This window comes from Halorubrum sp. SD690R, assembly GCF_005435035.1.
Classification (GTDB): Archaea; Halobacteriota; Halobacteria; order Halobacteriales; family Haloferacaceae; genus Halorubrum; species Halorubrum ezzemoulense.
In genome coordinates this window covers 54,516-109,876 of the sequence record NZ_SGTV01000001.1, presented here as the reverse complement: position 1 = coordinate 109,876, position 55,361 = coordinate 54,516, and the positions used below count along the sequence as shown (strand labels likewise).

The 55,361-nt window shown below is 72.1% G+C and carries 54 protein-coding genes, 1 tRNA gene and 1 pseudogene (2 of these 56 cut by a window edge); 30 read left to right on the top strand and 26 right to left on the bottom strand.

Annotation, left to right across the window (positions count from 1 at the left end; all coding sequences use genetic code 11):
* Positions 1-200: the 5' portion of a hypothetical protein gene (locus EXE41_RS00560; RefSeq protein WP_086216806.1), read on the bottom strand. Its footprint begins 256 nt before the window's first position; only the first 200 of its 456 coding nucleotides appear in the window; the start codon lies at positions 198-200; its stop codon lies off the left edge, out of view.
* A 183-nt stretch (positions 201-383) separates the two neighbouring features.
* Between EXE41_RS00560 and EXE41_RS00555 the strand changes: the two genes are divergently transcribed.
* The 6 genes from EXE41_RS00555 to EXE41_RS00530 all read left to right on the top strand — a co-directional run bounded on the left by EXE41_RS00555 (position 384) and on the right by EXE41_RS00530 (position 7,689).
* On the top strand, positions 384-1,985 hold the full coding sequence (locus EXE41_RS00555; protein ID WP_086216183.1) for an ABC transporter substrate-binding protein: 1,602 nt from the start codon (positions 384-386) through the stop codon (positions 1,983-1,985).
* Positions 1,986-2,013: 28 nt separating this feature from the next.
* Complete coding sequence (locus EXE41_RS00550) at positions 2,014-3,006, top strand: ABC transporter permease (protein ID WP_049931400.1); 993 nt, start codon at positions 2,014-2,016, stop codon at positions 3,004-3,006.
* Between the two features lies 1 nt (position 3,007).
* The gene (locus EXE41_RS00545) at positions 3,008-4,027 is read left to right on the top strand and encodes an ABC transporter permease (RefSeq protein ID WP_049931401.1); all 1,020 of its coding nucleotides are present in this window, start codon (positions 3,008-3,010) and stop codon (positions 4,025-4,027) included.
* A complete protein-coding gene (locus EXE41_RS00540; RefSeq protein ID WP_241987163.1) occupies positions 4,024-5,367 on the top strand; it encodes an ABC transporter ATP-binding protein in 1,344 nt (447 codons plus the stop codon). Before EXE41_RS00545 ends, EXE41_RS00540 begins: the two co-directional genes overlap by 4 nt.
* Positions 5,364-6,416 carry an ABC transporter ATP-binding protein gene (locus EXE41_RS00535; RefSeq protein WP_049931402.1) on the top strand — a complete coding sequence of 351 codons (1,053 nt, stop codon included), beginning with the start codon at positions 5,364-5,366 and terminating at the stop codon, positions 6,414-6,416. The genes EXE41_RS00540 and EXE41_RS00535 overlap by 4 nt, the downstream gene beginning before the upstream one ends.
* Positions 6,417-6,537: 121 nt before the next feature.
* Positions 6,538-7,689 carry a multicopper oxidase domain-containing protein gene (locus EXE41_RS00530; RefSeq protein WP_137690009.1) on the top strand — a complete coding sequence of 384 codons (1,152 nt, stop codon included), beginning with the start codon at positions 6,538-6,540 and terminating at the stop codon, positions 7,687-7,689.
* Positions 7,690-7,725: 36 nt separating this feature from the next.
* Here EXE41_RS00530 and EXE41_RS00525 read toward each other — a convergent pair whose 3' ends face one another.
* Both EXE41_RS00525 and npdG read right to left on the bottom strand, forming a co-directional pair.
* On the bottom strand, positions 7,726-8,568 hold the full coding sequence (locus EXE41_RS00525) for a polyprenyl synthetase family protein (protein ID WP_049931403.1): 843 nt from the start codon (positions 8,566-8,568) through the stop codon (positions 7,726-7,728).
* Between the two features lie 212 nt (positions 8,569-8,780).
* Entirely contained in the window at positions 8,781-9,449 is a 669-nt protein-coding gene (gene npdG / locus EXE41_RS00520) for an NADPH-dependent F420 reductase (protein WP_086216180.1), read from the bottom strand.
* Positions 9,450-9,575: 126 nt separating this feature from the next.
* Between npdG and EXE41_RS00515 the strand changes: the two genes are divergently transcribed.
* Positions 9,576-9,881: a MazG-like family protein gene (locus EXE41_RS00515; RefSeq protein ID WP_049931405.1), complete on the top strand. Its 306-nt coding sequence runs from the start codon at positions 9,576-9,578 to the stop codon at positions 9,879-9,881.
* A gap of 83 nt (positions 9,882-9,964) precedes the next feature.
* Positions 9,965-10,135 carry a hypothetical protein gene (locus EXE41_RS18955; RefSeq protein WP_155120035.1) on the top strand — a complete coding sequence of 57 codons (171 nt, stop codon included), beginning with the start codon at positions 9,965-9,967 and terminating at the stop codon, positions 10,133-10,135.
* A gap of 57 nt (positions 10,136-10,192) precedes the next feature.
* On the opposite strand, the gene EXE41_RS00510 is transcribed toward EXE41_RS18955, so the two are convergent.
* The 3 genes from EXE41_RS00510 to EXE41_RS00500 all read right to left on the bottom strand — a co-directional run bounded on the left by EXE41_RS00510 (position 10,193) and on the right by EXE41_RS00500 (position 15,211).
* On the bottom strand, positions 10,193-11,887 hold the full coding sequence (locus EXE41_RS00510; protein WP_241987162.1) for a globin-coupled sensor protein: 1,695 nt from the start codon (positions 11,885-11,887) through the stop codon (positions 10,193-10,195).
* A 114-nt stretch (positions 11,888-12,001) separates the two neighbouring features.
* A complete protein-coding gene (fdhF, locus tag EXE41_RS00505; protein ID WP_137690008.1) occupies positions 12,002-14,095 on the bottom strand; it encodes a formate dehydrogenase subunit alpha in 2,094 nt (697 codons plus the stop codon).
* A gap of 189 nt (positions 14,096-14,284) precedes the next feature.
* On the bottom strand, positions 14,285-15,211 hold the full coding sequence (locus EXE41_RS00500; protein WP_049931514.1) for a hypothetical protein: 927 nt from the start codon (positions 15,209-15,211) through the stop codon (positions 14,285-14,287).
* Positions 15,212-15,398: 187 nt separating this feature from the next.
* On the opposite strand from EXE41_RS00500, the gene EXE41_RS00495 reads away from it, so the two are divergent.
* Positions 15,399-16,094, top strand: coding sequence for a helix-turn-helix domain-containing protein (locus EXE41_RS00495; protein WP_137690007.1), 696 nt, complete (start codon positions 15,399-15,401; stop codon positions 16,092-16,094).
* Positions 16,095-16,115: 21 nt separating this feature from the next.
* Here the strand turns inward: EXE41_RS00495 and trxA are convergent, their stop codons facing one another.
* The 10 genes from trxA to EXE41_RS00445 are packed head-to-tail and all read right to left on the bottom strand — an operon-like array spanning position 16,116 to position 25,993.
* Positions 16,116-16,601, bottom strand: a complete 486-nt coding sequence (trxA, locus tag EXE41_RS00490) for a thioredoxin (RefSeq protein WP_137690006.1) — start codon at positions 16,599-16,601, stop codon at positions 16,116-16,118.
* Positions 16,602-16,658: 57 nt separating this feature from the next.
* Positions 16,659-18,284, bottom strand: coding sequence for a cobyric acid synthase (locus EXE41_RS00485; protein WP_137690005.1), 1,626 nt, complete (start codon positions 18,282-18,284; stop codon positions 16,659-16,661).
* A 19-nt stretch (positions 18,285-18,303) separates the two neighbouring features.
* Positions 18,304-19,056, bottom strand: coding sequence for a cob(I)yrinic acid a,c-diamide adenosyltransferase (locus EXE41_RS00480; RefSeq protein WP_137690004.1), 753 nt, complete (start codon positions 19,054-19,056; stop codon positions 18,304-18,306).
* Positions 19,053-19,817, bottom strand: coding sequence for an adenosylcobinamide amidohydrolase (locus EXE41_RS00475; RefSeq protein ID WP_137690003.1), 765 nt, complete (start codon positions 19,815-19,817; stop codon positions 19,053-19,055). The genes EXE41_RS00480 and EXE41_RS00475 overlap by 4 nt, the downstream gene beginning before the upstream one ends.
* Complete coding sequence (locus EXE41_RS00470; RefSeq protein WP_137690002.1) at positions 19,810-20,889, bottom strand: aminotransferase class I/II-fold pyridoxal phosphate-dependent enzyme; 1,080 nt, start codon at positions 20,887-20,889, stop codon at positions 19,810-19,812. The genes EXE41_RS00475 and EXE41_RS00470 overlap by 8 nt, the downstream gene beginning before the upstream one ends.
* The gene (locus EXE41_RS00465) at positions 20,886-21,635 is read right to left on the bottom strand and encodes an NTP transferase domain-containing protein (RefSeq protein ID WP_137690105.1); all 750 of its coding nucleotides are present in this window, start codon (positions 21,633-21,635) and stop codon (positions 20,886-20,888) included. The genes EXE41_RS00470 and EXE41_RS00465 overlap by 4 nt, the downstream gene beginning before the upstream one ends.
* The gene (gene cobS / locus EXE41_RS00460; protein ID WP_137690001.1) at positions 21,635-22,438 is read right to left on the bottom strand and encodes an adenosylcobinamide-GDP ribazoletransferase; all 804 of its coding nucleotides are present in this window, start codon (positions 22,436-22,438) and stop codon (positions 21,635-21,637) included. Before cobS ends, EXE41_RS00465 begins: the two co-directional genes overlap by 1 nt.
* On the bottom strand, positions 22,429-23,550 hold the full coding sequence (locus EXE41_RS00455) for a CobD/CbiB family cobalamin biosynthesis protein (protein WP_137690000.1): 1,122 nt from the start codon (positions 23,548-23,550) through the stop codon (positions 22,429-22,431). The genes cobS and EXE41_RS00455 overlap by 10 nt, the downstream gene beginning before the upstream one ends.
* Positions 23,547-24,890, bottom strand: coding sequence for a cobyrinic acid a,c-diamide synthase (locus EXE41_RS00450; protein ID WP_086219672.1), 1,344 nt, complete (start codon positions 24,888-24,890; stop codon positions 23,547-23,549). Before EXE41_RS00450 ends, EXE41_RS00455 begins: the two co-directional genes overlap by 4 nt.
* Positions 24,887-25,993 (bottom strand): nicotinate-nucleotide--dimethylbenzimidazole phosphoribosyltransferase, encoded by a 1,107-nt coding sequence (locus EXE41_RS00445; RefSeq protein WP_137689999.1) that lies wholly within the window; start codon positions 25,991-25,993, stop codon positions 24,887-24,889. Before EXE41_RS00445 ends, EXE41_RS00450 begins: the two co-directional genes overlap by 4 nt.
* Positions 25,994-26,378: 385 nt before the next feature.
* On the opposite strand from EXE41_RS00445, the gene EXE41_RS00440 reads away from it, so the two are divergent.
* From EXE41_RS00440 to EXE41_RS00430, 3 genes are all read left to right on the top strand, one after another.
* Positions 26,379-26,969 carry a 50S ribosomal protein L15e gene (locus tag EXE41_RS00440; protein ID WP_049931415.1) on the top strand — a complete coding sequence of 197 codons (591 nt, stop codon included), beginning with the start codon at positions 26,379-26,381 and terminating at the stop codon, positions 26,967-26,969.
* A 193-nt stretch (positions 26,970-27,162) separates the two neighbouring features.
* Complete coding sequence (locus tag EXE41_RS00435; RefSeq protein WP_137689998.1) at positions 27,163-28,545, top strand: hypothetical protein; 1,383 nt, start codon at positions 27,163-27,165, stop codon at positions 28,543-28,545.
* A gap of 109 nt (positions 28,546-28,654) precedes the next feature.
* Positions 28,655-29,467, top strand: a complete 813-nt coding sequence (locus tag EXE41_RS00430) for a molybdopterin-synthase adenylyltransferase MoeB (RefSeq protein ID WP_086216838.1) — start codon at positions 28,655-28,657, stop codon at positions 29,465-29,467.
* A 75-nt stretch (positions 29,468-29,542) separates the two neighbouring features.
* Here EXE41_RS00430 and EXE41_RS00425 read toward each other — a convergent pair whose 3' ends face one another.
* A complete protein-coding gene (locus EXE41_RS00425) occupies positions 29,543-29,938 on the bottom strand; it encodes a zinc ribbon domain-containing protein (RefSeq protein ID WP_137689997.1) in 396 nt (131 codons plus the stop codon).
* A 123-nt stretch (positions 29,939-30,061) separates the two neighbouring features.
* On the opposite strand from EXE41_RS00425, the gene EXE41_RS00420 reads away from it, so the two are divergent.
* From EXE41_RS00420 to EXE41_RS00400, 6 genes are all read left to right on the top strand, one after another.
* Complete coding sequence (locus tag EXE41_RS00420) at positions 30,062-30,442, top strand: Rid family detoxifying hydrolase (protein ID WP_049931419.1); 381 nt, start codon at positions 30,062-30,064, stop codon at positions 30,440-30,442.
* Entirely contained in the window at positions 30,443-30,748 is a 306-nt protein-coding gene (locus EXE41_RS00415; RefSeq protein ID WP_086216841.1) for a hypothetical protein, read from the top strand.
* A 27-nt stretch (positions 30,749-30,775) separates the two neighbouring features.
* Positions 30,776-30,857, top strand: a tRNA-Ser gene (locus tag EXE41_RS00410).
* Between the two features lie 561 nt (positions 30,858-31,418).
* A complete protein-coding gene (locus EXE41_RS19155) occupies positions 31,419-31,586 on the top strand; it encodes a hypothetical protein (protein WP_167373069.1) in 168 nt (55 codons plus the stop codon).
* A gap of 103 nt (positions 31,587-31,689) precedes the next feature.
* The gene (locus tag EXE41_RS00405; protein WP_137689996.1) at positions 31,690-34,287 is read left to right on the top strand and encodes a DNA topoisomerase; all 2,598 of its coding nucleotides are present in this window, start codon (positions 31,690-31,692) and stop codon (positions 34,285-34,287) included.
* Between the two features lie 86 nt (positions 34,288-34,373).
* Positions 34,374-35,894 (top strand): PAS domain S-box protein, encoded by a 1,521-nt coding sequence (locus EXE41_RS00400; protein WP_049931422.1) that lies wholly within the window; start codon positions 34,374-34,376, stop codon positions 35,892-35,894.
* Positions 35,895-35,973: 79 nt separating this feature from the next.
* On the opposite strand, the gene EXE41_RS00395 is transcribed toward EXE41_RS00400, so the two are convergent.
* From EXE41_RS00395 to EXE41_RS00375, 5 genes and pseudogenes are all read right to left on the bottom strand, one after another.
* A complete protein-coding gene (locus EXE41_RS00395; RefSeq protein ID WP_086219665.1) occupies positions 35,974-36,342 on the bottom strand; it encodes a DUF192 domain-containing protein in 369 nt (122 codons plus the stop codon).
* Between the two features lie 62 nt (positions 36,343-36,404).
* A complete protein-coding gene (locus tag EXE41_RS00390) occupies positions 36,405-36,659 on the bottom strand; it encodes a glutathione S-transferase N-terminal domain-containing protein (protein WP_049931424.1) in 255 nt (84 codons plus the stop codon).
* Positions 36,660-36,866: 207 nt separating this feature from the next.
* Positions 36,867-38,513, bottom strand: a complete 1,647-nt coding sequence (gene thsB, locus EXE41_RS00385; RefSeq protein ID WP_049931518.1) for a thermosome subunit beta — start codon at positions 38,511-38,513, stop codon at positions 36,867-36,869.
* A 242-nt stretch (positions 38,514-38,755) separates the two neighbouring features.
* Positions 38,756-38,893, bottom strand: a pseudogene (locus EXE41_RS00380) (copper resistance protein CopD); the annotation flags it as partial.
* Positions 38,894-38,959: 66 nt separating this feature from the next.
* Positions 38,960-39,295 (bottom strand): hypothetical protein, encoded by a 336-nt coding sequence (locus EXE41_RS00375; protein WP_086219664.1) that lies wholly within the window; start codon positions 39,293-39,295, stop codon positions 38,960-38,962.
* Between the two features lie 184 nt (positions 39,296-39,479).
* Between EXE41_RS00375 and EXE41_RS00370 the strand changes: the two genes are divergently transcribed.
* The 5 genes from EXE41_RS00370 (at position 39,480) to pheA (ending at position 44,855) form a co-directional block, all read left to right on the top strand.
* Complete coding sequence (locus EXE41_RS00370; protein WP_137689995.1) at positions 39,480-41,096, top strand: BCCT family transporter; 1,617 nt, start codon at positions 39,480-39,482, stop codon at positions 41,094-41,096.
* A gap of 96 nt (positions 41,097-41,192) precedes the next feature.
* The gene (locus EXE41_RS00365) at positions 41,193-41,720 is read left to right on the top strand and encodes a hypothetical protein (protein WP_137689994.1); all 528 of its coding nucleotides are present in this window, start codon (positions 41,193-41,195) and stop codon (positions 41,718-41,720) included.
* Between the two features lie 137 nt (positions 41,721-41,857).
* Complete coding sequence (locus tag EXE41_RS00360; RefSeq protein WP_049931428.1) at positions 41,858-42,727, top strand: CbiX/SirB N-terminal domain-containing protein; 870 nt, start codon at positions 41,858-41,860, stop codon at positions 42,725-42,727.
* Positions 42,728-42,729: 2 nt separating this feature from the next.
* Positions 42,730-43,959 (top strand): DR2241 family protein, encoded by a 1,230-nt coding sequence (locus EXE41_RS00355; RefSeq protein WP_137689993.1) that lies wholly within the window; start codon positions 42,730-42,732, stop codon positions 43,957-43,959.
* A gap of 89 nt (positions 43,960-44,048) precedes the next feature.
* Positions 44,049-44,855, top strand: a complete 807-nt coding sequence (pheA, locus tag EXE41_RS00350) for a prephenate dehydratase (RefSeq protein ID WP_137689992.1) — start codon at positions 44,049-44,051, stop codon at positions 44,853-44,855.
* Between the two features lie 553 nt (positions 44,856-45,408).
* Here the strand turns inward: pheA and cysS are convergent.
* The 3 genes from cysS to EXE41_RS00335 all read right to left on the bottom strand — a co-directional run bounded on the left by cysS (position 45,409) and on the right by EXE41_RS00335 (position 50,065).
* On the bottom strand, positions 45,409-46,926 hold the full coding sequence (gene cysS, locus EXE41_RS00345) for a cysteine--tRNA ligase (protein ID WP_137689991.1): 1,518 nt from the start codon (positions 46,924-46,926) through the stop codon (positions 45,409-45,411).
* 395 nt (positions 46,927-47,321) lie between these two features.
* A complete protein-coding gene (gene ilvA / locus EXE41_RS00340; RefSeq protein ID WP_049931432.1) occupies positions 47,322-48,584 on the bottom strand; it encodes a threonine ammonia-lyase in 1,263 nt (420 codons plus the stop codon).
* A 95-nt stretch (positions 48,585-48,679) separates the two neighbouring features.
* A complete protein-coding gene (locus tag EXE41_RS00335) occupies positions 48,680-50,065 on the bottom strand; it encodes a deoxyribodipyrimidine photo-lyase (protein ID WP_137689990.1) in 1,386 nt (461 codons plus the stop codon).
* A 110-nt stretch (positions 50,066-50,175) separates the two neighbouring features.
* On the opposite strand from EXE41_RS00335, the gene EXE41_RS00330 reads away from it, so the two are divergent.
* The 4 genes from EXE41_RS00330 to EXE41_RS00315 all read left to right on the top strand — a co-directional run bounded on the left by EXE41_RS00330 (position 50,176) and on the right by EXE41_RS00315 (position 52,765).
* Positions 50,176-50,679 (top strand): Hsp20 family protein, encoded by a 504-nt coding sequence (locus EXE41_RS00330; RefSeq protein WP_137689989.1) that lies wholly within the window; start codon positions 50,176-50,178, stop codon positions 50,677-50,679.
* 123 nt (positions 50,680-50,802) lie between these two features.
* Positions 50,803-51,216 (top strand): Hsp20/alpha crystallin family protein, encoded by a 414-nt coding sequence (locus tag EXE41_RS00325; RefSeq protein ID WP_137689988.1) that lies wholly within the window; start codon positions 50,803-50,805, stop codon positions 51,214-51,216.
* Between the two features lie 66 nt (positions 51,217-51,282).
* Positions 51,283-51,915, top strand: a complete 633-nt coding sequence (locus tag EXE41_RS00320) for a protein-L-isoaspartate(D-aspartate) O-methyltransferase (RefSeq protein WP_049931436.1) — start codon at positions 51,283-51,285, stop codon at positions 51,913-51,915.
* Between the two features lie 49 nt (positions 51,916-51,964).
* Positions 51,965-52,765, top strand: a complete 801-nt coding sequence (locus EXE41_RS00315) for a protein-L-isoaspartate O-methyltransferase (protein WP_137689987.1) — start codon at positions 51,965-51,967, stop codon at positions 52,763-52,765.
* Positions 52,766-52,791: 26 nt separating this feature from the next.
* Here EXE41_RS00315 and EXE41_RS00310 read toward each other — a convergent pair whose 3' ends face one another.
* A complete protein-coding gene (locus EXE41_RS00310; protein WP_137689986.1) occupies positions 52,792-53,268 on the bottom strand; it encodes a carboxypeptidase regulatory-like domain-containing protein in 477 nt (158 codons plus the stop codon).
* 143 nt (positions 53,269-53,411) lie between these two features.
* Between EXE41_RS00310 and EXE41_RS00305 the strand changes: the two genes are divergently transcribed.
* The 3 genes in view from EXE41_RS00305 to EXE41_RS00295 are tightly spaced (at most 42 nt apart) and all read left to right on the top strand, a layout consistent with a single transcriptional unit that may run on beyond the window.
* Complete coding sequence (locus EXE41_RS00305) at positions 53,412-54,581, top strand: ATP-binding protein (protein ID WP_394348101.1); 1,170 nt, start codon at positions 53,412-53,414, stop codon at positions 54,579-54,581.
* A 42-nt stretch (positions 54,582-54,623) separates the two neighbouring features.
* The gene (locus tag EXE41_RS00300) at positions 54,624-55,025 is read left to right on the top strand and encodes a CrcB family protein (RefSeq protein WP_089308024.1); all 402 of its coding nucleotides are present in this window, start codon (positions 54,624-54,626) and stop codon (positions 55,023-55,025) included.
* Positions 55,022-55,361, top strand: the 5' portion of a protein-coding gene (locus EXE41_RS00295) for a CrcB family protein (protein WP_049931441.1). Its footprint extends 23 nt past the window's final position; only the first 340 of its 363 coding nucleotides appear in the window; it begins with the start codon at positions 55,022-55,024; the stop codon falls past the right edge of the window. Before EXE41_RS00300 ends, EXE41_RS00295 begins: the two co-directional genes overlap by 4 nt.

The following is a 55,361-nucleotide window of genomic DNA, read 5'->3' as shown; positions in this document are numbered from 1 at the left end:
GCCTCGTCGACCGCCTCGAGCGCCGCCTCGAACTCCGACTCCGGTAACAACACGTCGACGCGGGCCGCGTCGGCGACCGGGTTCACCTGTCCGGGGTGTCCGGCGACGGCGGTCCAGCCGCGCTCTCGGTACGCCGCTGCCGTCGACTCCGCGTCCTCCTCGACCGCTCCCCACCGCGGTCCGGGATCGGGTACGTCCATGTCGCGCGGCTACCGCCCACGTCCGTACATAAGCGTCGGTTTCCGACTCGTATCGTGCCTGTCCCGCGTACCCGCGCTCGCCCCCGACCCGTCTGCGCTACCGTCGACGGACCGTTGGCAGTCGGGCCGAAAGGGGCCGGGTCTGCCGGTAGGTTCATAACTCTCTATCGTATGGGATCGCCTATGCCTACTGACAACGACGATCATGTCGACAGGCGGACGGTGCTCAAGTACGCCGGAACGGCCGGTGCTGTCGGTCTCGCAGGCTGTTCCGGAGGCGGCGACGGCGGCGACGGCGGCGACGGTGGCGGCGACGGCGGTGACGGTGGCGACGGCGGCGGCGACAGCTTCGAACTCGGCGTCACCATGGGCCAGATGGACTCCGGGCTCGACCCGCAGGACCACGCCGAGACGAACACCGAGATCATCGTCGGCCAGCTGTACGAGGGCCTCCTCGACCGCGACAAGGAGGGCGGCATCATCGCCGGCCTCGCCAACGAGTGGGAGCGCACCGAGGACGGCAGCGTCCAGTTCATGCTGCGCGACGGGATCACTTTCCACAACGGCGACGAGGTCACGCCGCAGGACGTCCGGTACAGCATCCGCCGGATCGTCTTCGAGGACGTCGGGATCGTCAGCCCGCAGTCCAACGACCTCGGCCTGGTCGACGAGGTGACGACCGGCGACGGGCAGGTGACGGTCTCCTTCGAGGGGTTCAACCCGATCGCCTTCCAGCTGTTCGCGACGAACGGCCCGATCATGCAGCAGTCGTGGGTCGAGGAGAACGGCGGCGACTACATCAACCGGAACGCCAACGGGACGGGGCCGTTCCGCCTCACGAACTACGAGTCGGGGAACCAAGTCGTCTACGAGCCCAACGAGGAGTACTGGGACGGCGCGCCCGAGGTCGACGAGCTCACCATGACCGCCTCCAGCGAGTCGAGCACGCGGGTCAACCAGCTGCTCGCGGAGGAGACGGACATCGTGACGAACGTCCCGCCGAACGAGGTGTCGCGGGTGAACAGCTCCGACGTGGCGACGATCAACTCCGTCGCGAGCGCGCGGATCATCTTCCTCCAGATGCGCTACGACGTGGAGCCGTTCTCCAGCCAGCAGTTCCGGCAGGCGATGAACCACGCGGTCGATGTCGAGAGTATCATCGAGAACGTGCTCAACGGCTTCGGCAACATCACCTCCCAGCCGACCCTCGACGGCCACGTCGGCTACAACCCCGACATCGACCCGTATCCGTACGACCCCGACGAGGCCGAGCGGCTCGTCGAGGAGTCGGGGCACGCGGGCGTCGAAATTACGCTCGAGACGCCGATCGGCCGGTACCTCCGCGACGTCCAGATCGCGCAGGCGGCCGCCAGCCAGATCGACTCGCTGTCGAACGTCTCCTGTGAGGTCGAACAGCGTGAGTTCTCTTCGCTCGTTCAGGACGTCACTGCGCCGAACATCGAGGACCGCCCGCACTTCAACCTCCTCGGGTGGGGGAACGCGGAGTTCGACGGCAGCCAGACGCTGACGCCGCTGCTCTCCTCCGAGGGCGCGCTGACGGTGCTAAAAAACGACGAGCTCGACGGGCTGCTCACGGACGCCGAGGCGACCGAGGACCCCGACGAGCGCGTCGACATCCTCCAGGAGGCGAACCAGCTCGCCCACGACCTCGCGCCGTGGGTGTTCATGCACCAGCAGTTCAGCGTCTACGGCGTCTCCAGCGACATCTCCTGGGAACCGCGGGCCGACGAGTTCATCGACCCGGACACGGCGACCCAGCAGTAACGCGACTCACCTCTCCATATCGTTAGTAATGTCACTCGGCAGATTCGCACTCAAAAGAAGCCTCCAGGGGATCGGCGTCGTCTGGGGCGTCATCACGGTCGTGTTCGCGCTCCGGTTCGTCACCCCCGGGAGCCCGATCAACGCGGTCGCGCCGCTCGACGCGTCACAGGAGACGCGGCAGGCGATCGCCGCCGAACTGGGGCTCGACCAGCCGCTGTACGTCCAGTACGGACGGTACGTCTTCGAGCTGCTCCAGGGCGACATGGGCCGGTCCTACATCCGCGGACAGGAGGTCACGACCCTCGTCTTCGAACGCCTCCCCGCCACCGTGGAACTCGCCGTCGCCGCGAGCGTCGTGGCGATCGTCTTGGCGATCCCGCTCGGCGTGATCAGCGCCACGAACCGGAACGACCCGGTCGACTACGGCGCGACACTGCTGTCGCTCGGCGGCATCTCGACGCCGAACTTCTGGCTCGGGATCATGCTCATCCTGATCTTCGCGGTGGAGTTCAACATCTTCAACACCAGCGGCCGCGGGGTCGACGTCGGCGACGTCGCCCTCTCGGTCGTCAACGCCGAGCCGTTCGTCGGGACGCTGCTGACGTGGCTCGCGTACATCACGCTGCCCGCGATCGCCTTGGGGACCTACTTCATGGCGCTCATCACCCGGCTGACGCGGTCCGGGATGCTGGACGAACTCAGCCAGGGCTACGTTCAGGCCGCGCGCGCCAAGGGGCTCCCGCGGACGCTGATCCGATACAAACACGCGCTCCGGAACACCCTCATCCCCGTGATCACCGTCCTCGGACTCCAGCTCGGGACGCTGATCGGCGGCGCCGTGATCACCGAGGCGGTGTTCTCCTGGCCCGGGCTCGGCACGCTGGTCATCGAGAGCATCAACCAGCGGGACTGGCCCGCGCTCCAGGGGAGCCTCATCGTCATCGGGACGAGTTTCGTCCTCGTCAACATCCTCGTCGACGTTGTGTACGCCTACCTCGACCCGGAGGTGGTGACCGACTAACATGGTCTCTTCACGTGTCATTCGCAATCTCAAGAAGGAGTTCAGACAGAGCGGGCTCGCGAAGCTCGGGCTGGCGCTGGTGGTGATCATCGTGTTGGCCGCCGTGTTCGCCCCGTTCATCGCGCCCCACAACCCGAACGACCAACAGCTCAACCAGAGCGAGCTGCCGCCGATCGGCTTCTCGCAGACGGAGGAGCGGACCTCCTCGCAGATGGTCGACGGCGAGATCCAGACCGTCACCGAGGAGGTCGAGATCACCGCGGACCCGGCCCACGTGTTCGGCACCGACGGGCTCGGTCGCGACATGTTCTCGCGAGTGGTGTACGGCGCCCGGACCTCGCTCGTCGTCGGCGTCCTCGGGACGCTCTTGGCGGCGTCGATCGGGGTGCCGGTCGGCCTGCTCGCCGGCTACCACCGCGGACGGGTCGACGACGCGCTGATGCGGATCGCGGACATCAGCCTCGCGTTCCCCTCGCTCGTGTTGGCGGTCGCGCTGATCGGGCTGTGGGGCCGCGCGGCGGTGAACGTCCCCGACCCGTTCGTCGTCGCCGGCCTCGCGCCGGAGATGCCGAGCAGCTTCGTATTGCCGATAACGGTGGTGATCGTCGTCGGCCTCGTCAACTGGGTGTGGTTCGCCCGCGTCGCCCGCGGGGAGGCGCTCTCCCTGCGCGGGCAGGAGTACGTGAAGGCGTCGCGCGCGCTCGGCGCCGGCGACAACACGATCATCCTCCGGCACGTCCTCCCGAACGCGATCACGCCGATCATCGTCCTCGGGACGGTGCAGGTGGCGGCGATCATCCTCTTGGAGAGCTCGCTGTCGTTCCTCGGCTTCTCCGGGACCACGCTGTCGTGGGGCTTCGACATCGCGCAGGGGCGCGACTACGTCTCCTCCGGCCAGTGGTGGATCGCCTCCATCCCCGGGCTCGCGATCATGCTGTCGGTGATCGGGATCAATCTGCTCGGCGACTGGCTGCGTGACGCCTTGGACCCCGGTATCGAGGGCGAAGGGGGTGCCGCATGAGCGACGCCGAGCGGCCGGACGACGACCCGGCGGGGAGCGAGCCGACCGCGGCGACCGACGGCGGGGCGACCGCCGACGCCGGACGCCTCGGCGCGGCGACGCCGAGCGGGGCGCCCGCGCCCGGCGACGTGCTGTCGGTCCGGGACCTCTCGACCCGCTTCTTCACCGAAGAGGGGCAGATCAACGCGGTGGAGTCGGCGTCGTTCGACCTCCGCGAGGACGAGATCCTCGGCGTGGTCGGCGAGTCCGGCTCCGGCAAGTCCGTGACGGCGCTGTCGCTCGTCGACCTCGTCGAGACCCCGGGCCGGATCACCGCCGGCGAGGTGTGGTACCGCGACCCCGACCTCGCCGAGGAGTTCCGCGGGACCGAGGGGGTCGGGGTCGACGGCGACCACGTCGACCTCCGGACCGTGCCGCCCAGCGTCCGGCGGTCGCTGCGCGGCCCCTCGTTTAGCGTCATCTTCCAGGACCCGATGAGCAGCTTCAACCCCTCGATCACCGTCGGCGAACAGATCGCCGAGGCGGTCGAGGTGCAGCGGCGGGCGCGGGCGAACCCCCGCTCGACCCGATCGCGGACGCAGGGGTACGGGCTCGGGAAGTACCTCCTCGACGGGCTCGTCCCCGGTCGAGATTACACGAGCGAGGAGAGCATGGAACGCGCCGTCGAGCTGCTCGGGCAGGTCGGCATCCCCGACCCCGAGGAGCGCGTCGACGAGTACCCCGGCCAGTTCTCGGGCGGGATGCTCCAGCGCGCGATGATCGCGCAGGCGCTCGCCGGCGAGCCGGACGTGCTGATCGCCGACGAGCCGACGACCGCCCTCGACGTGACGATCCAGGCGCAGATCCTGAACCTGCTGAAAGAGATCCAAGCGGACCGCGGGATGAGCATCGTGCTCATCACCCACGACCTCGGTGTCATCGCCGAGATGTGCGACCGCGTCTGCGTGATGTACGCCGGCGAGATCGTCGAGCGCGGCACGCTCGACTCCGTCTTCGAGGACACCGTTCACCCGTACACGCGGGGGCTGCTCGGCTCCATCCCGGACGTGGACGACCCGCGGGCGCGGCTCGAACCGATCGCGGGCAACGTCCCGAGCCTGATCGACGCCGAGATGGGCGACCGGTGTTACTTCGCGGACCGGTGCCCGAAGGCGATGGAGGCGTGCCTCGACAAGCCGCCCGAGGCGACGGTCGAGGCCGCCGCCGACCACGGCGCCAAGTGCGTCCTCGCGGACCGCGAGTACGACCCGGCCGACGCGCTCCCCGACGGCTACTTCGACGGGGGCGACGCCGCCGATCCCGACGACGGGGTCGCGGCCGACGGAGGTGACGGCGAGTGAGCGACTCGCTGCTCTCCGTCGACGGGCTGAAAAAGTACTACGCGGACGACCCGTCGCTCGTCGACCGCCTACTCGGACAGGAGTCGGAGAGCGTGAAGGCGGTCGACGGCGTCTCCTTCGACGTGCGCGAGGGCGAGACGCTCGGGCTCGTCGGCGAGTCCGGCTGCGGGAAGTCGACGACCGGCGAGACGGTGTTGCGGCTCCGCGAGCCCACCGCCGGCGAGATCACCTTCGACGGCGAGGACGTGCGGGGCATGGGGTCGCGGGAGCTGACGGAGTTCCGCCGGCGCGCCCAGATCGTGTTCCAGGACCCGTTCTCCAGTCTCGACCCGCGGATGACCACCGGCGACATCGTCACTGAGGGGTTGCGGATCCACGACGTGGCCGACCGGGCTGAGCGGCGCGAGACGGCCCGCGACCTGCTCGAACGCGTCGGGCTGTCCGCCGACCAGATGGACCGGTACCCCCACGAATTCTCCGGCGGGCAGCGACAGCGGATCGGGATCGCCCGCGCGCTCGCCTTGGACCCCGACTTCGTCGTCCTCGACGAGCCGGTGTCCGCCCTCGACGTGAGCGTTCAGGCCCAGATCCTGAACCTGCTCGAAGACCTTCAGGACGACTTCGGGCTCACGTTCCTCTTCATCGCGCACAACCTCGGCGTGGTCCGCCACGTCTGCGACCGCGTCGCGGTGATGTACCTCGGCGAGATCGTCGAGATCGGGCCGGTCGAGGAGATCTTCGACGACCCCGCCCACCCGTACACGAAGGCGCTCCTGTCGAGCGTCCCGCGAGCGAGCACGGACGCGCGAGACGAGGAGTTCACCACGCTCCGCGGCGACGTGCCCTCGCCGCGGAACCCGCCGAGCGGGTGTCGGTTCCACACCCGATGTCCGGAGGCGCGGGCCGCCTGCCGGGAGTCGACCCCCCCGGGGTACGACCTCGGCGAGGAGCGCACGGCGACCTGCTTCCGAACGGACGACGACCACGCCTACTGGGACAGCGAGCCCATCGGCGAGAACGCGGCCGCCGAGGAGCCGGCGGACGACTGAGCGATCCGGTCGCCGCGGTCGCTGCCGCATTTATGTGCTCGCGGACGAACTGGTTCGCTCGTCGTGTCTCGAACCGGGAAGCCGCGTCCGGGTTATCTCTCCCCACCCCCTCGCTTGAGACATGTCGCAGAACGACTCCGTCTCCGACGGCGGCTTCGCGCGACGAACGATCCTTCAGGCCGCGGGGCTCTCGGGCGTCGCCGGGCTGGCGGGCTGTCTGAACGAGGCCACCACCACCGCGAGCGCCGGCGACGACGCGGACCCGCCGGCGACCGACGACGGGCCGACGCTCCCGGAGACGGGGTCGCCGGAGGTCGTCGACCTCGACGAGCGCGGCCGCGAGGTGACGCTGCGCTCGGTCCACGCCCGACACGCGGCCCACCCCGGGAGATCGCTGGGCGGGCCGGTCGAGATGCCGGTGACGTGGGCGTTCCAGGCCGACGACGGGACACCGAGCGTCCCCGGCCCGGTGCTCCGGGCGACCGAGGGCGGCGACCTCTCGATCACCCTCGACAACACCGGCGGGGAGATGCCGCACACGCTCCACTTCCACGGCGTCTCGAAGTCGTGGAAGGACGACGGGGTCCCGTCCACGACGGGGATCACCGTGATGCCCGGCGAGGAGCACACCTACCAGATCGGCGCGGACGTGCCCGGCACCCACCTCTACCACTGCCACTTCAACACCCCAATGCACATGGACATGGGAATGTACGGGATCCTCCGGATCGACCCCGAGGGGTACGAGGAAGCCGACGTCGAGCAGTTCATGACGCTGAAAGACTGGGACACGCGGCTCTCACGGTCGTACGGCGGCGCGGACGCCAGCTACGACGTTCAGGACCGTCGCCCCGACGCGTTCACGATCAACGGCCGCGTCGCGCCGTACACGCTCAACCCCGACCACGGCTCGCCGGTCGTCGTCAGCGAGGGCGACACGGTGCGGCTCCACCTGGTCAACGCGGGGTTCATGTCGCACCCGATGCACACGCACAACCACCGGTTCCGCACGGTGGAGAAGGACGGCGCGCCGTACCCCGAGGTACTGCAATTACCTGAGGACGTGGTGAACGTCGCGCCCGCGGAGCGGTACACCGTCGAGTTCGCGGCGGACGCGGACCCCGGAATCTACCCGATGCACTGCCACAAGGTGGACCACGTCCAGAACGGCGGCGTCTACCCCGGCGGGATGCTCACTGCCATCGTCTACGAGGAGGCGATGGGGACCGAGGTGTTCGCGGACCTCATGGAGAAAGCGGAGTACGAGATCTGAGCGCCGGGATCTGACCGCACGAACGCTTTCTTCCGATCACCGTTCGCGGACGACGACGAACTCTGCGAGGTCGCGCAGGTACTCGATCGCCTCGGTCTCGGGCGGATCGGCGTCGTCGAGGGCGGCGAGCGCGCGCTCCGACTCGGCGCGGGCACGCTCGTTGATCTCCTCGGGCGACAGCGACGTGACCTGGAGGACGCTCGGGCGGTCCATCTCAGCGTCCTGTCCGGTCGGTTTGCCGAGGTCGTCGGCGTCGGCGGTGGCGTCCAACACGTCGTCGCGCATCTGGAAGGCGACGCCGACGCGCTCCGCGTACTCGCCGAACGAGTCGATCGCGTGGGGGTCGGCGCCGCCCGCGACCGCGCCCAACTCGGCGGCGGCGCGGAACAGCGCGCCCGTCTTCCGGCGCGCCAGATCCATGTACTCGGCCTCGTTGGTCGGGCGCGCGGCGAGCTCGGTCGCCTCGCCCTCGCCGAGTTCGACCATCGCCTCGGCGACGGTGCGCATCGCGCGCGGCTCGGCGGAGAACAGCGCGAACGCCTCGCCGAGCAGGCCGTCACTCGCGATGATCGCCGGGCCGTAGCCGAACTCCGCCCACGCGGCGGGGGTGCCGCGGCGGACCTCGGAGCGGTCGATGATGTCGTCGATCACGAGCGAGGCGTTGTGGACGAACTCGATACCGGCCGCGAAGTCGACCGCCTCCTCGGGGTCGCCGTCGAACGCCTCGCAGGCGAGGACGGTCACCGCGGGGCGGACGCGCTTGCCGCCCGCGAGGACGACGTGCCCCACCTCACCGGACAGCTCCTCGGGCTCGACGTCGTCGATGACCGACTCGATCCGGTCTTCGACCAGCCCGACCCGACGCTGCAAGTACTCCATCTACCGACCGGAGGGCCCCGGCGCGCAAAGGCCTAACGGAACGCCGTGCCGGCGGAGATCCGGACGACTGCGCCGACGCTCGCCCGGGGATCTCTCCCGTGGTTCGCGGCCTCGGAACCTCACCGCCGAGCCGGGACTCCGGCGGCGTTCGCCGCCGATCCGCGGGCGGTCATCCGTTCGTCATAGCGCCCGGCGACGGTCCGCCTCCGGTCCTACTGGAACCGAACGCCTAGGTCGTTGAGCCCGTCGTTGTTCGAGGCGACGTTGATCAGAAGCGGCGTCAGCGCCTCGATCTCGGGTGCGTTGGCGATCCCGCCCGCGTCGAGCGCGCGGAGCCCCTCGATCCCCTCGGCGACGTCCGCGACCGTTCGCTTCGCGTCCTCGTCGTCGCCGATGACGAGCGTGTCGACGCCGAGGTCGGCGTCGAGGTTCGCCAGCCGCGCGGCGGCGAGGTTGTGGAACGCGCCGACGACGGCGACGCCCCCCGGCGCCGCGTCGGCGACGATCGCGGTCACCGAGCCCGCGCCGGGCTTGTGGTAGTGGAACCCCTCGTCGTCGCGTTTCATCCCCGTGGCGGGCGAGACGAGCACGTCGCCGTCGTCCAGCGACCCCGCCACCGCCTCCACGGTGTCGCCGACGTGATACGGCGGCACCGCGAGGACGACGACGCGGGCGTCGGCGGCGACAGCGGCGTTCTCCCCGCCGGTCACCGCGGCGTCGAGCCCGCGGCTCTCCAGTTCGGTCGTGTACTCCTCGGCCTTGGTCTCGGCCTTCTCGGCCTCCCGCGACCCGACCGCGATCCGGTGCGGGGTGTCCGCCGCCAGCCGGAGCGCGAGCCCCTCGCCGATGTCGCCGGTGCCGCCGAGTATCGCGATTCGCATACGAACACTGGGGTCGCTCGCGTCTTAGGGGTTGCGCGACCGGCCGTCCTCGCCACCACCGAAGCCCGCGGTCTCGGGGCGACCGAAGCGGGAGGATTCTTTACCGAGGCGAGGGAGGCCACGCGTATGGACGAGCAGGACCGCGTCGCCGCCTTCGTCGCCGAGCACGGGTTAGAGACCGACCTCGCGCACCGGGTCCTCGACCTCGAGAGCGAGGTCGGCGAGATCGCCAAGGAGGTGGCGACCTCGACCGACTACGGAAGCGAGCCGGACGCCGCCGCGATCGCGACCGACGAGATCGGCGACGCGCTGTTCGCGCTGCTCGCGCTCGCCGAGGCGGCGGACGCCGACGCCGCCGAGGCGCTCGACGAGTCGCTGGCGAAGTACGAGGCGCGGATCGCGTCCTCCGGCGACGCCGGGTCCGGGCAATAGTGACCCGACCGGCGACGCCGGGTCCGGGCGAGACCGACCCGCCCCGGGCGTCGGTTCAAGTGCGTCGGCCGCCTACCCCGCCCATGACCGACACCCCGTCGCTCGCGCTCCGCTACGTCGCCTGCGACGCCTGCGAGACGGTGTTCGCCCGGGCCGACGCCGCTGCGGAGCCGGACGCCTGCGACCGGTGCGGCGCCCCCGCGCTCCGCGAGCTCTCCGGCGTTCGAGGACCGGACGCGTACTTCGTCCCCTGAGTCAGACCGCTCGGGCCGCGCTCTTGCGCCTCCGACGCGCCGGTCACGCCGACCGGCTCACCGGAGGTCGTCCATCTCTAGGTCGCCGGCCGCGATCGCCTGTAACTCCTCGTCGGAGAGGCGGTCGATCACGAACTCCGGCATCCCTTCCGGTAGCCCCGCCGGGATCGACCGGCCGCCGTCCGTCACCGACGCCGCTTGGAATCCGTCGTCGCCGCCGTCGGCGGACAGCCGGCGCACGCTGCGTTCGACCTCCTCGACCGCCGCGGACTGGCACTCGCTCTCCTCCGCGAGCTCTCCCATCCGCTCCGAGATCTGATTCGACTGCTCGACCACCCCGTCGATCGTCGCGGCGATCTCCTCGGCGGCCGCGGCCTGCTCGTCGGTCACGTCGGAGACCTCGTCGATCCCGTCGGCCGTCTCGGTGACTGCCTCGGCGATGTCGGTGAGGCTCTCCGCCGCGTCGCCGACGCGCTCGCTCCCCTCGTCGACTCGCACCGTCGTCTCCGAGAGGCTCTCGACCGTCTCCTCGGTGTCGGCGCGGATGCCGTCGACCATCGACTCGATGTCGCTCGCGTGCCCCTGCGACTCCTCCGCGAGCGACTTGATCTCGTCGGCGACGACGCCGAACCCGGCACCCGCCTCGCCGGCCCGGGCCGCCTCGATCGAGGCGTTGAGCGCGAGCAGGTTCGTCTGGTCGGCGATCCCGTCGATCGCGTCGACGAACTCGTCGATCTCCTCGACCCGCTCTTGAAGCGCCTCCACGTCGGCCGCCACCTCGTCGACCGCGTCGCCGATGTCGTCCATGGCCGACGCGGCGTCGTCGGCCGCGTCACGGCCGTCCTCCGCGAGGGCCTCTGCCCGGCTGCTCGTCCGATCGACCTCGTCGGCCGTCGACGCCACCTCCTCGACGGTCGCCGAGAGGTTCGCGACCTCGGAGGAGACCTCGGCGACCCGCCGCGACTGTTCCTCGGCCGCGTCGCCCACCTCGGCGGCGCTCTCGGCGACGTCGCCCGCCGACTCGCGGAGGTCGCTGATCGGGTCTTCGACCTCCGCCTCCACCTCCGCCATCAGCTCCTCGTTCCGCTCGACGGCCGCCGAGAGCTTCTCGCTGTACGAGTGGATGTACGTGTCCGTGACGACCTGCATGTCGAGGTTGACGATCCGGAGGACGGAGAGCAGGTCCTCGATCGCGTCGTCGACCTCCGCCTCGACCGCCGCCGCGGTCTCGTCGTCGACCGTCCCGCCGTCGTCGGGGGCCAGCCGGTCGGTGAGCGAGTCGACGAGCCGGTCGCCGATAAGCGGGAGGATCAGGTCGTAGTAGACGCCGTACTGCCCGATGTAGTGTTTCATCGGCATTTCCAGCATGTCGTGGATCTTGCCGATCCGCGCCCGGTCCTCGAAGTACTCCGTCCCGTACTCGCCCCCCGCGAGCGTCACGAGGTACGCCGACTGGGTCCGCTTGAGCTGTTCGAGCCCCTTGTCGGACCGGCCGATCACCGCGGTCGTCTGCTCGTGCTCGGTGAGGTTCTCGTAGAAGCCGTCCGCGATCTGCTCCGCGTTCTCCGCGAACGCGTCCTCGTACCGGCTCAGTCGCCGCTCGTCTTCTGCGTCGAAGCCGACGAACTCCTTTCGCCACGCGATCTCGTCCCCGTCGAGACCGATCTCGTCGACCAGCTCACCCACGTCGAGCCCGTCGTTCAAGCCGCCCTGACCGAAGTCGTGCCGGCCGTACTCTCCCGATGTAGCCATGCTGAGACCTCTCCGCTTGGGTTATATAAACGGCCACCCCCAGGTCTCACGGCTGATACCGGCGATTCGTGCCGCCTATCCGCGACGGACGGCCGACCCCGCGTCGGCGCCCGTTCAGTCGGCGCCGGCCGCGTCGCCTTCCGCGGGCGCGTCCCCCTCGGCGACCGGCTCGACCGCGACCGCCGAGTGCTTGAACTCGGGGATCTTCGCCGCCGGGTCGAGCGCGTCGCCCGTCAGCGCGTTCGCGAGCGGGTCCGGGTAGTGGAACGTACAGAACACGACGCCCTCGCGGACCGCCGGCGTGACCTCGGCGGCGACCTCGACGCTCCCGCGCTCGTTCGAGACGGTCACCCGGTCGCCGTCCTCGATCTCGCGATCGGCGGCGTCCGCCGGGTGGATCTGGAGCGCGTCCTCGCCCCGCATCGCCACGAGTCGGTCGGAGCGCCGGCTGAGCGCCCCGCTGTTGAAGTGCTGCATCACGCGACCGGTCGTCAGCGTCAGCTCGCCGGCGTCGAGTTCGTCCGCGGGCGGGACCGGGTCGACGACCGCGAGCGGGGCGGTGCGCTCGCCCGTCGCGAACGTCTCCGCGTGTAACACGTCGGTGCCGGCCCCGTCGCTCGCCGAGAACGGCCACCGCTGGTAGCCGCCGCCGATCTCCGCGTAGCTCATCCCCTCGTAGATCGGGGCGACGCGGGTCAGCTCCTCGAAGGCCGCTTCCGGGCCGTCGTGGTCGAACGCGTCCGGCCGGTCGGTCAGCCGCTGGCCGAGGTCGGTGAGGATCTCGAAGTCCCGTCGCGCGTTCCCCGGCAGGTCCGCGTTCGGCCGCATCCGCATCACGCGCCGGTCGGTGTTCGTCACGGTCCCGGCCTTCTCGGCCCACGCGCTCCCGGGGAGGACCACGTCCGCGTGCTTGGCTGTCGCCGTCTCGAACAGGTCGATGACGACGCAGAAGTCGAGGTCGTCGAACGCCGACGCGACCGCCGTCGCGTTCGGCTCGGTGACGGCCGGGTTCTCGCCGAAGACGACCGCCGCGCGCACCTCGTCGCCGAACCGGTGGGTCGCCTCCACCTCGGTGAGGCCGGGCTCCGCCGGCGGCTCGACCCCCCACACCTCGGCGACGCGCTCGCGGGCGGCCGCGTCCGTCACGGGCTCGTACCCGGGGAGCACGCCTGGCAGTCCTCCAACGTCACTCGTGCCCTGAACGTTGTTTTGGCCCCGCAGCGGGTTCACGCCCGTCCCGGGGCGGCCGACGTTGCCGGTCAGCAGCGCGAGGTTGAGCAGGGCGTGGACGTTGTCGGTGCCGCAGCGGTGCTGGCTCGTCCCCATCCCCGTCACGATCGCGGCGCGGTCGGCCTCGCCGTACGCCCGGGCGGCCTCCCGGATCGCCTCCGGGTCGACGCCGGCCGCCTCGGCGTTCGCGGCGACGTCCACGCCGGCGAGGTGGCCGCGAAGGCGGTCGAACCCGGTCGTGCGCTCGTCGAGGAACGACTCGTCGACGAGGTCCTCCTCAACGAGGACCGCCGCGACCGCGTTCGCCACCTCGATGTCGGTGCCGGGGCGCAGCGGCAGGTGGACGTCCGCCGCCTCGGTGGTGTCGTTCGCGCGCGGGTCGACGTGGACCAGCGTCGCGCCGTCGCGGATCGCCGGGAGGAGGTACGACCGGAACGCCACGGGGTGTTGCTCGGCCGGGTTGGCCCCGTTGACGAACAGGCAGTCCGTCTCCCGGAGGTCGTCGAGCGTGTTCGTCATCGCGCCGGCCCCGAACCGCTCGCTCATCGCCGCGACGGTCGAGGAGTGACAGAGCCGCGCGCAGTTGTCGACGTTGTTGGTCCCGAGGACGCGCGCGAGCTTCTGGAGGACGTAGTTCTCCTCGTTCGTACAGTTCGACGACGCGAAGAACTGGACGGCGTCGGGGCCGTGCTCGTCGACCACGCGCCCGATTCCGCTCGCGACGCGGTCGAGCGCCTCCCCCCACGGCGCGGTGACGAAGTGCCCGTCGTGTCGGACCAGCGGCTCCGTCAGGCGGTCCTCGTGGTCGACCACGTCGAACGCGGCCGCCCCCTTCGGGCAGATCTCTCCCTTGGCGTTCACCGCCCCCTCGACGCCGGTCGCGCCGCCGCGGTCGGCGTACTCGATCTGGCAGCCGACGCCGCAGAACGGACAGACGGTGGGGCTCGACTCGAAGCTCCGTTCGGTCGGATCGGGCATCGGTCCCACGTAGGAGCCCCAGCACCCTCCGAACACCCCCGGCGTAGCGTGGTGTTTTAATTACCCTCTCGTCTCGGTGCCGGCCCTCCCCTCCCGGTATCCGTCCCCTCGCCTCGATGTCCGCCCGCCTCTCGCGCCGGTCGACGGTGTTCGTCCGCCGTCTTCGCGCCCCCCCGACGCGGCGGCGAGTCACCCGGTCACGGCGTCGCTCCCCGCCGGCGCGAGCAGGCGGCCGAGCGACAGGGCGCCCGCGGTCACGAGGCAGGCGGCGAACGCGATCGTGCCGAGCTTCCCGCCGAAGCCGACGAAGTACGGCGCCGCGCCGACGAACGCCACGCCGGCTGTCCCGCCGGCCAACAGCATCGCGCCGGGCCCTGGGATCCGCTCCGGGGTGGCCATCCCGGCGAACGACGCGCAGAAGGCGACCGCAGCGACCGCGTCGCCCGCGGCGAACAGCGGCGGACAGACGAGGCCGGCCGCGAGCCCGACGACGGCGGAGGCGACGACCGGGCCGTGGTCGAGCTGAACGCTCACGAGGTACGTGACGGGCGCGGCGACGGCCGCCGCGGCGACGAGCCCCGTCGCGACGGCCGGCTCCGGGACCGTCCCCGCGCCGGGAGTCAGCCCGCCGAGCGCCGCCACCGACAGGCAGCCGACGAACGCCGTCGTGCCGAGCTTCCCGCCGAACCCGTTGAACGCGCGCTTGGCGGCGACGAAGACGCCGGCGGCGACGAGGCCGGCGGCGGCCACCGACCCGAGTTCGGCGTCGGCCGCGGGGGTCGCCATCCCGACGAACGAACCGCAGTAGGCGGGGGCGCCGTACGTCTCGGTCAGGAGGTGCGCGCAGAGCCCAACGAGCGCGGACGCGACGACCGCGCCGACGCCCACCCGCACGGAGAGGGCGTACGTGACCGGCGCCGCGGCGGCGACGGCGGTCGCGTTGCCGAGGTCGGTCCGCGTGACGCCGAAGCCGTCCGTCCGCAGCGCGTCCCGGGTCTCCCTCGCGACGGTGGCGCCGAGGCTCACCGCGCCGACCGCGAGGACGACCGCGCCGGCCAGCAGGTTCGGTCCGCCTCCGGCGCCGCCGGCCAACCCCGCGGCCGCCGCGACGCTCATTCCGCCCCCGGCGCCGGCCAGGGCGATCGCTCCGAGTGCGTGGATCGCTCGTGTCACGGCTGCGACTCCGGGGCGCGGACCGATACCGACCGGCCCTCAGTATTGCGGGTGTTCTCTGCGAGACCCGGTCACGGGACCGGTGTATCGTGGATCAGGCATTTGTACCCGTCGTGCTAACCCCGATCTGATGGGAACCGGAGAGAAGCCGGCGGACGACGGTGTCGCGGCCGCGCACGGGGGCGTTCGCGCCGGCGTCGCGATCCACGGGACCGAGGGGTGTCCGGTCGTCGCCGCGTCGACCGTCCACGACGGACCGATAACCGGCGTCAACTGGACGCACGTGGGTGACACGCACACCGAGGAGTTCCGCGCCCGCGACCCGGACGCGGTCGACCGCGCGGAGGGGGTCCCGACGCCCACCTCGGTCGTCGACCTCGGCGACGAGCGGGTGTACCGGTACGACCGCCCGCGCGACGGGGCGTGCGCCTGCCGGATAATCGAGGAGCTCGACTGCCCGATCGCGGACGCCCGCGCCGAGGACGGCGTCCTCCTCCTGACGCTCCACCTCCCCGACCTCGAACGCCTGCGCGACATCGTCTCGGCGCTCGACGGGACGGCGGAGCGCGTCGAGGTCCGCTACCTCGTCGAGGGGTCGGCGCGCGGCGACGAGGTGTCGGACCGGACCCTCGTCGACCGCGGCCGCCTCACCGATCGCCAGTGCGAGGTGTTGCGGACCGCCTACCGCATGGGCTACTTCGAACGCCCCCGCGACGCCAACGCGAGCGCGGTCGCCGACGCGCTCGACATCTCTCCCTCGACGTTCGCCGAGCACCTCGCGACCGCACAGCGGAAGCTCTTGGAGGAGACGCTCGCGGAGAACTGACGGCTCTGCTCCCCCGCCGCGTCAGGCGGCGTGTTCGTTGATCGCGGATTCGAGCGTCGCCCGGTCCTGCGCGCCGACGAACCGGTCGACCGCCTCGCCGCCGGCAAACAGGACGAGCGTCGGGATGCTGCGCGCGCCCAGCTGCTGGGCGACCGCCTGGTTCGCGTCGACGTCGACCTTGGCGATCGCGGCGTCGCTTTCGGCCGCGAGCGCCTCGATCGTCGGCTCCATCATCTGACAGGGGCCACACCAGTCGGCGTAACAGTCCACGAGGACGACGTCGTGCTCGTCGACCGTGCGCTGGAGTTCGTCCGGTCCGTTCACGTGGATCGGCTCGTCCGGGGTCGCCGCCCCGCCGTCGCCCGTCTCGGTTCCGGTGCCCTCGTCGAACGCGTCGCCGTCGCCGAGGCGCGCTTCCAGCTCTCGGCGCTTCTGCTCGCGAATCCGCTCGCGCTCGGTCTTCGCGTCGTCTCCCGTCGATTCGTTCGCTTCGGCTGCGTCGCTCATGCGCCAGTATTGGGTGTTTAGGACAATATACTTTCCGCCTTCGGATCCCCCGTCGCCTCACTCCGCGGACCCGAGGAGCTCGTCGAGCCCGGCGGCGGCCAGGTCCACGTGGTCCGCGACGAGGTCGGCCGCGCGCTCGTACGGCGACCGGTCGGCGGTCGTCGCGTCCGGGCGCGTCCGGCCCGCGTTCGCGAAGACCGTCTCGACGAAGGCGTCGCGCACGGCTGGCGTCTCGAAGAGTCCGTGGAGGTACGTCCCGAGGACGCGGTCGGTGGCGACGCCCTCGGCACCGAGCGGCTCGGTCGCGAGCAGCGTCGGCGCGGCCTCCCGCTCCCCGTCGTCGAGGACCCGCGTCCGCCCGGCGCGGATCTCGTAGCCCGTCGTGCGCCCCTCGGCGCCGGCGATCGGGCCGACGCCGTCGACCGCCCGGGTGACGCGCTCGACGCGCTTCTCCGTCGAGAACCGCGTCTCGACTGGCAGGAGGCCGACCCCCGGAACCGCTTCGCGGTCGCCGACGCCCTCGACGGCCGCGTCGAGGAGCCGTTCGCCGAGCAGCTGGTACCCGCCGCAGACGCCGACCACGGGGGCGTCGAACGCGCGCAGCGCGCCGTCGAAGCCGGCCTCGCGGAGTGCGAGCAGGTCGTCGACGGTGTTCTTTGATCCCGGGAGGACCACCGCGTCGACTCCGTCGAGCGCGGCGTCGAGCGGGAGGTAGGCGACGCGGACTCCCGGCTCGCGCGCGAGCGGCTCCAGGTCGGTGAAGTTCGAGATGCGCGGCAGCCGCGGGACCCCGACCTGGACGGCCTCGTCGTCCGGAACGCCGTCGTCGGTGCCGAGGACGCCGCCGCCGCCGGTCCCGCCGCCACCGCTTCCGTCCTCGGCGGTCGCCGCGTCGGGCAGCGAGAGGCTGTCCTCCGCCGGGAGCCCCGGGTCGTCGTGCGGGACGACGCCGACGACGGGCACGCCGGTTCGGGCCTCGATCTCGTCGATCCCGGGTTCGAGGAGGGCCGGGTCGCCGCGGAACTTCGTGATCACGGCGCCGCACACGCGTTCGCGGAGGTCGTCGGGGAGCAGTTCGAGGGTCCCGTAGAGGCTCGCGAACGCGCCGCCGCGCTCGATGTCGACCGCGATCAGGATCGCCGCGTCCGCGAACCGCGCGCACTCGACGTTCGCGAGGTCGCGGTCGTGGAGGTTGATCTCGGCGATGCTCCCCGCGCCTTCGGCGACGATCACGTCGTGGTCGGCCGCGAGGCGCTCGTGGGCGGCGACCGCGGCGTCGCGGGCGGTCGCCCAGTGGTCGTCGTAGTACGCCGACGCCGGAGCGTTCGCGACCGCCTCGCCGTCGACGATCACCTGGCTCTCGCCGCCGCCGCGCGGCTTGAGCAGGACGGGGTTCACGTCGGTCGTCGGCACGGTCTCGGCCGCCCGGGCCTGGACGTGTTGGGAGACGCCGACCTCGCCCCACTCTCCGTCCGGGGCGAGCGCGACCCGCGCGTTGTTGCTCATGTTCTGGGCCTTGTACGGTGCGACCGAGACGCCGCGCCGCGCGAGCAGTCGGCAGAGCCCGGCCGCCAGCGTGCTCTTGCCGACGTGGCTCGCGGTACCCGCGATCAGCACCGTGTCGGCGTCACTCTCCGGGTCCGCCTCGGCCCCGCCGCCCTCGTCCGCGCCGGCGTCGGTCACGGTCGCGCGGCCCTCATCGTCAGTACTCCGTCCCCCTGCGCGCCCGCTGGCCGTCGTCGAACGGGTGGGCGACCTTGCGGACGTTCGAGATCAGATCGGCGACGCCGTCAAGATAGTCCGGTTCGGCGTGGCTTCCGGTGAGGACGAGTTCGAGGTCCTCTGGCTTCGACTCGGCGAGGCGGACGACCTCGTCGGGGGCGACGAGCCCGCGGTCGGCCGCGTACAGCAGCTCGTCGAGTATCAGCAGGTGGACGCCCGCCTCGGGCGCCCCGTCGAGTGCGAGCGGCTCGGTCAGGTCTGCTTCCGCAGCGCCCATGACGAGCGCCTCCGCGCGGTCGAAGGCGGCCGCCGCCTTCGCCTCGTGCTCGTCGTCGGCCGACCCGTCGAGCAGGCCGTGCCAGCCGTAGTGACCGGCGTTCTCGTAGGTGAAGCCCGGAACGGCCGCGATCGCGTTGTATTCGCCCCTGACGCCCTCGACGCTGTCCGCGCCGCCCTTCATGAACTGGAGCATGTGGACGCGGTAGCCGTGGCCCGCGGCCCGGAAGCCCATCCCCATCGCCGCGGTGGTCTTCCCCTTGCCGTCGCCCCAGAACGCCTGGACCAGTCCGAACTGCTCGGGGGCGGCCGGCTCGATCGGCTCCGGCTCCGGGGCCGCGCCGCCGCCCGGGGTGCGGGCGCGGTCGCCTGCGGCTCCCTCGCCGGCGTCGGTCGGTGTTTCCTCGTGCGCGTCGGTCGGTTCCTCGTCGTCGGTGTCGTCGTGGTTCGTGGTCATGGGTCGAAAACCTCCGCCCGGTCGCCGGTGACGACGCCGTGTTCGGCGTCGGCCGCCGGTCCGGGCACGTCGCCGTCCGGGTACCGCGACCGCAGGCTCGCGCGGACCGCGTCCCGGACGCAGGCGCGGGCCGCCCCGCCGACCGCCGTGGCGCTCCCGGAGAACTCCGCCGGCTCGCCCTCCGGATCGTCGGCGACGACGACGGCGTCGCTCGTCGTCCCCGGAACCCCCGCCCCCGCGAGCAGCGTCGCCGCCTTCGCCTCGGCCGCGACCGCGACGAGGTTCGCCGCGGCCCCGGGGGCGAGCCGCCGCGTCGCGCCGACGATCAGGTTCACCGTTCCGGGGGGGTCGACCGGCGAGCCGGCGGCGTCGGCGCCCGAATCGACCGGCTCGCCCTCGTCCGTCGGCTCCATCGGCAGCATCGCGGGGTTCGAGAGGCCGACCGTCGCGTACGCGACGACCGGCCCGAGCCGCGCGCCGCGGGCGTGCTCCATCGAGACGCCCGTGAACAGCGTCGGCGGCGCGTCGCGGTCGCCGTCGCTCCCCTCGGCGCTCCGCCCGTCCGCTTCGGCGGCGAACCCCGCCCGCGCCAGCCGCTCGTCGCGGTAGGCCCCGAGGTCGGTCCGGGCGAACCCCTTCGGGACGGTGACGTTGTACGCGGTCGCCGCCCGCGACCGCCCGCCGTCCCACCCGGTCGAGAGCCAGCGCGTCCCCGGCCGCCGGAGCCGGAGGACGCCCTCGCTGACGGTCGCCTCAAACATCGGCGTCCCCACCTCCGTCGCCGTCTCCCGTCTCGGCGTCCGCTTCGTCGTCGTCTTCCTCGCCGTCGACGCCGAGCGCCGCGAGGAGTCGGTCGTTCTCCGCCGGGCGGCGGACCGCGACCCTAACGTGCGAGTCGAGGCCCCGGAACGTCCGCGCGTCGCGGACGGCGACGCCCCGCTCCCGGGCGCGCGCGACGACGCGGTCCACGTCGCGGTCGCCGACGTCGACGAGCAGGAACGGGGCCTCGGAGGGCGCCACGTCGTACCGCTCGCCGAGGCCGGTCCGCAGCCGCCCGCGCTCGCGGCGGACGCGGTCGCGGGTCTCGCGGACGAACGCCGTCTGCCGGAGGCAGTACTCCCCGGTCGCGAGCGCCGGGGCGCTCACGTTCCACGCCCGGCGCGCGCCCCGCATCGCCGCGCCGAGGTCGCCCGTCGCGACCGCGAATCCGGCCCGGATCCCGGGGAGCCCGAACAGCTTGGTGAGCGCCCGCGCGACGACGACGCCGTCGGTGCCCGCGAGCGACTCGCGCTCGGTGAACCCGAGGAACGCCTCGTCGACGAGCAGCACGGTGTCGGCCGCGCGGCAACGCTCCGCGAACGCGAGCAGCGCCTCGCGGTCGTAGCCGGCCCCGGTCGGGTTGTTCGGCGTACAGACGACCGCCAGGGCGTGGCCGCGCGGGTCGGCGTCGAGGACGCGCTCGGCGTCGACGAACGAGGGATCGCCGCCCCGAAGTCGGACCTCGCGGGCGTACTCGCCGAAACTCGGCGCGGGGAGCAGGGCCGAGTCGCCCGGGTCGACCGCGAGCGCGATCGCCGTCCGGATCGCGGCCAGCCCGCCGGGCGTCGGGACCACGCACTCGGGGTCGCAGCCGACGTAGTCGGCCGCGGCCGCCCGGAACACTTCCGGGGGCTCCGGCGGGTACGTCCGCGCCGTCTCGAAGGCCGCGCGGTAGACGCGCTCGACGCCCGCCGGGACCTCGGGGTTCGTGTTCGCGCTGAAATCCAGCAGGTCCGGGTCGTCGGTACTCCCGTGGGGTTCGCGTCCGAGCGCCGCCGCCCGCTCGCGGTTCACGGCCGGTCACCCCCCTCGGCGGGCTCCGGTTTGCCGAGCCAGTCGACTCCGCCGCTCGGGAGGGTAGGGGCATCCCGGTCGCCGGCGAGGATCCGCTTGGCGAGCCGACGGTCTCCGGGGCGGTTGACGTTGAGCGCGAGGCGGGCGTCGCGGGTCGCGCGGACGGCCTCGTCGCCCGCGCCGTCGATCGCTCCGACGACGTTGACGCCGGCCGGGACGCGCTCGTCGGGCGGGTCCACGGCTTCGCCAGCCGCTTCGTCGCCGTCGCCGTCGTCGTACCGGGTCGCGGCGTCGGCGCTCGCGCCCAGCCCGCGCTTGCGCGCGGCGGGGACGCGGACCGACAGGGAGTCGCTCCCGGCCGCGGCGTGCGCGTCGAGGACGGTGTCGACCGCCGGCCCGTCAAGCAGCGGGAGGTCGACCGCGACCGTGAGGACCGGCGGTTCCGGACCCTCGGCCAGCGCCGCCTGAAGATCCGCGACGTACCCGTCGCCCGGCGTGTCGACGACGGTCACCTCGACCGATCCCGCCCCTCGTTCGGCGCCGTCGGCGACCCGTCCGCCCCCGCTCGCCCGCTCGCCCAGTCGCTCGCGGGTCCGCGGCGTGTGTGGCGAGACGGCCGCGTACGCGGTCTCGACCCGGCTCGCGGCGAGGGTGTCGAGCGTCCGGTCGACCATCGACCGCCCGGCCACCGGCGCGAGCGGCTTCTCGCCCTCGCGGTCGAGTCGCGTGCCGCGGCCGCCGCACATCACGAGAGCGTCCACGCGATCACCCCCGCGTGTAGCCCGACGACGCGGGCGAGCTCGTTCGTCGCGCCGAGCACGTCGCCGCTGACCCCGCCAAGCCGCGAGCGCGCCCACGCGAACGCGAGCGCGGCGACGACGACCGCGGCGGTGAGCGCGGCCGCGACGACGCCGGCGCCCCCGGTGCTGAGGCCCGCCCGCGCGCCCAGCGCCGCGGGCGTCGTCACGAGTGCGACGCCGGCGAGCGCCCGCGGGCCGGAGGCCGCCGTCAGCGCCGACCCGAGCCCTTCGTGTGGGGCGTCGCCGACGCAGACGAGCGCCGCCGTCGCGGCCTTCGCGCCCACCTCCGCGAGGACGACGAGGGCGGCCGCGTCGCCGAGCGAGCGGGCCGCGACGCCCGTGACCGCCGCCCCCGCGGCGACGAGCCCGGCGACGACGAGCGCGAGCGCGACCGTCCCGCCCACGCCGAGCGCGGAGTCTTTCAGGACCGCCCGCCGCCGCTCGGCGTCGCCGTGGACGACCGCCGCGTCGCCGAGGTCCGCGACGCCGTCGAGGTGGGTGATCCCGGTGACGAGGGAGAGCCACGCGGCGAACGCGACGCCGACCGTGAGCGGCGGCACCCGAACCGGCACCAGCGCGGCCGCGACGACCGGGAGCGAGACGAGCGCCCCGATCGCGTACCCGACCGCCGGCATCGCCGCTGGCGTCCGCCGGAACGCCTCCCAGTCGCGGTCGGTGCGGCCGACGGGGATCCGGGAGAGGAACCCGAGCGCGCCGCGGAGCGCCGCGACCGGTCTGGTCAGGACCACGCGACCACCCCCGCGAGCGTGAGGACCCACGCCGCCGCGGCCGCGACGGTGACCCCGCCGGCGACGCCGACGAGCCGCACGGCGTCGCGGGCGGCCGCGGGCGACGGCGCCTCCGGACCGCCGTCGAGGACGTACGCCCCCGGCTTCTCTAGGCGGACGCCGAGCGCGGCGGCGGCCGTCGCCATCGGCCAGCCCGAGTTCGGCGACGCCGGCTCGCGGGCCAGCGACCGGGCGCGCCGCAGGCTCCCGGGCGACCGGGCCGCGACGGCGAGACAGCACGCCGCGACCCGCGCCGGCAGGAACATCGCGGCGTCGTCGAGTCGGGCGCTGGCCCAGCCGACCGGCTTCGACCGGTAGCCGAGCATCGAGTCGAGCGTGTTCACCGCCTTCACCCAGGCCGCGGCCGCGACCCCTGCCGCCAGCGCGCTCTCGACGGTCGCGGCGCTCCCGGCGACCGTGGCCGTCACGCCGGTCGTGCCGGCCCCGGGACTCCCACCGACCGCCGCGACCGCGACGGCGCCGGTCGCGCCGGCGGCGAACCAGACGAGCGGTGCGACGAACCCGTCCGCGAGGTTCTCCGCGGCGCTCTCGACCGCAGCGCTACGGAGCGCGGCCGGAGAGAGGTCGGCCGAGTCGCGCCCGACGAGCGCCCGGACCGACTCCCGGGCGGCGTCGGGATCGGTCTCGGTCTCGGCGACGACCTCGCCGGTCACGTCGAGCAGCATGCGGAGGCTCGCGACCGAGAAGCAGACGCCCGCCGCAGCGGCGACGGCGGCGACCGGGACGCCGCCGGGTCGCGGGCCGTGCGCGGCGGCCAGCCAGACGACCCCGCCGCAGAGTGCGGCCGCGGCGAGAGGGAGGCCGGCCGCGACCGCGACGCCGACGAGCCGAGGGCGGCCCCACTCCCGGTCGAACCGGCCGACGAGGGTCCCGAACAGCGCGACCGGGTGGACGCGGTGCGGCGGCTCCGCGGCCGCGAGATCCAGCGCGAGGGCGAGCGCGACCGGCGCGAGGAGCGTGGCAGCCGGAGCAATCAGCGCGGCGGCGGGTTCAGCGACCTGCGCGGCGACGGCCGGCTCGGTGGCCCCGGCGGGCGCGGCGGCTCCCGTCATCCCGTCACCTCGTCGAGGAACGCGTCGAACGCCCCGCTCTCGGGGTGGACGTGACAGTACGTCCCGAGCGTGCGGTGTTCGGTCAGCCCCTCCCGGTCGCCGTCGATGCCGGTCCCGCGCTCCACGTCGAACGCGAACCGGGCGTCGGGGGCGACCTCGGCCGCGGAGTAGTGGAACTCGTGGCCGCGGAGCCGATCCCCGGCGGCCGCCGTGAGCGCGCCGCGGCGGGCGCGGAGTTCGACGTGGTCGAGCGCCTGATACCGCTCCCGGCGCTCGACGCTCGCGGGGAGGACGCCCGCCATCTCGTGGCTGTCGCCGTCGGCGGTCGTCAGCGTCTCCGCGAGGGCCATCAGCCCGCCGCACTCGCCGAGGACGGGCGTCCCCTCGGCCGCGGCGTCCGCGACCGACGCAAGCGCGGGCCCGTCGGCGAGCGCCGCGGCGTGGAGCTCCGGGTAGCCGCCGGGGAGGTAGACGCCGTCGCAGGGCGGGAGATCGTCGCCGGCCGCGGGCGCGAAGGGGACTACGGTCGCGCGCTCGGCGAGCCGCTCGCGGGTGGCCGGGTAGACAAACCGGAAGGCGGCGTCGTCCGCGACCGCGACCCGCGGGCGGTCGTCGCCGTCTCCGGGGTTCGCTCGGCTGTCGCCGCCAGCCGGTCTCGCCTCCGGGCCCGTCGCGGGGAGCGTCGGTTCGCCCGCGACATCGAGCAGCCGGTCGGTCCGGAGCGTCTCGGCGGCGGCGTCGAGCGCCGCCGAGTCGAGCGGTGCCTCCTCGCCCATCCGTAGTCCGAGGTGGCGGTCGGGGATCTCCAGATCCTCGCGGGGTGGGATCCGGCCGCAGTAGGCGAGCGAGTTTGGGAGCGCCTCGCGGATCCCCGACTCGTGACGGCCGCCGTGCGCGCGCTGTGCGACGACGCCCGCCACGTCGAGGTCGTGGTCGGTCCGGTCGGCGTACGTCGCGAAGCCGAGCGCGGTCGCCGCGACGCTCTCCATCCCGGCGCTCGCGTCGACGACGAGGACGACCGGGAGGTCGAGCGCGGCGGCCACCTCGGCCGTGCTCGCGGCGCTGCCGTCGTACAGCCCCATCATTCCCTCGACGACGCAGACGTCACCGTCGCCGCGGGCGTAGTTCCGTCGGAGGCCGTCGTTCCCCTGAAGCCACGGGTCGAGGGTGCGCGACGGCCGCCCGGCGACCCGGGCGTGGTGGCTCGGGTCGATGAAGTCCGGCCCCGCTTTCGCGGGCCGGACGGTCCGGCCGGCGTTCTCGAACGCGCGGATCGTCGCGAGGGTCGCCACCGTCTTGCCGACGCCCGACGCCGTGCCGGCGAGGACGAGTCCCCTCACCGTCGGTCGCCTCCGTTCGCGGGGGTAGTCCCGTCTCCCCCGTCGGACTCCGTCCGCTCCGCGAGCAGGCGGTCGGCCACGGCGGCGACCCGCTCGCGGACGGCGTCGTCGCCGACCCCGGCGCGCTCCGCGAGCGCGAGCGCCCCGCCCATGCCGACGCCCTCCTTCGCCTCGCCGCGGGCGTACGCCGCCACCGCCGGGTGGTCGCTCTCGCCGAACCCGGGATCGGCCGCCGCGAGCGTCAGGTCCAGGTCGCCGGCGAGCGCCGGGAGGTCCGCGGTGGGGTCGTCCGCGACGAGCGACGTGGTCGCCAACGGGAGTGGTCGCTCCACGCCCGCGTGCCGGGCGAGCGCCGCCGCGGCCGCGAGCTGTGTGCCGCCCGCGAGGGTCACGTCGATCCCGGCGTCGGCCGCGCCGACGATCAGCCCCGAAACGGCGGCGAGGACGGGGTCGCCGGCCAGCCGGACCGCCTCCATCGGGTCGTCCGCCGCGCCGCCCGGGTCGAGGCCGCTCGCGTCCAGCCCCTCGGCGACGACGCGCCGCTTGCGCTCGATCGGATTCGCCGGTAGCGACGAGGAGACGGCGGCGCGCTCGCCGAGCGCGGTCAGGACTCCGAGCGCGGTGGTCGTCCCGCCGGGAATCGTCTCGGCGACGAGCAGCTCGGCGGGTCCGTCGCCGTCGCGTTCGGGGCCGGCTCCCTCACCGGACACGGCGAGGTCGGGCGCCAGCGAGCGCGCGCGCTCGAAGACGGTCGCCGCCTCCGGGACCGGCTCGGGGTCGCGGACGTCGCCGCCCGGGGACGCGCCGATCTCGCGGACGCTCGCCGCGGTCGGCGCGCCGAGCCCGGCGTCGACGAACTCGACGGGAAGGGTCTCCGGGCCGAGCAGCTCGCGGACCGCGCGGGTGACGACCGCGGGCGTCGCGCAGCCCGTCGGACTCATCGGCACGGGCGAGTCGGGCGCGGGGCGCCCCGCCTCGACGATTTCGAGGTCGGCGCTCGGCGTGTGAACGCGTAGCTCCGGGTCGGCGCCCGCAGCGCTGATTCCGTCGACGGCGGCGGTCGCGGTCGTTCCCGCGACGACGAGGAGTCTCATACCTCCCACCGGTACCTCCCTCCGTCGCGCCCGCGTGCCGCCGGCGCGGCGTCGATGTGTACCACTAGCGGTTCATCGATACAATTGAACTTTAATCGATCGACGAGCGGCGGCCGGTTCGAGCGTTCCGACCGCGCCCGTCGACTGTGCGTCCCGACCGAATATCTCGCCCGTCAGTTCGGACCGAACGTCTCGCCGAACCCGTGCGACCGCAACCCACGCGACCCGCGGAGCGAAGCGGTTAAGAGTGAACCGCGGATATTTCCGCCAACTCGCTGGTGCGGACACAGCGGGCACTCGCCGCCGGGGCCGCGGTCGGACCGACCGCCGCGCGCCCCGGGACGAGACGACATGTGGCCCCTCGCGGCTGAATCGCAACCGTCCGCGGACAACAATGGCACGAAGCTTCTACTCGCACATCAAGGAGGCGTGGCGGTCCCCCAAGGAGGGGAAACTAGCTGAGCTGCAGTGGCAGCGCAAACAGGAGTGGCGCGACCAGGGCGCCATCGAGCGCATCGAGCGCCCCACCCGGCTGGACAAGGCCCGCGAGCTGGGCTACAAGGCCAAGCAGGGCGTCATCGTCGCCCGCGTGAGCGTCCGCAAGGGCGGTTCGCGCAAGCAGCGCTTCAAGGCCGGCCGCCGCTCGAAGCGCCAGGGCGTCAACCGCGTCTCGCGGCGCAAGTCGATCCAGCGCATCGCCGAGGAGCGCGCCTCGCGGAAGTACCGCAACCTCCGCGTGCTCAACTCCTACTGGGTCGGTGAGGACGGCTCGCAGAAGTGGCACGAGGTCATCCTCGTGGACCCCGCCCACCCCGCAATCGAGAACGACGACGACCTGAACTGGATCTGCTCGGACGACCACAAGGGTCGCGCGTACCGCGGGCTCACCTCCGCCGGTACCAAGGGCCGCGGCCAGCGCAAGCGCGGCAAGGGCACCGAGAAGACGCGCCCGAGCGTCACCTCGAACGACCGGCAGGGCAAGTAACGCCGCCGTCGACGTTCGGTTCTCGTTTTTCACCGACCGCGTCGCCGAGCGGACGCGCCGCTCGTCGCCCCCGTCCCCCGACGGGCTCGTCGTCTAACGCTCCCGACGCTCTCCGCCGTCGCGCCCCGGACGCCGGCGGCGCAAGAGCAAAGATACCGCGTCACATACCAACTGTAGTCATGGCGATCGCCACGTGACCGGGACCACCCCGATTCCGCCCGACGCGTTCGCGACCGCGCTCAGGTCGCTCGACACGGACGCGCTCGCGACGCTCGTCGCCGACGCGTACGCGGCGACCGCCGACGCGGCCGACGCCGATCCGCCCCGAGTGACCGTGCGAAACGGGGACCAGCGGACCGAACTGCTCGTCGCCTCGGCCGCCGACGGCCGCGTCCCCGACGGCCCGGCCGACGCCGTCGTCGTCGCGAGCGACTCACTGCTTGACGACGGGACGCTCGACGACTCGACGGTCGTCTCTCCGGCGGACCTCCGACGGCGGCTCCTGTACGCCGTCCCGCCGGCGGCGGCGGACGAGATCGCGGACCGGATTCTCGGTGTCCCCGTTCGGTCCGCATCGTACGACGCGGTCGCTCCCGAGGCCGGCGCTACGACCGATTCCGGCGACGGATCGCTAGCCACCGACGACGAGGCGACCGACGATGTCCGGACCGTCGACAGCGCGAGCGGCGACGACGCTTCGGGCGATGGCGACGCGAGTGATCCCGCCGGCGGGGCGACGGCCGCCGGCGCGTCGGGACCGGTAGGCCGCAGCGACGCCGATCGCACCGATCGGAACGTCGCCGACTCGCCCGGCGCGTCGCGAGCTGACGACCGGCCGAGCGACTCCAACCCCGATCCACCCCAGAGCGGTGAGCCGGGCGACGGTTCGACCGCCGACGCCGCGAGCGATCGACCGTCCCGCCGGACCGTCGTCGCCGCGATCGCGGTCGTCGCGCTCCTCGTCGCGGCGGCCGGGGCCGGGTTCGCCGCCGGCGCCGCCGGGATCGGCGGGCCGGGCGTGATCGCCGGCGACGACGGGGCGATCGACTCGCCGTCCGACGTGGGAGGGTCGACGGACGACGGCGGCGACGCGAGCGGCACGGACTCGGACGGCGGGAACACCGTGTCGGCCGCCGACGGCGACCCGACCGGTGAGGCCGCGCGGAACACGGCGTTGTCCCCGACCTGCGAGCGGTCCGCGCTTCAGGTCGTCCAGATCCAGATGAACGCGCTCCGGTACAACGACAACGCGACGAACGACGGCATCCGGACCCTCCGGGCGTTCGCGTCGCCGGAGAACAGGCAGGTCGTCGGACCCGTCGGCGAGTACGTCGAGCTGTTCGAGACCGCCCGGTACGGCCCGATGCTCACGTACGATACCGCGGAGTACTCGGTGCCGGAGACCGCCGACGGGACCGCCGCGGTCGAAGTCGTCACGCGCGAGGACGGCACCGTGACCGGGCGCTACGAGTTCCGCCTCGTCCGGGTCGGCGGCGGGAGCGCGACCACGAACAGTTCGCTGGGCAGCGTCGACGACTGTTGGATGACCGACGCCGTGACCGCGTCGGGGGAGTAAGCGTCGGCGTCGGGTCCAGAGCCGTCGCCGACGGAGCGAGTGTCGGCCGCGCCGCGTCTTTGTCGCCGCCGGGAACACGATTATATCTGCGCCCGCACAGGTCACGGACATGAGCCTCTCGCTCGACGCGACCCAACTCGACCGCTACTCCAGACACGTCATCTTGGACGGCGTCGGTCCGGAGGGGCAGAAGCGACTGCTCGACGCCCGCGTCCTCGTCGTCGGCGCGGGCGGGCTCGGCGCGCCCGTCGTCCAGTACCTCGCGGCGGCGGGCGTCGGCGCGATCGGGATCGCCGACGACGACGCCGTCGAGCGCTCGAACCTCCAGCGACAGGTCATCCACGGCGACGGCGACGTGGGACGCCAGAAGGTCGACTCGGCCGCCGACTTCGTCGCCGATCTTAACCCCGACGTGGATGTCGAGCGCCACCACCTGCGACTCGACGCGGGCAACGCCCGCGAACTGATCTCGGACTACGATGTCGTCGTCGACTGCTCGGACAACTTCGCAACCCGGTACGTGGTGAACGACGCCGCCCGAATCGAGGGCGTCCCCGTCTCGCACGGCGCCATCTACAAGTTCGAGGGGCAGGTGACGACGCTCTCGCCCGACGGCCCCTGCTACCGCTGTCTGTTCCCGGAGCCGCCGGAGCCGGGAACGGTACCGGACTGCGCCAGCACCGGCGTCCTCGGCGTCCTCCCCGGGACGGTCGGATGCCTCCAGGCGACGGAGGCGGTGAAACTGATCATAGACGTCGGCGACCCGCTCGTCGGTCGCATGCTGTTTTACGATGCCATGGACCTCTCGTTCGAGACGGTCCCGTACGCGCGTAACCCGGACTGCCCGGTGTGCGGCGACGACGGAATCGACACGCTTGACGGGATCGACTACGCCGCTGGCTGTCGGATCGACGCGGCCTGAGCGGTCCACTCCGGATCGACGCCGTCTACGTAGCCCGTTCCTCGTCGTCGCCGTCGGGGCGCCCGTCGCGACAGCTTATAGCGACCGGTCGGTCATCGCTGTTCCCGCGGTGACGCCGGCGCCGTCGTCGACGAATCCCGACCGCACGCACCACCGGCAGTACCGGTAGCCGGCGCGGTTCTCAGCGCCGCAGTGCCGGCAGACGACCGTCTCCCCGTCGGCGTCGAGCGGCGGCGGGTCACCGGCGTCGGCTGACTCGTCCGTCGGACCCCCGGCCGCGCCGCGGTCGCGCGCGACCGCCGAACCGGCCGCTTCCCCGTCGCCGTCGGGCTCCGACGAACGGGCCGCGACCGAGCCGAAGAGCTCCGCGGGGTCGCGGTTCCGGCGGACGAGCAGCCACGTCACCGCGAGGTTGAGCGCCGCCACGCCGACGAATATCGCGGCGAGGGGCACGAGCTGATCACCCGTCATACGTGTCATGTTACCATCCCGGAGTCTTGTGTCTGACGGTGGGTCCACCGGCCGCGCTCCGACGGGCCCGTCGGCGGACCGCTCCAGAGTACTCTTGAGGCCGCCGGTCGAAGGCGCACCCGCATGAAGGAGACGATCCACACGGACGACGCCCCGGCGGCGGTGGGCGCGTACAGCCAGGCGACGACGGACGGCGACCTCGTGTTCACGGCCGGGCAGATCCCCCTGACGCCCGACGGCGAACTCCTCGCCGACGCGTCGATCGCGGACCAGACGGAGCAGGCGCTGGACAACCTCCTCGCGGTGCTCGACGAGGCGGGGGCCGGGCCCGAGGACGTGCTCAAGACGACGGTGTTCCTCGCCGACATCGACGACTTCGACGAGATGAACGAGACGTACGCCGACTACTTTGACGAGTCGCCTCCCGCCCGCTCGGCGGTCCAAGCGGGCGCGCTCCCCAAGGGGGCCGGCGTCGAGATCGAGGCCGTCGCCGTCGTCGAGTAGATGTCTGACGGCGAGGGCGGGCGCGGGGCCGAGACGGACCGGGACGACCCCTCCGGTTCCGGCGGCGGCGGCCGCGCGCCCGGCGCCCCGGCCACGCCGCGCGCTCGCCTGCGGTCCGCGGCGCTGTGGGGCGCCGTCGGCGGGTTCGCCTTCCTCGTGCTCGCGCAGGGGTACCGGCTCGTCGGCCCCGGGTCGCTGCCGGTCGGGATCGGCGGACTGGCGCTCGTCGCGCTCGGGGTCGCGGCCGCGTCGGCCGGTCTCTCCTACCTCGCCGAGGCCCGACTGCGAGCGAAAAGAAGGACTTAACAGTCGCACCGGAGTAGCACGGAGTGAGCCAGGATGGCCGAGTGGTAAGGCGCACGCCTGGAAAGCGTGTTCCCATCCGGGATCGGGGGTTCAAATCCCTCTCCTGGCGTTTTCGACGAACGACACGGCGAGCGAAGCGACCCGTTCGTCGAAAAGCCTGACGGAGGGATTTGAACCAGGGAGTGAAGCGAGCGGAGCGAGCGGAACGACTGAGGTTCAAATCCCTCTCCTGGCGCTCCACTGTCGCAATAACGAGCGAGAAGCGACAGCGACGGGCGGGTCTGGCCGCGACGATCACCTCCAAAGCCCCAGCCGCTCGGCTCTACGCAGACACCTATTGCTCGCCGACAATTACCTCCACAAGGGCGGCCGCGACCACACAGCACCGCACCTCACACCGCCACAGCCTCGCGGTTCACCCCGGGCTCCCTTCGGTCGCCCGTCGCTCACCGCGTCCCTCGCGCGTGCGACATCGCGCCCCCCGGGCGCTCGTCGGCACGCGCCACCGCAACTAACTCGTGAGAGCCTCTGGCACATATAGTGGGTGTTTGATTATCACACCGCTGCTGTCGGCCGAATCTGCTTCGAAAGCGTCCGGTTCGGCCCGCCTCGACACGTCCGCACACCGACACAAGATTCATATGTGTGGGTATTGTTGACACGGGTGACGATGCCAGACACGAAATCGGGTCGCGAGCGGAAAGGGAGGAACAAGCGCCGCCAACTCGAGAACCACCTCGCACGGCGCGAACTCGACGCGGACGACGAACCGCCGGAACCGTACGGGGAGGCGACAGACGCGGAGTTCCTCGCCGAGTCCGACGACGCGGCCCGGTGACCGGTCGCGTCCCGGTCCCTTCTCACCGGTCGTTTGACCCCTCGCCTGCCGCTGATTTCGCGTCGCGAAAGCTTTAGACCCGGGAGCGGCGTATCTCGCCGCAATGAGTCGCGGCCCCGAACTAATCATCACGGAGAAAGACAACGCGGCGCGGCGTATCGCCGACATCCTGAGCGGCGAGTCCGCGACCGCGGAGCGGATGAACGACGTCAACGTCTACGAGTGGGGCGGCAAGCGGTGTATCGGGCTCTCCGGCCACGTCGTCGGCGTCGACTTCCCCGCCGAGTACAACGACTGGCGCGACGTGGAGCCGGTCGAACTCATCGACGCGCCCGTCACAAAGACGCCGACGCAGGAGGGGATCGTCGCCGCGCTCCGCCGGCTCGCCCGCAACGCCTCGCGGGTCGTCATCGCGACCGACTACGACCGCGAGGGCGAACTGATCGGCAAGGAGGCGTACGAGCTCGTCCGCGAGGTGAACGAGGACGTGCCCGTCGACCGCGTCCGCTTCTCCTCGATCACGGAGAACGAGGTGCAGGAGGCGTTCGCGAACCCCGACGACCTCGACTTTGAGCTGGCGGCCGCGGGCGAGGCGCGACAGACAATCGACCTCACGTGGGGCGCGGCGCTCACCCGGTTCCTCTCGCTGTCCGCGCGCCAGCTTGGAGACGACTTCATCTCCGTCGGTCGGGTCCAGGGGCCGACCCTCAAGCTGATCGTCGACCGCGAGCGGGAGATCCAGGCGTTCGACCCCGAGTCGTACTGGGAGCTGACGGGCGAGCTGGCGAAGTCGAGCGGCGACCCGTTCGAGGCGCGCTACTTCTACCTGAACGACGAGGGCAACGAGCGCGAGCGCGTCTGGGACGAGGCGGTCGCGGAGACGCTCACCGAGGCGCTCGACGCGGCCGACGGGGCGACCGTCGACGACGTCACCCGGCGGACACAGACCGACGACCCGCCGACGCCGTTCAACACCACCGCGTTCATCCGCGCCGCGGGGTCGCTCGGCTACTCCGCGCAGCGCGCCATGTCGCTCGCGGAGGACCTCTACACGGCCGGCTACGTCACCTACCCGCGGACCGACAACACGGTGTACCCGGAGGACTTGGAGCCCGAGGAGCTGATCGCGGACCTCGGCGACTCGCCGACATTCGGCGAGGACGCCGCGAGTCTGCTCGACGAGGACCGCGAGATCGAACCGACCGAGGGCGACGAGGAGACGACGGACCACCCGCCGATCCACCCCACGGGTGAGCTGCCCGCCGCCGCCGACCTCTCGGACGACGAGTGGGAGGTGTACGAGCTGATCGTCCGCCGGTTCCTGGCGACCTGCGCCGACCCCGCGACGTGGGAGCGGTTGCGCGTGGTCGCGCTCGCGAACGGCGAGGCGACGTCGATCGCCGCGGGCGCCGACGGGCTCGCCGCGCTCCGCGACACCGACGACGCGGCGGAGCCGGCCGACCTCGCCGCCGACGGCGGGCTGCGGCTGAAGGCCAACGGGAAGCGGCTGCTGGAGGCGGGCTATCACGAGGTGTATCCGTACCGCTCCAGCGACGAGCGGATCGTCCCGGACGTCGAGGTCGGCGAGACGCTGTCGCTGTCGGACCGTTCCACCGAGGGGAAGGAGACCCAACCCCCGCGCCGCTACGGGCAGTCCCGGCTCATCGAGGAGATGGAGAAGCGGCAGCTCGGCACGAAGGCGACCCGGCACCGCACGATCGAGAAGCTGTACGACCGCAACTACGTCGAGAGCGACCCGCCCCGCCCGACGCGGCTCGCCGAGGCGGTCGTCGAGGCCGCGGAGGAGTTCGCCGACCGGATCGTGAGCGAGGAGATGACCGCCCAGCTCGAACAGGACATGGCGGCCATCGCGGCCGGCGAGAAGGAGTACGACGAGGTGACCGCGGAGTCCCGCGAGCTGCTCTCGCGCGTGTTCGACGACCTCACCGACTCCCGCGAGGCGGTCGGCGACCACCTCCAGACCTCGCTGAAGGCGGACAAGACCCTCGGCCCGTGTCCGGAGTGCGGGTCCGATCTCCTTGTCCGCAAGTCGCGGCAGGGGTCGTACTTCGTCGGCTGCGACGGCTATCCCGACTGCGAGTACACCCTCCCGCTCCCGTCGACCGGAAAGCCGCTCCTCTTGGACGAGACCTGCGACGAACACGACCTCCGTCACGTGAAGATGCTCGCCGGCCGGAAGACGTTCGTCCACGGCTGCCCGCAGTGTAAGGCGGACGAGGCCGACGAGCAGGAGGACGAGGTGATCGGGACGTGTCCCGACTGCGGGGCGGAACACGGGGGCGAGCTCGCGGTCAAGCGGCTCCGCTCCGGCTCGCGGCTTGTGGGCTGTACGCGCTACCCCGACTGCGACTACTCGCTGCCGCTCCCCCGGCGCGGCGAGATCGAGGTCACCGACGAGACCTGCGAGGAACACGACCTCCCGCACCTCCGCGTCCACTCCGGCGACGAGCCGTGGGAGTTGGGCTGTCCGATCTGTAACTACCGCGAGTTCACGGCCCGGCAGGAGGGGTCGGAGCTCCAAGCCGTCGAGGGGATCGGCGAGAAGACCGCCGCGAAGCTGAAAGACGCCGGCGTCGACGGCGTCGACGAGCTCAAGTCCGCCGATCCCGACAGTCTGGCGGCCGACGTCGACGGTGTTGGGCCCGACACCGTTCGCGACTGGCAGGCCAGAGCGGACTGACCGCCGGCGCGCCGCGCTCGGTTCGATTCCGCCGCAATTCATAAATCCACAAACACATATGCGCGGAGTGTCTCGATTACCGACAGATGGGTGACCGCGACCCGGACTCGTCGGCCGAGGACCGATCGCCGTCGAGCGGCGACGCCGCTCCGTCGGGGATCCTCCGAGCCTTCGTCGAGGCGGTTCCGACCCCGACGCTCGCCTGCGATCCGGACACGCTGGCCGTCCGCGCCGCGAACGCGCCGGCGGCCGACCTCGTCGGCCACGACCGCGGCACGCTGACGCTGATGGGCCTCCCGGACCTCGGCGAGACCGACGTCACCGTCTCCGGCGAGCCGATCGCTGACGTCGCCGCCGCGGCGGCCTCCCAGACGCCCGGCTCCGACGGCGCGACCGACGCGGCCGAGCGGTTCGAGTGGGACCTCCGTCTCGGCGATCCGAGGCTCCGGGTCGACGCGGCGCTCCACACGGCGACGATCGCCGGGTCCGAGTGGCTGGTCGTCGGACTCTCCGACGCCACCGCCCGCGTCGCCGCCGAGTCCGAGCGGGACACCGAGCGCCGACTGGTCGACGCGCTCGCCGACACCGTCCCGCTCGCGCTGTTCCGCTGTACCGAGGAGGGAACGCTCTCGCGGTGGAACGACGAGCTCGCGGCCGACACGGGGTACGCACCCGACGCGCTCTCCGGACGGGCGCTCACGTCGCTGTTCGACGAGGCGACACGCGACGCGATCAGCGAGGCCCTCACTCGGGTGTATCGCGACGGCGAGGCGGTCTCCCGCGAGGCGCGCCTCCTCACCCGCTCCGGCGAACGCGTCCCCTATCGGCTCTCCGTCGGTCCGGTGACCGACGGCGACCGCGTCGTGGGGGCCGTCGGCGTCGGCGAGGACGTCACCGAGGCGTCCCTCAGGGAGGAGCGGCTCGCCGTGTTGACGCGCGTGCTGCGGCACAACTTCCGGAACGACCTCAACGTGGTCACAGGGTTCACCGGACAGGCCATCGAGGCCGTCGACGACCCCGAGCTCACCGAGCAGCTCGAACGGGTCGTCGCCACCGCCGAGCGGCTGTTGCGCCTCGGCGAGACCTCTCGCAAGGTCGAGCGGCTGCTCTCCCAGCGCCCGTCGGCGCGACCGATCGCGCTCGCGCCCGCGGTCGACGCCGCCCTCGAATCGGTCGACCCGGCGGTCCTCGACGGGGCCACCGTCGATGTCGACATCCCGGACGACATCGTCGTCTCGGCGGTCGCGTTCCTCCCGGAGGCGATCACCGAGCTCGTCGACAACGCGATCCGCCACAACGACGCCGACGAGCCGCGGGTCCGGGTCTCGGCCGCGGAGCTCCCGAGCGAGTCGTGGGCCTCCCTCGTCGTCGCGGACGACGGGCCGGGGATCCCCCCGGCCGAGCGCGCCGTCCTCACCGGCGAAGAGACGCCGCTCGAACACGCGAGCGGGCTCGGGCTCTGGTACGTGAACTGGATCGCCACCGCCGGCGGCGGGAGCCTCGACATCGCCGAGAGCAAGGCCGGCGGAAGCCGGATCGAGCTGTCCCTGCGCGTCGCCGATGCGCCGCCGATCGACGACACCGAACTGTTCAGCCCGGACGACTGAGCCGGACGGGGGTGACGCGGTCGCCCCGTCGACGCCGAGGTCACTCCGGCGGTCACCACTCCGCGAGACGGCGCGCGCCTCACTCCGCGAGCCGGAGCTCGTCGCCCACCGTCACCGACTCCGCCGCGCCGGCCGGCAGCTCGACGACGGTGTCGGCGCGGCCGCGGCCCAGTCCCACGAACGGCGCGAGCCGCTTCTCCGCCGTCACCTCGCCGTCGACGAGCCACACCGCGTCGATCGCGAATGGCACGAACAGCATGTGGAGCCACTGCGTCTCGGGCTCGTCGAAGGGGAAGACGAGGGCGTAGTCGTCGGGGACCGACCGCCGGAACATCAGCCCGCGGGCCTGTTCGAGCGTCGAGCGGGCGACGTCGACGTCGCTCGCCAGGACGGTCTCGGTCCGGTCGCCCGACGCGTCGGGACGGTGTACGAGTCGCACGCGGGTCACCTCGCCGCGGGCGAATAAATAGGCTCTCGTTCGACGGTGGCTCGCGTCCCCGCGTCCGAGCGTTAGCTCGCGCCGCCGTACGTCTCTTCGAGGTACTCGACGATGTCGTCGCTCTCGGGCATCCCCTCGATCCCGTGCTCCTCGTCGACGAGGACGGGCACGCCGGTCTGTCCGGAGACCTCCTCGACCTCGGTGCGGTCGCTGTGCGAGCGCGGGACCATGATCGAGTCGTACTCCAAGCCGAGGTCGGACAGCTTCGTCTTCACCTTCGCGCAGTACGGACAGCCTTCGAGCTCGTAGAGCGTGAGATCTGCCATCGCCCCCCCGTAGGGCGCGGATCCGTAAAGAGGTGCGGCCGCCGATGTGCGCGGCGCGCACGGGCGGGCAAAAGGCGAGCGGGCGGGGATCGGCCCCTCGCCAGCCGACTTCGGCGGCCGTTCGGCTGGTCTCGGTTGAAACGGGGGAAAACGGAGCGTTCGTCGGACGAAACGGTGGGAACGGTGGAAGTCAGTTCTCGACCGACTTCACATCGCGCCGCCCATGCCGCCCATGCCGCCCATGCCGCCGCCGGGGGCGCCGCCCTCGTCGTCGCCGCCCGCCGTCGAGAGGTCGCCCGCCGAAATGATGTCGTCGATTTTCAGGACCAGGTTCGCCGCCTCGGCCGCGGAGGCGATCGCCTGCTCCTTCGCGTGGGCCGTCTCGACGACGCCCGCCTCGGCCGTGTCGACGACCTCGCCGGCGAACACGTCGAGCCCGGCGTGCTGGTCGCCCGCCTCGTGGGCCGCGCGGAGGTCGACCAGCAGGTCGATCGCGTCGAGGCCCGCGTTCTCGGCGAGCACGCGCGGGATCAGTTCGAGGGAGTCGGCGAACGCCTCGACCGCGAGCTGCTCGCGCCCCTCGACGGAGTCGGCGTAGTCGCGCAGGCGGCGCGCGATCTCGACCTCGACCGCGCCGCCGCCGGGCAGCGTGCGCCCGTCGGAGACGGTCGTCGAGACCACGTCGAGCGCGTCTTGGATGCCGCGCTCGAGCTCGTCGACAACGTGGTCGGTCGTGCCGTACAGGAGGAGCGTGACGCCGTGGGCGTCCTCGCCCTCGACGTAGAACAGCTCCTCGTCGCCGTCGCGCTCGACCGAGCCGACCGCGAGGTCGTCCGCGGTGAGGGAGTCGAGGTCGGTGACGATCGGCGCGCCGAGGACGTTCTTCAGGAACGTCAGGTCGGACTTCTTCGTGCGGCGGACCGCCAGCACGCCCTCCTTGGCGAGGTAGTGCTGCGCGAGGTCGTCGATGCCCTTCTGACAGAAGACGACGTCGGCGCCGGAGTCGACGATCTGGTCGACCTTCTCGCGGAGCTGCTCCTCCTCCTGATCGAGGAACTTCTGGAGCTGGTCCGGCGAGTCGACGTTGACGGAGGTGTCCACGTCGGCCTCCTCGACCTCGATCGGGTCGTTGAGGAGCAGGACGTTCGCCGACTCGAAGTCGGTCGGCATGTCGTCGTGGACCGGGTCCTTGTCGATCGCCGCACCGGTGAGCAGGCGGGACTCGCCCGCCGCGCGACCGGTGCGCGTCTCGATGTTCAGGTTCGCCAGGTCGACCACGTGGGAGCCGTCGTCGGCCTCGACCGTGACGCCCTGTACGGCGCGGACGACAAGGTCGGCGAGCACGTCCTTGTCGAGCTCGGCGCCCTTGCCGGTCATGGACGTCTCGGCGACGTTCTGGAGCGTCTCCGTGTCGTCGGGGTCAACCGCGGTCGCGACCTCGTCGACCTGCTCGCGGGCGTACTCGCTCGCGAGGTTGAACCCCTTGATCACCGCTGTCGGGTGGATGTCCTGTTCAAGCAGGTCCTCGGCGTTCTTCAGCAGCTCGCCCGCGATGGCGACCGCGCTGGTCGTCCCGTCGCCGGCCTCGTCCTCCTGGGTCTCGGCGACCTCGACGACCATCTCGGCGGTCGGGTTGTCGATGTCCATCTCCTGGAGGATGGTGACGCCGTCGTTGGTGATGGTGACGTCGCCCATCGAGTTGACGAGCATCTTGTCCATCCCCTTCGGTCCGAGCGTCGACCGGACGGACTCGGCGACGCCGCGCGCCGCGGAGATGTTGTACTCCTGTGCGTCCTTGTCCTGGACGCGCTGGGCGTCATCGCCCATGATGATCATCGGCTGACCCTGCTGCATTCGCTGACTCATACAGCGTTTGATTGATTGTGATTCTATATAAATGTCTCGTTGACGGCCGGACGGACACGGACGGACGCCGTCGGGAGCCGCCGTCGAAAACCGCACGACACCGGACCGTTCTTTCCCGGATCGTGCGGAGAGTTAGCATTGATCTCTGGTGGGACGAATTCGGCTATCCGACGCCGTTTATATATCTCGCTCTCGCCGCCGCGTCACCCCGGAACCCCGCCGGCGAGCAACGCGGCGTCGACGAACGCCTCGCGGCCGAGCGTCCCGTCGGTCGCCCGCGGCAGGGTCGCGTAGACGACGTACAGCGTCGCACCGGTCCACAGCGCGCCGGAGATCACGTGGAGGACGAAGGCGGTCGTGAGCAGCACACCGTTCCGTCCGGCCGACGCCGGCATACATTCCGACTCGCGGTTCCGCGCTTCGGGACCGCGGCGTCACGGCAGCGTCAGCGTCCCCTCGTACCGGTGCGTGTCGTCGACGGTCTCGCGGTACTCGTACGCCGGCGGGGGCTCGATCCCCCACTCGCGGAGGCGCTCGTCGACGCCGTCCACATACGTGACGAGGAACGAATCCCGGTCGCGGAGCGTCGGCGGCGTCCGGGTGTACTCCGTCTCGAACCGACACCGCGCCGTTCGCCCGTCGTCGTTGACCTCGATCCGGACCCGGAGGTCCGAGCGCAGCCGCTCGCGGACCGGCGGCGGGTCGCCGCGGAGGTGCCCCTCGCCGAACGCGTCGATCGCGGCCAGCGCCTCGTTCGGGACGTGGTTCACGGCCGCGGATACGGGCTGGCAACACGAATCTCTGCCGCCCGCGCGCCGCCGGATCGGCGCGGCCGACGACGGTGACGGTCCGCCGTCGATTTCCGACCACGGTGCGCGGACGAAAACGGACGTACACGCACTCAGAAACAGGTTTAAGCCGGTTGAGGCCCTGCTGATCGATACCCACTCGTTTATGAATGGACGCTCCGTCGTCGAGTCGATACGCTCGTTCAGATCCGAGGTCGATCCCGTGCCCTTCGCCGCCGGCGCGCTGGCAACGTTCGCGTTCCTCGCGTACACGGCGGCCGACACGGAAGGCGCCGCCGCCGCGATCGACGCGGCGTTCGTCACGTTCGGCCAGGGGCTCGCGTGGCTCTACCTCGGCACGGTGCTCGCGCTGGTCGGGGCCGCCGGCTACCTCCTCGTCAGTCGCTACGGACGCGTTCGCCTCGGCGAGGGCGACCCCGAGTACGGGACGGCGTCGTACGTGGCGATGTTCTTCTCGGCCGGGCTGTCGGCCGGCATCGTCTTCTTCGGTCCCGTGGAGGCGCTGTTACACTACCAGACCGTCCCGCCGCTATTCGCGGGCGAGGTGGCCGCGGAGTCGAGCGCGGCGGCGGTGCCCGCGGTCGCGTACACGGTCTTCCACTACGGCGTCAGCGCCTGGGGCGGGTACCTCGCGATCGGCATTCCGGTCGCGTACTTCGCCTACCGACACGACGCTCCGTTCCGCGTCTCCACCGCGCTGTATCCCGTCCTCGGCCCCGACCGGCTCGACGGCCTCGTCGCCCGGACGGTCGACACCCTCGCTGTCGTCGCCACCATCGGCGGGATCGCGACCGGGCTCGGCTTCATCGCCACCCAGCTGCTCACCGGCGTCACGTTCCGGACCGGAGTCGCGTTCGGCGACGCCGAGACGGTCGCCGTCATCGTCGGCATCACCGTCCTCTTCACGCTCTCGCTCGTCGCGGGCGTGAGCCGCGGCATCCGACGGCTGTCCGTGTTCAACATCGCGGTCATGGCCCTGCTCCTCGGCGTGGCGCTCCTCGCCGGGCCGACGGTCGACGTGTTGAACATCGGCGTGGCGGCGCTCGGCACGTACGCGACCTCCTTCTTCGAGATGAGCCTGTTCACGGGGAGCGGCGTGGAGGGCGGCGCGAGCTGGACGGCGGCGTGGACCGTCTTCTACTGGTCGTGGTGGATCGCGTGGGCGCCGTTCGTCGGGCTGTTCCTCGCGCGGATCTCCCGCGGCCGGACGATCCGGTCGGTGGTCAGCACCGCCTTCGGGACGATGACCGCGGTCTCGGCGCTGTGGTTCACCGTCGTCGGGGGGACGTCGATCCGGATCCAGCAGTCCGGCGCGGCCGACGTGCTCGGCGCGGTCGGCGAGTTCGGCGACGGCGTCTCCGGCTACGTCATCTTCGGGGCGTTCCCCGGCGGCGAGCTGTGGCAGCTGCTGTTCTTAGTGCTGGTGACGACGTTCTTCCTCACCTCCGCCGACTCCTCGACGCTCGCGGTCGGCATGCTCACGACCGGCGGCAGCCGGAAGCCGTCGGGCGCGAACCGGGTCTTCTGGGGGATCCTCCAGGGTGCGATCGCCTCCGTGCTCGTGGTCGTCGGCGGCGCGACCGCGCTCCGGTCGTCGGTGATCGTCACGGGCGCCCCGTTCGCGCTCGTCTGTCTCGTCGCCATGGGCGGGTTCCTGCGCTGGCTGTCGCGGTCCGACGAGCCGGTCGCCGCGGACGATCCCCGGCCGGAGTCCGACCCGGTGCCGCCCGCGTCGGCGAGCCTCGCCGAGGACGACGACTGACCGCGCGGGACCGCCGGCCCCCGCGGACGACGCCGGACCGGCCCTGACGACGCGGCGATCGAAACCGGCTTGATCGACGCGCGCGCAAGTCGGTCCATGTCGCTGGCAGCCGACACCCGCGAGGCCGTCCGCTCGCGGCCGTTCGTCTTCGACGCGCTCCGCGCCGGCCTCCTGAACTACAGCGCCGCGGCCGCGTGGCTCGCCGAGGCCGCCGCCCTCGACGGCGAGCCGGACGCGGTCGCGGCCGCTCTCCGGCGCTTCCGCGAGGACCTGCCCGCGTACGCGACGGAATCGCGAGGGACGACCGTCTCGATGCGCAGCGGGGTCGGGCTCTCGGCGGCCGACGGCGCGGCCGAGGGCGACGCCGGCGAGCCGCTCCTCCGCGTCGGCGACGCGGCCGTCGCTCCGGAGGGCGACCGCACGGCGATCGTCGCGACCGGCGATGTCGACGCCGCGGCGCTCGGGGCGTCGCTCCGCCGGTTGGCCGTTCGGGACATCGAGGTCCCGGCCGCCGGCGTCGCGGAGAATACGCTCGTCTGCGTCGTCGGGTGGCGCGACGGTCCGGACGCGGTCCGGATCGTCGAGGCCGCGCTCGACGCGGTGCCGACGACCGACTCGACCTGACGCGCGGTCAACGACGGCTCCGGCCTGTCGCGCGGTCGACGCCGCTTTGCGGGTCGACCCCGAACCCCGGCGTCGCACCGTTTTCGCACTCCCGCAGCCTCCGAAGTCCCTAAGAGCGGCGCGGCCCCAGTACGGGTATGCAGTCGCTCGTCATCGTCGCGCACGGCTCGCACCTCAACCCCGAGTCGAGCGCGCCGACGTACGACCACGCCGACACGATCCGCGCCACCGGTGCCTTCGACGAGGTCCGCACCGGCTTCTGGAAGGAGGAGCCGCACTTCCGAGAGGTGCTCCGCACCGTCGAGGGCGACGAGGTGTACGTCGTCCCGCTGTTCATTTCGGAGGGCTACTTCACCGAGCAGGTGATCCCCCGCGAGCTCCGCCTCGCCGGCTGGGACGTCTCGGAGTGGGACTCCGACGGCCTCTCGGCGGACCAGGCGACGCTCGTCGCCGAGGACATCGACAAGGAGGTCCACTACTGCGGGCCGGTGGGGACCCACCGCGCGATGACCGACGTGATCGTCCGCCGCGCGGAGTCCGTGACGAACGACGCCGACGTGGGCGACGGGTTCGGCCTCGCGGTCGTCGGCCACGGCACCGAGCGCAACGAGAACTCGGCGAAGGCGATCGAGTACCACGCCGACCGGATCGCCGAGCGCGACCGATTCGACGAGGTGAAGCCGCTGTACATGGACGAGGACCCGGAGGTCGACGACCTCCCCGAGCACTTCGAGAGCGACGACGTCGTCTTAGTTCCCCTCTTCATCGCCGACGGCTACCACACGCAGGAGGACATCCCGGAGGACGTGGGCCTCTGTGAGGACCACACCGAGGGATACGACGTGCCCGAGACGGTCGACGGCACGCGGATCTGGTACGCGGGCGCGGTGGGAACGGAGCCACTCATGGCCGACGTGGTCTTAGAGCGCGCCGACGACGCCGGCGCCGACCTTGGGACGGCGCTCGACGACGTGCGAGAGACTACCCGCGTCGCCACGGGGGACTGAGCGTGAGCGACCCGACCTCCGCGGAGGCTGACGCGGCCGACGACGGATCCGAAGACGCCGGTAGCGAGCCCGACGCGCCAGAGATCGACCTCCCGAGCGAGGCGTTCGACGCGGTCCTCGACGCGCTCGCCGACCGCGAGCCGGGGGAGCCCGTCCGGTTCGAGGGGTTCAGCGTGGCGCGCGGCGCCGACGAAGACGACGAGGACGCTCCCGTCGAGGACGCCCCCGGCGAGTACGTCCTCGCCGACGGCGACCGCCCGGTCGGGCTGAGCGAGCGCGAGCTCCACGAGGCGCTCTCCGAGCGCGCCGCGGCCGTCACCGACTGGTACACCTTCGAGCGCGTCGTCGGCGAGTTCGGGCCGCGTCGCGCGTTCCTCCGCTGGATCGAGGACGCGGACGGCGATACCGTCGCGACCCGGTACGCCGCGCTCGCCGAGGGCATCGAACGCGCGTGGGGCGAACTGAAGATCACGGCGACGGTCACCGACCGCGGGGAGCGCCGCTACGACGTGCGCCACGCCGACGACGCCGGCGTTCCGGTCGACGATCTGGACGCGTACGACGACCCGCTCAACGCCCGCGATCTGGTGACGTTCGACGAACAGGGGCGGTACCGCCCGCTCAAGACGGCCCCGTCGCTCGCTGGCGGCTGGGCGTTCCCCGACCTCGGCCCGCGCGACCTCTACGAGGCGGTCGAGACGATCTACCCCGCGACCGTCGCCAACTGGCACCGCGAGCGCGAGGGGGAGCTCGACGTGACTCACTGGCGCGAGACGATGGAGCGCCAGTCGGGCATCTACGGCGTCGTGAAGACGTGGGACCGCGGCGAGGGGTACGAGCACGTCAACTGGGTGGCGGAGGCCTGTTGCGACGACTCGCAGTGTCTCAAGCGCCGCGAGTGGCAGTACGACGACGAGACGGACCTCGACGTCGACGGCGGCGACGGCGCGTTCCCCTGCCGCGAGCCGTGTTCAGTCGTGGTGTCGGCCGCGCGGAAGTGGACGCGACTGGAGAGCGAGCAGCCGCGGACGTACGAGTTCGACCTGACCCCGAGCGAGAAGGAGCAGGTCGAGGACATCATCGACGCGGTCGCGGACGGCCGGACCGACGAGATCCGCGAGGCGGACACGAAGGAGGGGGCGAACCGGTACCGGGCGCGCTTCCTCCGCGCCAAGCTGTTCGACGACGAGGGGAACCTCGGCGGCGCGCCGACCGAATCGGCCGAGGAGTGACCGGCTCCGTAGCCCGACCCCGATCGGACGCACCGGAAACATCGCCGCGCCCCGCAGGCTTTTTTCGGCTCCCCTGAAACGGTGGGGCAATGAACGCCGTCACGTTGGGTCCCGCCGGCACGTACTCGCACCGCGCCGCGCGCGCCGTCGCCGCCGAGGTGTCGTTCCGCGAATCGGTCACCGCAATCGTCGACGCCGTCGCGGACGGCGAGTTCGAGCGCGGCGTCGTCCCCATCGAGAACAGCATCGAGGGGTCGGTCACGGAGAGCCTCGACGCGCTCGCCGACTATGACGTGTCCGTCACCCGCGAGGTCGTCACGCCAATCCGCCACGCCCTCCTCTCGCAGGACGACTCGTTCGAGGTCGTCGCGAGCCACTCGCAGGCGCTCGCGCAGTGTCGCAACTGGCTGGAGTCGAACTACCCGGACGCCGGCCTCGAAGCGGTCGCTTCCACGGCCCGCGGCGTCGAGCGCGCCCGGGAGGACGCCCGCGTCGCCGGGATCGGGCACCCGGACAACGCCGGCGCCGACCTCTCTATCCTCGCGGAAGACATCCAGGACCGGACGTCGAACGCGACGCGGTTCCTCGTCGTCGCGCCCGAGTCCGCGAGGGCCGACGCCGGCGGGAAGACCACGCTGATCGTCTACCCGAACGCGAACTACCCCGGCCTCCTGCTGGAGCTGCTGGAGGCGTTCGCCGACCGCAACCTCAACCTCTCGCGGATCGAGTCGCGCCCGAGCGGCGAGCGCCTCGGCGACTACCTGTTCCACTTCGACGTGGACGCCGGGCTCTACGAGGACCACATGGCGAAGGCGGTCGACGACGTCGAGACCATCGCGGACAAGGGATGGGTGAAGGTGCTCGGATCGTACGACACCGAGCACGTGCTCGACTGAGACCTGAACTTCGGAAGACTGCGACCCGTTGCTCCGTTATTTAAACGACCAGACCTAACGGTGACGACTATTTATCGATGAACGCGGCGGTACGGTGGCGCGCGCCTCCGAGCGGCCGCCTGCGGCGGCCGTGAGGAGCGCGTGCGAAGTCGCCGGCGCCACGCGCCGACTGCCAGAGGGACCGAAGGTCCCTCGTTGGAGTCGCTGGCTCCCGGAGCGAAGCGGAGGGCGCCAGCGACGAGGCTGGGGAGGCGCGAGGTGCGGTGCTGTGCGGTGCGGGACTCAAAGGGGCAGCCCTGAGTGCGAAGCACGGAGACGCAAGTAGCGGGGCGCTACGCGCCGCGGGAAGCCGGCGGCGAAGCCACCGGCGACACCGCAGCGAAGGGGCGGTAGCGACCGACCGAGGAACACAGCGAGCCGCGCGAGCCCTCACGACTGGGGCTTTGGAGACGTTATCCGCGGTTCCGTCGGCAGCTGTTTATATACGAGCGACCGAGCCACCCACCGCTATCGCCACACTGACGATCCCTCCGGTGAAACGCGCGGTTCCGTATTACTCGAACCGGTACGTCGCGCCGTCCGGGCCGTCCTCGATCTCGACGCCGACTTCGCCGAGCGCGTCGCGGAGCTCGTCCGCGCGCTCGTAGTTGCCCGCCTCGCGCTCGGCCTCGCGGACGTCCAACACGAGTTCGACCAGCTCGCCGGCGAGGTCGACGTCGCCGTCGCTCGGCGACTCGAACTGGAGGCCCAACACGTCGCCGCCGAGCTCTTCGAACGTCTCGACCGCCTCGCGGAGGCCCCGGTAGTCGTAGGCGGCGTCTGCGTCACGGGTCCCGTTCCCGTCATCGTCCCCCTCGTCGACCGCGTCCACGTGCCGGTTCACCGCGTCGGTGAGATCGAGGAGCGCCGCGGTCGCCTCCCGGAGGTTGAGGTCGTCGTTCATCGCGGTCGCGAAGTCGTCGCGCGCGGTCGCAACCGCCTCGCGGAGGTCGTCGTCTTCGGCTTTCGCTCGGGCCTCGGTCGAGTCGAGCGCCTCGACGGCGCGGTCGTACGTGCGGGAGAGCCGCTCCCAGCGCTCCTCGGCCTCCGCGATCGTCTCCTCGGTGAGCGCCTGCTCGGAGCGGTAGGCGGCGCCGGCGTAGAACGTGCGGACGACGTTGACGCCGAGTTCGTCGAGGGCGTCCGGCACGGTCCAGAAGTTGCCGATCGACGAGGACATCTTCTCGCCGTCCATCTCCAGCAGGCCGACGTGGAGCCAGTGGCGCGCGAACGCCTCGCCGGTCGCCGCCTCGGACTGCGCGATCTCGTTCTCGTGGTGCGGGAAGACGAGGTCGCGCCCGCCCATGTGGATGTCGAGAGTGTCCCCGAGGTGCGTCGTCGACATCGCCGAGCACTCCACGTGCCACCCGGGTCGCCCCTCGCTCCACGGCGACGCCCACGTCTCGCCCTCGGGGGTCTCCGCGCCGTGGTCGTGTTTCGCGTGTTCGCGCGCCGCGGTCTCGCTCACGCCGTCGGCCTTCCACAGCGCGAAGTCGGCCGGATTCCGCTTCTCCGAGCGCTCGTCCGGCTCGCCCTGCGCTTCGAGCGCGTCTAACTCCTGATTCGAGAGCTTCCCGTACTCGTCGAAGCGGGTCACGTCGAAGTAGACGGAGCCGTTCGACTCGTAGGCGTACCCCTCCTCGATCAGGGTCTCGACGAGGTCGACGATCTCCGGCACGTGCTCGGTGACGCGGGGGTACACCTCCGCCCGCCTGAGGTTGAGTCCGCGCATCGCGTCGAACGTCGTGGCGGTGAACGCCTCGGCCACGTCGCGTTCCTCGGTCCAGTCGTCGCGCTCGCCGACGCGGGCCGTGATCTTCTCGTTGACGTCGGTGACGTTCTCGACGTGGCGTACGTCGTAGCCGAGGTGTTCGAGCCACCGGTGGAGCACGTCCGCGTGGAACCACAGGCGGGCGTGCCCGAGGTGCGGGTCGTCCGACACCGTCAGGCCGCAGACGTACAGCGTGATGTCGCCGTCGGCCGTGAACTCGACGCGCTCGTCTTCCAGGGTGTCGGTAACGACGAGACTCATTACGAGACGGTTGCCGAGGTGAGCGTTTCAAATCGTCGGATCGCGCGAGACGACGACCACCCGCCCGACGCGGTCGGCGGGTCGATCGTGGACGCCTTCGGTGACTTGGCGGTGAACACCTCCAAAGCCCCAGTCGCGAGGCCGCAGTACGCTCGCTGTGCTCCTCACTCGGTCGCTCCGCTCCCTCGTTCCGGCGCTTGCGTCGCCTACGGCGGCCTCGCGACTGCCCCTTCGAGTCCCGCCCCACGCCGCAACCGCACCTCACGCCTCCCCAGCCTCGTCGGCCTCCCTGCGGTCGGCCGACTCCCTCGCACGCGCTCCTCACGGCCGCCGCAGGCGGCCGCTCGGAGGCGCGCGCCACCGTAGTTCAATTTATACATCGACGACATTCTCCCTCACGCCTCCCGCGTCGTCCACTCCACCTCGTATCCCGCCTCGCGTACCGCCTTGAGGACGCGGTCGACGTGGGCAGGGCCGTTCGTCTCCACCTCGAAGACGAGGTCGGCGTCGCCGACCGGCAGGTCAGGTCGGCTACGCTCGTGGCGCACGGTCCGGATGTTCGCGCGCTCCGCGCCGATCAGGGTGCTGATCTCCCCCATCGTCCCGGGCGTGTCGTCGATCCGGACGGAGAGCTCGATCAGCTGGTGGCGGTCGACGAGGGCGTGCGTCACCACCTCCTTCAGCGTCGTCACGTCGATGTTGCCGCCGCAGAGAAGCGGGACGACGGTCTCGCCGCCGAGGTCGAGATCGTCGACCGCCTCGTCGTTCAACAGGGCGGCCGCGGCGGTCGCGCCCGCGCCCTCGACCATCTGCTTCGCGCGCTCCAAGAGCAGGAGGATCGCGTTCGCCACGTCGTCGTCGCTCACGACGACCGCCTCGTCGAGGTGTTCGTCGAGGAGTTCGAAGGTGAGGTCGCTCAGCCCGCCGGTCGCGATCCCGTCCGCGATCGTGTCGGGTTCGTCGCGCGTCACGAGTTCGCCGGCCGCGAGGCTCTCCGAGAGCGTCGACGCGCCCTCGGTCTGAACGCCGACGACCCGCGTCTCGGGCGACCGGGCCTTGACCGCGGTTGCGACGCCGCCCGCGAGCCCGCCGCCCCCTACGGGGACGAGGACGGTGTCGACGTCGGGCACCTGGTCGAGCACTTCCAGGCCGAGCGTCCCCTGTCCCGCGACCACGTCGGGGTCGTCGAACGCGTGGACGAACCGCGTCCCGGGGTCGTCGGTCAGCGTCCGAGCGTGCGCCATCGCCTCGGGGAACGCGCTGCCCCGGAGGACGACCTCGGCGCCGTAGGCGCGGGTCGCCTCGATCTTCGCCGCGGGCGCTGCCTCCGGCATCACGATCGTCGCTTCGATCCCGGCGTCGGCCGCCGCGAGCGCGACCCCCTGTGCGTGGTTGCCCGCGCTCGCGGCCACGACGCGCTCGATCGGGACCTCCGCGGCGCGCTCTCCGGACCCGTCTATCGCCAGCGAGATCGCGTTGTACGCGCCGCGCGTCTTGAACGAGCCGGTGCGCTGGAGGTGTTCCATCTTGAGACGCACGTCGGCGCCGCACCGATCGCTCAGCGAGCGACTCCGCTCGACGGGCGTCCGCTGGACGATGTCGGTGCCGGCGAGCCGCTCGGCGGCGGCCTCGACGTCGTCGATCGCGACTGGGGACATAGCGGAGCCGTTCTCGGGGCCCCACGAAAAGGACTCGGTTACGGAACGCCGGTACCACCCACGGGTCCGCACCGCTTCGCGCCGACCCGCGCCCGCTATCGCTTCCCGAGCGCCTCCTCGAAGACGCGCTGCGCGCGCTCGTACCCTTCGTTCCGGTCGACGATCGGGTGCGCGTAGTCGGGCGCGAGCTCCTCGCGCTCCGCCCGCGAGAGGGTCGGCCAGTCGACCACCTTCCCGGACGGCACGTCCGAGAGCTCCGGGACGTACGCCTTCACGAATCGGGCGCCGTCGTCGTACTTCGACATTTGGCTCACCGGGTCGAAGATGCGCACGTCGACGGAGTCGGTGCCGGTGGAGGCGGTCCACTGCCACGCGCCGTGGTTCGAGGCGTAGTCGTGGTCGATCAGCTGCTTCGTGAAGTAGCGCGCGCCGCGCCGCCAGTCGATCAGGAGGTGCTTCGTGAGGAAGCTCGCGACCACCTGCCGCGGCCGGTTGTGGATGTACCCCTCCTCGTTCAGCTGTCGCATTCCGGCGTCGACGAGCGGGTAGCCGGTCTCGCCGCGCGTCCACGCCTCGAAGGCGTCGTCGTCGTCGCGCCACGCGATCTCGTTCGGGAACGACTTGTAGTTCGACACGGCGAGGTCCGGGTTGTAATACAGCAGGTGGTACATCTGCTCGCGCCACGACAGCTCGTACCGGTACTTATCGACGTTGCGGCGCTCCCCGCCGGTCACGGCGTCGTACACGTCGCTCGCGCCCGCCCACAGCTCGCGGACCCCGATCGCGCCGGTCGCGAGGTACGGAGACATCCGCGAGACCGCGTGCGTCGGGGCCTCGACGGCCCGCGCGAGGTCGTCGCGGGTGTCGTTGTACGAGGTGATCCCGTAGTCGAGGAACCCGTTGAACCGCTCGCGGGCGGCCTCGTACCCCGCGTCGGGGAGGTCGATGTCGGCGTCGGGCTCGGGGACGGTCTTCCCGTCGCGCACGTCGGCCAGCGCGGCCGCATCCGGCTCCGCGTACGGCCCGCGCTTCGGCACGGCCTCCCAGTCGCCGTGGAACTGGCTGTGGTTCGGATAGCGCGCCTCCAGCCGACCGGGGTCGACCAGCACGATGTCGGTCCGCGAGTCGGTGTCGACGCCTTCGCCGGCGAGCGCGTCCTCGACCGCCCGCTGTCGGTTCCGACGGGCCGCTCGGTACTGCTCGTTGTAGAACACCGCCTCCGCGTCGTATTCCGCGGCGAGGTCGACGAGGACCGCTTCCGGGTCGCCGGCGCGGACGATCAGGTCGCTCCCGAGTTCGCGGTACCGCTCCTCCAGTCGCTTCACGTGCCGGAGGAAGAACGCGCGCTGCCGCGCGCCGACCGTTCCGAGCAGGTCGGCGTCGTACACGAACACCGGCACGACTTCACCGTCCCGAGCCGCGGCGGCGAGCCCGGCGTTGTCCCGCGTTCGAGCGTCTCCTCGGTGCCAGAACAGGCGCATACGATCTCCAAGGGCGCCAGCGGATAGTGTCTGTCGCCGGCGTCTCGGCGCGCCGCCGTCCCCGCCTCCGCCAGTACGTTCAAGACGCTCCGTCACGAATCCTGACCTGTATGACCCGACGCGATCCCTTCGACGAGATAGAGGAACTGTTCGAGCGGATGGGCCGCGAGTTCGAGGAACTCGGCGGCACGCTGGAGGGCACCGCCCCCGAGGTCCCGCGGTTCCCGGGGGCCCGCGACGTCGACGTCGACGTGGTCGAAGACGACGAGGCGATCACCGTCGTCGCCGACCTCCCCGGATTCGACGCCGACGACGTCGACGTCGAACTGCGCGACGACGCGCTCGTTATCAGCGGCTCCCGCGAGGAGTCGAGCGAGTTCGATGTCGCCGAAGAGGACGGTGCCGACGATCCGGACGACGGCGAGAGCGGTCCGGCCGACGTCCGCTACCACCGGCGCGAGCGCCGGCGCAACTCCGTCTCCCGTCGGGTTCCGATCCCCGAACCCGTCGAGGCCGACGCGGCGGCGGCCTCCTTCGACGCCGGCGTCCTCACCGTCACACTCCCCAAGCGCTCGCCCGACGACGACCGCGGGCACACGATCGACGTCAGCTGAGCCGCGCTCGCGTCGTCAGGTGTGACACGGGGTGCGCCGCGGCCGGGATACCGGAATCCGCCGCCGCCGCGAGATAGCACGCGTCAGTCGCTATTTAACACCTCACGGCTCCTCTCTGTCGGTATGAACACGACGAATCCCTTCGACGAGATCGAACAGTTCCTCGGCCGCACCCCCCTCGGGGGCGAGCGGGCTCGGGGCCGCGACCTCCGGACCGCCGACATCGACGTCGCCGAGTACGCCGACGAGTTCGTCGTGATGGCCGACCTCCCGGGGTTCGATCGCGACGAGATCGACGTCCAAGTCCGCGACGACCGGCTCGCCATCACCGCCGAGCGCGACGCGGAACGCGAGGACGCAGACCGGCGATACATCCGACGCGAGCGGCGCCACGAGTCCGTCACTCGGACCGTCGGCCTGCCGACGAACGCCCGTCTCGACGACGCCACCGCGACGTACCGGCACGGTGTCCTCACTGTAACGGTCCCGATCGATGTCCTCGACGCGGACGAGGGACGCCGGATCGACGTGAACTGATCCGCCCGGCTCGACCCCTGCCTCTCCGCCGATGCTTTCTCCACGCACACTGTGCTATCGACTCACATGAACGACGGCGACCGCACGGCCGAACGACGCGACCTCGTGAGCGCGCTCCGACGGCGTCTCGACGTGAGCGAGCAGACGCTCTCGGCGATCGGAGCCGTCCCCCGCCACGAGTTCGTTCCCGAGGCGCATCGCGAGTCGGCGTACGCCGACCGGCCGCTCCCGATCGGCCACGACCAGACGATCAGCGCGCCGCACATGGTCGCACTGATGACGGATCTCCTCGACGTCGAGCGCGGCGACCGCGTCTTCGAGGTGGGGACTGGCTGCGGCTACCACGCCGCGGTCGTCGCCGAGGTCGTCGGCCCGGGGAACGTCCTCTCCGCCGAGCGGGTCCCGGAACTGGCCGCCGCCGCCCGCGAGCGCCTTGCCCGTCTCGGCTACGACGTGGCCGTCGCGGCCGCCGACGGCCGAGAGGCGTTCCTCGACGAGGCTCCGTTCGACGCCGCTTACCTCACCTGCGCGGCGCCCGAGGCGGTTCCGGACGCGGTCGTCGACCGTGTCCGGGCGGGCGGCCGCGTGGTCGCCCCCGTTCGCGAGGGTGGTCGCCAGCGGCTCGTCCGACTGACGCTCCGCGAAGGCGGGATCGACCGCGAGGACCACGGCGGCGTGCGGTTCGTCCCGATGCGATAGTCGGCCCGCCGAACGCACGGTTTTAGAGGACCGAGTCCCGAGACTGCGCATGGACGACGCGTCGCTCAGGGCGGACATGATCGAGGGGCTCGAACACCAGATCGGCGAGCCGATCGAGCCGCCCGTGCTGACCGCGCTTCAGCGCGTCCCGCGCGATCCCTTCGTCGACGACTCGCCTCGCGGCGGCGCCGTCGACGGCGACGACCCGCACTCGCTCTCGCTCCCGACGCTGGTCCGTCTCGTCACCGCGCTCGACGCCGCCGAGGGCGACTCGGTCCTTGTCGTCGGTGCGGGGATCGGCTACTCGGTCGCGATGCTCGCCGAGATCGCCGGCGCGCGGCGCGTCCACGCGGTCGACATCGACCGCGCCGCCGTCGCCGCCGCGCGGTCGAACCTCGACGCGGCCGGTTACGGGGCGGTCCTCGTCGACCGCGCGGACGGCGCCGACGGGCTCCCCGCGTACGCGCCGTACGACCGGATCCTCCTCGAAGCCGCCGTCCTCGAGCCGCCGCGTTCCCTCAGGGACCAGCTCGCACCCGACGGGCGAATCGCCTACCCGCGCGGCGCCGGCGTCCAGACGGTCGCCGCGATCGAGCCGTCCGCCGGGGGTCCCGACGCGGGCGACGCCATCGCGTCCGGCGCCGGTACGGACGACGATCCGGCGCCTGACGGCTTCGAAACGGTCGAGACGCACGGGCCGGCGCGGCTCCAACCGATGCTCGTCGACGGCGAACAGCCCGGAACGGAACGGAACCGAACTCGGCGGGAGGACGCGGAGCGCGCCGAGCGCAGCCGGCAGCGACGGCACGGCTGGGAACAGGACTGGATCGACTGGGACAGCCGGCTTTAACCGACTCTCCTCCGCCGCTCGCGGCGTCACTCCTCGACGACGAGCACCTCGGTGTTCCCCCGCTCGTCGACGTAGTCGCCCTCCGCCGGCGGCTTGATGTCGATCGCGAGCGTCCCGTCGGCCTGGTTCGGCCCGAGTTCCGGCTCGACGTCGACGGTCGCGACCCCGTCCTTGTTCGTCTTCGCGGTGACGACGCCGTCGATCTGCGCAGAGCCGCCCCGGACGATGACCGTCGCGTCCGCGACCCGAGAGCCGTCGGGGTCGACGACGGCGACGTCGACCGACTGCTCGCCGGGCGTGGTCACCTCCGGCTGGGGCTGCGCGTCGAGCTCCGTCGCGGCCAGCCCGTCGATGTCGCCGATCATCCCCATCATCACGCTGAGGCTGGCGACGCCGACGACGAGCGCGATGACGAGGCGGACCGGGAGCCCCTCGATCGCGCGGGCGTCGGTGCTGAACGTCCGGCGGTTCGCGGTGCGCGAGTCGTGTGTTCGATCGGACATACGCCGCGCTGGCCGCGGTATCTGATATAAACGATCGGACGATCCGGGCGGCGCCGCGGCGGACGCCCGAGAGACGCGCCCGACGACCGGGACCCGATCCGGCTCCCGGTGCTTTTTGTCTGATGCCGAGGCAACCCGGCCGCGTGTACGTACTCGGCCGCGACGACGGGACCGACCGTACTGAGGGGGCTGACCGCGGCGACTGCGCCGACCTCCGTGACAGTGCTCACCGCGACGGTGACCGTCCGCCTCACACCGCTCGGATCGGCTCTTTCCTCGCCCGCGACGGCAGCGCCGGCGCTCCGGTCGGCGTCGACCTCGGCCGCCCACACGCGGGCGTCGTGTTCGGGAAGCGCGGCACCGGGAAGTCGTACACCCTCGGCGTTCTCGCCGAGGAGCTGGCGGACGCAGGCGGTGTCGCCCCGGTCGTCGTCGACCCGATGGGCGTCTTCGCCGGCCTCGAAGCGGCCGGCGGACGGACCGTCGACCCCGCGGTCCGTCCCGCCTCGATACCGCCGTCGGCTTGGCCGAACCTCCTCGGCCTCGCCCCGGCGAGCGGCCCCGGAACCCTCGTCTGGCAAGTCGTCGCGGACGCGGTCGACGACGGATCTGGAGAGGCGACGGACCGTAACGCCGCGAGCGGAACGACCCCCTCGCCGTCGCTCGCGGCGCTCCGCGAGGCGGTCGACGCGGCCGACGCCCCGGCGGAGACGCGTCGCGCCGCCGCGAACCACCTCCGGCTGGCGGCCTCGTGGGGAGTCTTCGACGCCGATGCGCCGCCGGTCGCGTCGCTGGCGGCCGACGGCGACCCCGCGGTCCTCGACCTCGCCGGCGTGCCCGACGCCGCCGCGGCGGCCGTGGTCCGCGCTGTCGCTCGCGGGCTCTACGACGCGCGGATCGCGGGCGATCTCTCCCGGCTCCCGTGGCTGCTCGTCGACGAGGCGCACGCCTTCTTCGACGGGGTGGCCGACCCCGCGCTCCGGACGCTCCTCACGCGGGGCCGCGCGCCGGGCGTCTCGCTGGTCTGTGCGACCCAGCGTCCGGCCGCGCTCCCGAGCGTCGCCGTCTCGCAGTCCGACCTGCTCGTCTCCCACCGGCTCACGGCGGCGCGCGACGTCGAGCGACTGGCGGCGGCGGAGGCGACGTACCTCGCCGGCGACCTCGCATCGCGGCTTCCCGAGGGCGTCGGCGAGGCGCTCGTCGTCGACGACGCCACAGAGACGGCCCACACGGTCCGGATACGGGAACGCCGGACGCCGCACGAAGGCGAGAGTCCGCGCGCGAGCCGGCTATCGGACCCCGAACCGCACTGACGGGTCCAGAACGCACAAGCCGCGCCGGAAATACGCTAGCGCATGGACCGAACGCCGTACGGATTTCTCCTCGTCGCGGCCGGGGGCTTCCTCGGTGCGGTCGCCAGACACGCCGTCGACGCGGGGGTCGCCGGCGTCCTCACCGCGGCCTCGTCCGGCGACCGCCTCATCGCTCTCGGCGGCGTCCCGCCCGGCGCGGGGACGCTGGTCGCGAACGTCGTCGGCTCGTTCGCCCTCGGTCTCCTCCTGACTCGCGCGTCGAGCGACCGGGTCCGGCTGCTCGTCGGGACGGGCGCGCTCTCCTCGTTCACGACGTACAGCACGTTCGTCGCCGACGCCGTCGCGCTCGGAACGACCGCCGGCGCGGGATACGTCGCCGGTAGCTACGCGGCCGGATTCGCCGCGGCCGCACTGGGGCTCGCCGTCGGGAGGCGCCGGCGATGAGCGTCTCGCCGCTCCTCGCGACGGCGCTCGTCGGCGTCGGCGGTGCGCTCGGCGCGGCCGGCCGTCACGCCGTCGGGCTCCGTATCGAGGGGCGCCGGTCGGTCCTCCTCGTCAACGCCCTCGGGAGCCTCGCCCTCGGAGCCGTCTCCGCCGCGCCGATCGGATCGGCGGCGACGCTGCTGTTCGGCGTCGGCTTCTGTGGCGCGTTCACGACGTTCTCCTCGTTCGCGGTCGGGGCCGTCCGGACGGCGAGCGAGACCGGTGTTCGCGCCGCCGCGACGCTCGCGGCCTCGAACCTCGCGGCCGCGCTGGCCGCGTTTGTCCTCGGTTCGTCTC

What these genes read in the sequence shown, in the direction of transcription:
- EXE41_RS00315 (WP_137689987.1), top strand. Translation starts at nt 51,965, where the DNA reads ATGGACGACGCGTCGCTCAGGGCGGACATGATCGAGGGGCTCGAACAC.
- npdG (WP_086216180.1), bottom strand. Translation starts at nt 9,449, where the DNA reads ATGCGAATCGCGATACTCGGCGGCACCGGCGACATCGGCGAGGGGCTC.
- EXE41_RS18955 (WP_155120035.1), top strand. Translation starts at nt 9,965, where the DNA reads ATGACCGACACCCCGTCGCTCGCGCTCCGCTACGTCGCCTGCGACGCC.
- EXE41_RS00320 (WP_049931436.1), top strand. Translation starts at nt 51,283, where the DNA reads ATGAACGACGGCGACCGCACGGCCGAACGACGCGACCTCGTGAGCGCG.
- EXE41_RS19155 (WP_167373069.1), top strand. Translation starts at nt 31,419, where the DNA reads ATGCCAGACACGAAATCGGGTCGCGAGCGGAAAGGGAGGAACAAGCGC.
- thsB (WP_049931518.1), bottom strand. Translation starts at nt 38,513, where the DNA reads ATGCAGCAGGGTCAGCCGATGATCATCATGGGCGATGACGCCCAGCGC.
- EXE41_RS00555 (WP_086216183.1), top strand. Translation starts at nt 384, where the DNA reads ATGCCTACTGACAACGACGATCATGTCGACAGGCGGACGGTGCTCAAG.
- EXE41_RS00455 (WP_137690000.1), bottom strand. Translation starts at nt 23,550, where the DNA reads ATGACGGGAGCCGCCGCGCCCGCCGGGGCCACCGAGCCGGCCGTCGCC.
- EXE41_RS00440 (WP_049931415.1), top strand. Translation starts at nt 26,379, where the DNA reads ATGGCACGAAGCTTCTACTCGCACATCAAGGAGGCGTGGCGGTCCCCC.
- EXE41_RS00475 (WP_137690003.1), bottom strand. Translation starts at nt 19,817, where the DNA reads ATGTTTGAGGCGACCGTCAGCGAGGGCGTCCTCCGGCTCCGGCGGCCG.
- EXE41_RS00425 (WP_137689997.1), bottom strand. Translation starts at nt 29,938, where the DNA reads ATGACGGGTGATCAGCTCGTGCCCCTCGCCGCGATATTCGTCGGCGTG.
- EXE41_RS00530 (WP_137690009.1), top strand. Translation starts at nt 6,538, where the DNA reads ATGTCGCAGAACGACTCCGTCTCCGACGGCGGCTTCGCGCGACGAACG.
- EXE41_RS00335 (WP_137689990.1), bottom strand. Translation starts at nt 50,065, where the DNA reads ATGCGCCTGTTCTGGCACCGAGGAGACGCTCGAACGCGGGACAACGCC.
- EXE41_RS00540 (WP_241987163.1), top strand. Translation starts at nt 4,024, where the DNA reads ATGAGCGACGCCGAGCGGCCGGACGACGACCCGGCGGGGAGCGAGCCG.
- EXE41_RS00390 (WP_049931424.1), bottom strand. Translation starts at nt 36,659, where the DNA reads ATGGCAGATCTCACGCTCTACGAGCTCGAAGGCTGTCCGTACTGCGCG.
- fdhF (WP_137690008.1), bottom strand. Translation starts at nt 14,095, where the DNA reads ATGCCCGATCCGACCGAACGGAGCTTCGAGTCGAGCCCCACCGTCTGT.
- trxA (WP_137690006.1), bottom strand. Translation starts at nt 16,601, where the DNA reads ATGAGCGACGCAGCCGAAGCGAACGAATCGACGGGAGACGACGCGAAG.
- EXE41_RS00330 (WP_137689989.1), top strand. Translation starts at nt 50,176, where the DNA reads ATGACCCGACGCGATCCCTTCGACGAGATAGAGGAACTGTTCGAGCGG.
- EXE41_RS00310 (WP_137689986.1), bottom strand. Translation starts at nt 53,268, where the DNA reads ATGTCCGATCGAACACACGACTCGCGCACCGCGAACCGCCGGACGTTC.
- EXE41_RS00525 (WP_049931403.1), bottom strand. Translation starts at nt 8,568, where the DNA reads ATGGAGTACTTGCAGCGTCGGGTCGGGCTGGTCGAAGACCGGATCGAG.
- EXE41_RS00430 (WP_086216838.1), top strand. Translation starts at nt 28,655, where the DNA reads ATGAGCCTCTCGCTCGACGCGACCCAACTCGACCGCTACTCCAGACAC.
- EXE41_RS00370 (WP_137689995.1), top strand. Translation starts at nt 39,480, where the DNA reads ATGAATGGACGCTCCGTCGTCGAGTCGATACGCTCGTTCAGATCCGAG.
- EXE41_RS00510 (WP_241987162.1), bottom strand. Translation starts at nt 11,887, where the DNA reads ATGGCTACATCGGGAGAGTACGGCCGGCACGACTTCGGTCAGGGCGGC.
- EXE41_RS00420 (WP_049931419.1), top strand. Translation starts at nt 30,062, where the DNA reads ATGAAGGAGACGATCCACACGGACGACGCCCCGGCGGCGGTGGGCGCG.
- EXE41_RS00480 (WP_137690004.1), bottom strand. Translation starts at nt 19,056, where the DNA reads ATGACCACGAACCACGACGACACCGACGACGAGGAACCGACCGACGCG.
- EXE41_RS00500 (WP_049931514.1), bottom strand. Translation starts at nt 15,211, where the DNA reads ATGAGCGTCGCGGCGGCCGCGGGGTTGGCCGGCGGCGCCGGAGGCGGA.
- ilvA (WP_049931432.1), bottom strand. Translation starts at nt 48,584, where the DNA reads ATGTCCCCAGTCGCGATCGACGACGTCGAGGCCGCCGCCGAGCGGCTC.
- EXE41_RS00550 (WP_049931400.1), top strand. Translation starts at nt 2,014, where the DNA reads ATGTCACTCGGCAGATTCGCACTCAAAAGAAGCCTCCAGGGGATCGGC.
- cysS (WP_137689991.1), bottom strand. Translation starts at nt 46,926, where the DNA reads ATGAGTCTCGTCGTTACCGACACCCTGGAAGACGAGCGCGTCGAGTTC.
- EXE41_RS00405 (WP_137689996.1), top strand. Translation starts at nt 31,690, where the DNA reads ATGAGTCGCGGCCCCGAACTAATCATCACGGAGAAAGACAACGCGGCG.
- EXE41_RS00400 (WP_049931422.1), top strand. Translation starts at nt 34,374, where the DNA reads ATGGGTGACCGCGACCCGGACTCGTCGGCCGAGGACCGATCGCCGTCG.
- EXE41_RS00495 (WP_137690007.1), top strand. Translation starts at nt 15,399, where the DNA reads ATGGGAACCGGAGAGAAGCCGGCGGACGACGGTGTCGCGGCCGCGCAC.
- EXE41_RS00360 (WP_049931428.1), top strand. Translation starts at nt 41,858, where the DNA reads ATGCAGTCGCTCGTCATCGTCGCGCACGGCTCGCACCTCAACCCCGAG.
- EXE41_RS00515 (WP_049931405.1), top strand. Translation starts at nt 9,576, where the DNA reads ATGGACGAGCAGGACCGCGTCGCCGCCTTCGTCGCCGAGCACGGGTTA.
- EXE41_RS00465 (WP_137690105.1), bottom strand. Translation starts at nt 21,635, where the DNA reads ATGTGCGGCGGCCGCGGCACGCGACTCGACCGCGAGGGCGAGAAGCCG.
- EXE41_RS00365 (WP_137689994.1), top strand. Translation starts at nt 41,193, where the DNA reads ATGTCGCTGGCAGCCGACACCCGCGAGGCCGTCCGCTCGCGGCCGTTC.
- EXE41_RS00415 (WP_086216841.1), top strand. Translation starts at nt 30,443, where the DNA reads ATGTCTGACGGCGAGGGCGGGCGCGGGGCCGAGACGGACCGGGACGAC.
- EXE41_RS00545 (WP_049931401.1), top strand. Translation starts at nt 3,008, where the DNA reads ATGGTCTCTTCACGTGTCATTCGCAATCTCAAGAAGGAGTTCAGACAG.
- EXE41_RS00325 (WP_137689988.1), top strand. Translation starts at nt 50,803, where the DNA reads ATGAACACGACGAATCCCTTCGACGAGATCGAACAGTTCCTCGGCCGC.
- EXE41_RS00300 (WP_089308024.1), top strand. Translation starts at nt 54,624, where the DNA reads ATGGACCGAACGCCGTACGGATTTCTCCTCGTCGCGGCCGGGGGCTTC.
- pheA (WP_137689992.1), top strand. Translation starts at nt 44,049, where the DNA reads ATGAACGCCGTCACGTTGGGTCCCGCCGGCACGTACTCGCACCGCGCC.